The sequence below is a fragment of the Streptomyces sp. NPDC101191 genome, from assembly GCF_044767915.1.
In the GTDB taxonomy this organism is placed as follows: domain Bacteria; phylum Actinomycetota; class Actinomycetes; order Streptomycetales; family Streptomycetaceae; genus Streptomyces.
The window spans coordinates 483713-541159 of record NZ_JBIWOU010000006.1; the positions used below are offsets into that span (position 1 = coordinate 483713).

49 protein-coding genes and 2 pseudogenes (2 of these 51 only partly in view) are annotated in these 57447 nt (G+C 73.1%); 33 read left to right on the forward strand and 18 right to left on the reverse strand.

Annotation, left to right across the window (positions count from 1 at the left end; genetic code table 11):
* Positions 1 to 32, reverse strand: partial view of a hypothetical protein gene (locus ACIRQF_RS25230; RefSeq protein WP_382483021.1) — the start only. The gene continues 304 nt to the left of window position 1, outside the view; the window shows 32 of its 336 coding nt (coding positions 1-32); the start codon lies at positions 30 to 32; the stop codon falls past the left edge of the window.
* 207 nt (positions 33 to 239) lie between these two features.
* Here ACIRQF_RS25230 and ACIRQF_RS25235 point away from each other — a divergent pair, with 207 nt between their 5' ends.
* The 4 genes from ACIRQF_RS25235 to ACIRQF_RS25250 all read left to right on the forward strand — a co-directional run bounded on the left by ACIRQF_RS25235 (position 240) and on the right by ACIRQF_RS25250 (position 6061).
* Complete coding sequence (locus ACIRQF_RS25235) at positions 240 to 3128, forward strand: DEAD/DEAH box helicase (protein ID WP_404095225.1); 2889 nt, start codon at positions 240 to 242, stop codon at positions 3126 to 3128.
* Positions 3125 to 4444 carry an SWIM zinc finger family protein gene (locus ACIRQF_RS25240; RefSeq protein WP_404095228.1) on the forward strand — a complete coding sequence of 440 codons (1320 nt, stop codon included), beginning with the start codon at positions 3125 to 3127 and terminating at the stop codon, positions 4442 to 4444. The genes ACIRQF_RS25235 and ACIRQF_RS25240 overlap by 4 nt, the downstream gene beginning before the upstream one ends.
* A 42-nt stretch (positions 4445 to 4486) precedes the next feature.
* Positions 4487 to 4981 (forward strand): hypothetical protein, encoded by a 495-nt coding sequence (locus ACIRQF_RS25245; RefSeq protein ID WP_404095230.1) that lies wholly within the window; start codon positions 4487 to 4489, stop codon positions 4979 to 4981.
* A 342-nt stretch (positions 4982 to 5323) separates the two neighbouring features.
* Positions 5324 to 6061, forward strand: coding sequence for a chaplin (locus ACIRQF_RS25250; RefSeq protein WP_376629613.1), 738 nt, complete (start codon positions 5324 to 5326; stop codon positions 6059 to 6061).
* Positions 6062 to 6262: 201 nt separating this feature from the next.
* On the opposite strand, the gene ACIRQF_RS25255 is transcribed toward ACIRQF_RS25250, so the two are convergent.
* Positions 6263 to 6922 (reverse strand): DUF2293 domain-containing protein, encoded by a 660-nt coding sequence (locus ACIRQF_RS25255; protein WP_376629615.1) that lies wholly within the window; start codon positions 6920 to 6922, stop codon positions 6263 to 6265.
* A gap of 24 nt (positions 6923 to 6946) precedes the next feature.
* Positions 6947 to 7405: a hypothetical protein gene (locus ACIRQF_RS25260; protein ID WP_404095233.1), complete on the reverse strand. Its 459-nt coding sequence runs from the start codon at positions 7403 to 7405 to the stop codon at positions 6947 to 6949.
* Between the two features lie 79 nt (positions 7406 to 7484).
* On the opposite strand from ACIRQF_RS25260, the gene ACIRQF_RS25265 reads away from it, so the two are divergent.
* The gene (locus ACIRQF_RS25265; RefSeq protein ID WP_382483013.1) at positions 7485 to 8219 is read left to right on the forward strand and encodes a hypothetical protein; all 735 of its coding nucleotides are present in this window, start codon (positions 7485 to 7487) and stop codon (positions 8217 to 8219) included.
* Positions 8220 to 8650: 431 nt separating this feature from the next.
* Here the strand turns inward: ACIRQF_RS25265 and ACIRQF_RS25270 are convergent, their stop codons facing one another.
* Entirely contained in the window at positions 8651 to 9862 is a 1212-nt protein-coding gene (locus ACIRQF_RS25270) for a pyridoxal phosphate-dependent aminotransferase (RefSeq protein WP_376629621.1), read from the reverse strand.
* Between the two features lie 66 nt (positions 9863 to 9928).
* Between ACIRQF_RS25270 and ACIRQF_RS25275 the strand changes: the two genes are divergently transcribed.
* On the forward strand, positions 9929 to 10585 hold the full coding sequence (locus ACIRQF_RS25275) for a winged helix-turn-helix transcriptional regulator (RefSeq protein ID WP_376629623.1): 657 nt from the start codon (positions 9929 to 9931) through the stop codon (positions 10583 to 10585).
* A 195-nt stretch (positions 10586 to 10780) separates the two neighbouring features.
* Here the strand turns inward: ACIRQF_RS25275 and ACIRQF_RS25280 are convergent.
* A pseudogene (locus tag ACIRQF_RS25280) lies at positions 10781 to 11134 on the reverse strand (MerR family transcriptional regulator); the annotation flags it as partial.
* A gap of 27 nt (positions 11135 to 11161) precedes the next feature.
* On the reverse strand, positions 11162 to 11935 hold the full coding sequence (locus ACIRQF_RS25285) for an SDR family NAD(P)-dependent oxidoreductase (protein WP_404095238.1): 774 nt from the start codon (positions 11933 to 11935) through the stop codon (positions 11162 to 11164).
* Positions 11936 to 11996: 61 nt separating this feature from the next.
* Between ACIRQF_RS25285 and ACIRQF_RS25290 the strand changes: the two genes are divergently transcribed.
* A complete protein-coding gene (locus ACIRQF_RS25290; RefSeq protein ID WP_382483007.1) occupies positions 11997 to 12632 on the forward strand; it encodes a uridine kinase in 636 nt (211 codons plus the stop codon).
* A gap of 183 nt (positions 12633 to 12815) precedes the next feature.
* On the opposite strand, the gene ACIRQF_RS25295 is transcribed toward ACIRQF_RS25290, so the two are convergent.
* Genes ACIRQF_RS25295 through ACIRQF_RS25310 form a run of 4 tightly spaced genes read right to left on the reverse strand, consistent with a single transcriptional unit; the run spans position 12816 to position 16677 of the window.
* Positions 12816 to 13706, reverse strand: coding sequence for a carbohydrate kinase family protein (locus ACIRQF_RS25295; protein ID WP_382480760.1), 891 nt, complete (start codon positions 13704 to 13706; stop codon positions 12816 to 12818).
* Complete coding sequence (locus ACIRQF_RS25300) at positions 13703 to 14614, reverse strand: pseudouridine-5'-phosphate glycosidase (protein ID WP_404095241.1); 912 nt, start codon at positions 14612 to 14614, stop codon at positions 13703 to 13705. Before ACIRQF_RS25300 ends, ACIRQF_RS25295 begins: the two co-directional genes overlap by 4 nt.
* Before the next feature lie 49 nt (positions 14615 to 14663).
* Entirely contained in the window at positions 14664 to 15830 is a 1167-nt protein-coding gene (locus tag ACIRQF_RS25305; RefSeq protein WP_404095244.1) for a hypothetical protein, read from the reverse strand.
* Entirely contained in the window at positions 15814 to 16677 is an 864-nt protein-coding gene (locus tag ACIRQF_RS25310; protein WP_404095247.1) for a hypothetical protein, read from the reverse strand. Before ACIRQF_RS25310 ends, ACIRQF_RS25305 begins: the two co-directional genes overlap by 17 nt.
* Before the next feature lie 557 nt (positions 16678 to 17234).
* On the opposite strand from ACIRQF_RS25310, the gene ACIRQF_RS25315 reads away from it, so the two are divergent.
* The 4 genes and pseudogenes from ACIRQF_RS25315 (at position 17235) to ACIRQF_RS25330 (ending at position 21852) form a co-directional block, all read left to right on the forward strand.
* Positions 17235 to 17591, forward strand: coding sequence for a cupin domain-containing protein (locus tag ACIRQF_RS25315; RefSeq protein WP_404095250.1), 357 nt, complete (start codon positions 17235 to 17237; stop codon positions 17589 to 17591).
* Between the two features lie 327 nt (positions 17592 to 17918).
* Positions 17919 to 19286 (forward strand): discoidin domain-containing protein, encoded by a 1368-nt coding sequence (locus ACIRQF_RS25320; RefSeq protein ID WP_376629639.1) that lies wholly within the window; start codon positions 17919 to 17921, stop codon positions 19284 to 19286.
* A pseudogene (locus ACIRQF_RS25325) lies at positions 19286 to 20512 on the forward strand (MFS transporter); the annotation flags it as partial. The gene ACIRQF_RS25320 and the pseudogene ACIRQF_RS25325, both read left to right, overlap by 1 nt.
* A gap of 350 nt (positions 20513 to 20862) precedes the next feature.
* Positions 20863 to 21852 (forward strand): TolB family protein, encoded by a 990-nt coding sequence (locus tag ACIRQF_RS25330; RefSeq protein WP_404095253.1) that lies wholly within the window; start codon positions 20863 to 20865, stop codon positions 21850 to 21852.
* Positions 21853 to 21959: 107 nt separating this feature from the next.
* Here the strand turns inward: ACIRQF_RS25330 and ACIRQF_RS25335 are convergent, their stop codons facing one another.
* Both ACIRQF_RS25335 and ACIRQF_RS25340 read right to left on the reverse strand, forming a co-directional pair.
* Positions 21960 to 23252: an MFS transporter gene (locus ACIRQF_RS25335; RefSeq protein ID WP_404095255.1), complete on the reverse strand. Its 1293-nt coding sequence runs from the start codon at positions 23250 to 23252 to the stop codon at positions 21960 to 21962.
* A gap of 85 nt (positions 23253 to 23337) precedes the next feature.
* Entirely contained in the window at positions 23338 to 23919 is a 582-nt protein-coding gene (locus tag ACIRQF_RS25340; protein ID WP_404095257.1) for a methylated-DNA--[protein]-cysteine S-methyltransferase, read from the reverse strand.
* Between the two features lie 154 nt (positions 23920 to 24073).
* On the opposite strand from ACIRQF_RS25340, the gene ACIRQF_RS25345 reads away from it, so the two are divergent.
* The 5 genes from ACIRQF_RS25345 to ACIRQF_RS25365 all read left to right on the forward strand — a co-directional run bounded on the left by ACIRQF_RS25345 (position 24074) and on the right by ACIRQF_RS25365 (position 31130).
* Complete coding sequence (locus tag ACIRQF_RS25345; RefSeq protein ID WP_376629649.1) at positions 24074 to 24985, forward strand: MHYT domain-containing protein; 912 nt, start codon at positions 24074 to 24076, stop codon at positions 24983 to 24985.
* 70 nt (positions 24986 to 25055) lie between these two features.
* Positions 25056 to 27188: an excinuclease ABC subunit UvrB gene (uvrB, locus tag ACIRQF_RS25350; RefSeq protein WP_376629651.1), complete on the forward strand. Its 2133-nt coding sequence runs from the start codon at positions 25056 to 25058 to the stop codon at positions 27186 to 27188.
* A gap of 129 nt (positions 27189 to 27317) precedes the next feature.
* Positions 27318 to 27896, forward strand: coding sequence for a TerD family protein (locus tag ACIRQF_RS25355; RefSeq protein WP_376629653.1), 579 nt, complete (start codon positions 27318 to 27320; stop codon positions 27894 to 27896).
* Between the two features lie 68 nt (positions 27897 to 27964).
* A complete protein-coding gene (locus ACIRQF_RS25360) occupies positions 27965 to 29887 on the forward strand; it encodes a TerD family protein (RefSeq protein WP_404095262.1) in 1923 nt (640 codons plus the stop codon).
* Positions 29888 to 30107: 220 nt separating this feature from the next.
* Positions 30108 to 31130: a TerC family protein gene (locus ACIRQF_RS25365; RefSeq protein ID WP_404095265.1), complete on the forward strand. Its 1023-nt coding sequence runs from the start codon at positions 30108 to 30110 to the stop codon at positions 31128 to 31130.
* 56 nt (positions 31131 to 31186) lie between these two features.
* Here ACIRQF_RS25365 and ACIRQF_RS25370 read toward each other — a convergent pair whose 3' ends face one another.
* The 3 genes from ACIRQF_RS25370 to ACIRQF_RS25380 all read right to left on the reverse strand — a co-directional run bounded on the left by ACIRQF_RS25370 (position 31187) and on the right by ACIRQF_RS25380 (position 34083).
* Entirely contained in the window at positions 31187 to 32473 is a 1287-nt protein-coding gene (locus ACIRQF_RS25370; RefSeq protein ID WP_404095489.1) for an MFS transporter, read from the reverse strand.
* Between the two features lie 129 nt (positions 32474 to 32602).
* On the reverse strand, positions 32603 to 33259 hold the full coding sequence (locus tag ACIRQF_RS25375) for an MBL fold metallo-hydrolase (protein ID WP_376629661.1): 657 nt from the start codon (positions 33257 to 33259) through the stop codon (positions 32603 to 32605).
* A gap of 122 nt (positions 33260 to 33381) precedes the next feature.
* A complete protein-coding gene (locus ACIRQF_RS25380) occupies positions 33382 to 34083 on the reverse strand; it encodes a maleylpyruvate isomerase family mycothiol-dependent enzyme (RefSeq protein ID WP_382480735.1) in 702 nt (233 codons plus the stop codon).
* 214 nt (positions 34084 to 34297) lie between these two features.
* Between ACIRQF_RS25380 and uvrA the strand changes: the two genes are divergently transcribed.
* Positions 34298 to 37294: an excinuclease ABC subunit UvrA gene (uvrA, locus tag ACIRQF_RS25385; RefSeq protein WP_376629665.1), complete on the forward strand. Its 2997-nt coding sequence runs from the start codon at positions 34298 to 34300 to the stop codon at positions 37292 to 37294.
* Between the two features lie 54 nt (positions 37295 to 37348).
* Here uvrA and ACIRQF_RS25390 read toward each other — a convergent pair whose 3' ends face one another.
* Positions 37349 to 38242, reverse strand: a complete 894-nt coding sequence (locus ACIRQF_RS25390) for a carbohydrate kinase (RefSeq protein WP_404095268.1) — start codon at positions 38240 to 38242, stop codon at positions 37349 to 37351.
* Positions 38243 to 38370: 128 nt separating this feature from the next.
* Here ACIRQF_RS25390 and ACIRQF_RS25395 point away from each other — a divergent pair, with 128 nt between their 5' ends.
* Positions 38371 to 38796 carry a Rieske (2Fe-2S) protein gene (locus ACIRQF_RS25395; protein ID WP_382480731.1) on the forward strand — a complete coding sequence of 142 codons (426 nt, stop codon included), beginning with the start codon at positions 38371 to 38373 and terminating at the stop codon, positions 38794 to 38796.
* A 55-nt stretch (positions 38797 to 38851) separates the two neighbouring features.
* On the opposite strand, the gene ACIRQF_RS25400 is transcribed toward ACIRQF_RS25395, so the two are convergent.
* Positions 38852 to 39781, reverse strand: coding sequence for a hypothetical protein (locus tag ACIRQF_RS25400; RefSeq protein ID WP_404095270.1), 930 nt, complete (start codon positions 39779 to 39781; stop codon positions 38852 to 38854).
* A 234-nt stretch (positions 39782 to 40015) separates the two neighbouring features.
* On the opposite strand from ACIRQF_RS25400, the gene ACIRQF_RS25405 reads away from it, so the two are divergent.
* The gene (locus ACIRQF_RS25405) at positions 40016 to 40621 is read left to right on the forward strand and encodes a papain-like cysteine protease family protein (RefSeq protein WP_376629673.1); all 606 of its coding nucleotides are present in this window, start codon (positions 40016 to 40018) and stop codon (positions 40619 to 40621) included.
* A 5-nt stretch (positions 40622 to 40626) separates the two neighbouring features.
* Positions 40627 to 41439 carry a hypothetical protein gene (locus tag ACIRQF_RS25410; protein WP_404095491.1) on the forward strand — a complete coding sequence of 271 codons (813 nt, stop codon included), beginning with the start codon at positions 40627 to 40629 and terminating at the stop codon, positions 41437 to 41439.
* A gap of 402 nt (positions 41440 to 41841) precedes the next feature.
* Here the strand turns inward: ACIRQF_RS25410 and ACIRQF_RS25415 are convergent, their stop codons facing one another.
* Positions 41842 to 42597, reverse strand: coding sequence for an SDR family NAD(P)-dependent oxidoreductase (locus ACIRQF_RS25415; protein ID WP_404095274.1), 756 nt, complete (start codon positions 42595 to 42597; stop codon positions 41842 to 41844).
* Between the two features lie 58 nt (positions 42598 to 42655).
* On the opposite strand from ACIRQF_RS25415, the gene uvrC reads away from it, so the two are divergent.
* The 13 genes from uvrC to ACIRQF_RS25480 form a co-directional block, all read left to right on the forward strand.
* Positions 42656 to 44641 (forward strand): excinuclease ABC subunit UvrC, encoded by a 1986-nt coding sequence (gene uvrC, locus ACIRQF_RS25420; RefSeq protein ID WP_376629677.1) that lies wholly within the window; start codon positions 42656 to 42658, stop codon positions 44639 to 44641.
* Entirely contained in the window at positions 44638 to 45603 is a 966-nt protein-coding gene (gene rapZ / locus ACIRQF_RS25425; protein ID WP_376629679.1) for an RNase adapter RapZ, read from the forward strand. Before uvrC ends, rapZ begins: the two co-directional genes overlap by 4 nt.
* Complete coding sequence (yvcK, locus tag ACIRQF_RS25430; protein WP_376629681.1) at positions 45600 to 46637, forward strand: uridine diphosphate-N-acetylglucosamine-binding protein YvcK; 1038 nt, start codon at positions 45600 to 45602, stop codon at positions 46635 to 46637. Before rapZ ends, yvcK begins: the two co-directional genes overlap by 4 nt.
* Positions 46628 to 47617 (forward strand): DNA-binding protein WhiA, encoded by a 990-nt coding sequence (gene whiA, locus ACIRQF_RS25435; protein ID WP_030205188.1) that lies wholly within the window; start codon positions 46628 to 46630, stop codon positions 47615 to 47617. The genes yvcK and whiA overlap by 10 nt, the downstream gene beginning before the upstream one ends.
* A gap of 172 nt (positions 47618 to 47789) precedes the next feature.
* On the forward strand, positions 47790 to 50744 hold the full coding sequence (locus tag ACIRQF_RS25440; protein ID WP_404095278.1) for a M14 family zinc carboxypeptidase: 2955 nt from the start codon (positions 47790 to 47792) through the stop codon (positions 50742 to 50744).
* A 246-nt stretch (positions 50745 to 50990) separates the two neighbouring features.
* Positions 50991 to 51998, forward strand: coding sequence for a type I glyceraldehyde-3-phosphate dehydrogenase (gene gap / locus ACIRQF_RS25445; RefSeq protein WP_376629685.1), 1008 nt, complete (start codon positions 50991 to 50993; stop codon positions 51996 to 51998).
* Between the two features lie 108 nt (positions 51999 to 52106).
* Positions 52107 to 53318, forward strand: coding sequence for a phosphoglycerate kinase (locus ACIRQF_RS25450; RefSeq protein WP_376629687.1), 1212 nt, complete (start codon positions 52107 to 52109; stop codon positions 53316 to 53318).
* Between the two features lie 7 nt (positions 53319 to 53325).
* Positions 53326 to 54102 carry a triose-phosphate isomerase gene (tpiA, locus tag ACIRQF_RS25455; protein ID WP_376629689.1) on the forward strand — a complete coding sequence of 259 codons (777 nt, stop codon included), beginning with the start codon at positions 53326 to 53328 and terminating at the stop codon, positions 54100 to 54102.
* 107 nt (positions 54103 to 54209) lie between these two features.
* Positions 54210 to 54440 carry a preprotein translocase subunit SecG gene (gene secG / locus ACIRQF_RS25460; protein WP_265866124.1) on the forward strand — a complete coding sequence of 77 codons (231 nt, stop codon included), beginning with the start codon at positions 54210 to 54212 and terminating at the stop codon, positions 54438 to 54440.
* A gap of 77 nt (positions 54441 to 54517) precedes the next feature.
* Positions 54518 to 54853: an RNA polymerase-binding protein RbpA gene (locus ACIRQF_RS25465; protein ID WP_003957010.1), complete on the forward strand. Its 336-nt coding sequence runs from the start codon at positions 54518 to 54520 to the stop codon at positions 54851 to 54853.
* A gap of 119 nt (positions 54854 to 54972) precedes the next feature.
* Positions 54973 to 55341 (forward strand): hypothetical protein, encoded by a 369-nt coding sequence (locus tag ACIRQF_RS25470; RefSeq protein ID WP_404095283.1) that lies wholly within the window; start codon positions 54973 to 54975, stop codon positions 55339 to 55341.
* A gap of 92 nt (positions 55342 to 55433) precedes the next feature.
* A complete protein-coding gene (gene pgi, locus ACIRQF_RS25475; RefSeq protein WP_404095494.1) occupies positions 55434 to 57098 on the forward strand; it encodes a glucose-6-phosphate isomerase in 1665 nt (554 codons plus the stop codon).
* Positions 57099 to 57102: 4 nt separating this feature from the next.
* A protein-coding gene (locus ACIRQF_RS25480) for a PH domain-containing protein (RefSeq protein WP_376629691.1) crosses the window boundary here: on the forward strand, positions 57103 to 57447 show its 5' portion. It continues 156 nt past the right edge of the window; 345 of the gene's 501 nt are visible here — the first part of the coding sequence; it begins with the start codon at positions 57103 to 57105; its stop codon lies beyond the right edge, outside the window.

Here is a 57447-nt window from a genome sequence, read left to right on the forward strand (position 1 = left end):
GTGACGGTGGTGAGACGCCGGTGAAGGGACATGGCGGAAACCTCGTCTTTCGGGCGTGGGCGGCCGCGGCATGATCGCGGGCGAAGCCTGTTCCCCGCCACAGTGCCGCCTCCCGGTGCCCGTGTCATGTTCCGTTGGGCCGGTCGGGGGAAGCACCGGAGACGGCCGTTGTCAGACCCCACCCGTAAGGTCGGAACTCCCATCGGAAATGCGTCGCGGACCGGGAGGTGAGCAGCGACGTGACCTCTGCCCTGTTCGGCGGCGCCGCCGTCTTCCTGCCCGCCGCCCTCCCCAGGGAGGGCCGGGTCGCCTTCTGGTCGCCCGACGGCGGGCCCCTGCCCGGCACCCAGCCGGACGAGGACGGCGGTCCCGGCCTGTCCGGCAGCGCCGAGCGGAGGGAGCTGACCGTCGTGCGGCGGCACGGCACCGGGGCACGTACGCGGACCGTGCCCGCCGTCCTGCTGCCCGTCGCGGAGGCCCTGCCCCACCTGGTCGCCGCCCGGGAGCACCCGGCGGCGCATCCCGCGACCGCCTGCTGGGGCGCCGCCGCCCTGCACGCCCTGCACCTGATCGCCCGCGGCCGCCTGCTGCCGGGGCTCACCGCCGACGACCACGACGCCTGGCGGGCCGGGCCGCTCGACGCCGACGACATCGCCCACCTGCGGGCGATCGCGGCCGCCATGCCGTACGAGGCGCACGCCGTGCCCGTCCCCGTCAGCGGCCCGCTCCGGCTGCCCGAGCCGGAGGCACTCGTGCGCGCCTTCCTCGACGCCGTCGCCGACACCCTGCCCCGCACCCCCGCCGCGCCCCACGCGGTCGGCGCGCCGTTCGCCGCCCGCGAGCCCCGTCACCTGCCCCGCGCGCGGGCCTGGGCCGCCGAGGCCGCCGCCGGCATGGACGCCGGGGTCCGGGTCTCGCTCCGTCTCGACCTGTCCGGGTACGAGCTGTTCGACGCCTCGGCGGACGGCAGCGGTGCGGAGCGGCAGGCCGCCGCCGCGCTCCTCCAGGTGCACAGCCTCGCCGACCCCACCCTCGTCATCGACGCCGCGGCCATGTGGGCGGGGGACGGGGACGAGCACTTCGGGCCGCGCGCCCGTGTCGACGCCGTCCTCGCCCTGCGCCGGGCCGCCCGTGTCTGGCCGCCCCTCGGCCGCCTCATGGAGCGGGACGTGCCCGACGTCCTGTCCGTGTCCGAGGACGAGCTGTACGAGCTGCTCGGCCCCGCCGCCGCCCGGCTCGCGGACGCCGGGGTGGCCGTGCACTGGCCCCGGGACCTCGCCCGCTCCCTCACCGCCTCCGCCGTCGTCCGGCCGGCCCGCTCGGCGCCCGGGTCCGCCACCGACGGCACCGGCTTCTTCGACAGCGAGGAGCTGCTGCGCTTCAACTGGCAGCTCGCCCTCGACGGCGACCCCCTCACCGCGCGCGAGATGGACGTCCTCGCCGAGGCGCATCGGCCCGTCGTCCGGCTGCGCGACCAGTGGGTGGTGGTGGACCCGGACCTCGTCCGCAAGGCCCGCAAGCGCGAACTCGGCCTGCTTCAACCGGTCGACGCGCTCGCCGTCGCCCTCACCGGCACCGCGGAGGTCGACGGGGAGACCGTGCCCGCCGTCCCCGTCGGAGCCCTCGCGACCCTGCGGGACCGGCTGCTCGCCGGCCCCGAGGACATCCCGCCGCCGCCCGGCCTCGACGCCACCCTGCGCGACTACCAGCTGCGCGGCCTGGCCTGGCTCGACCTCATGACCTCCCTGGGCCTCGGCGGCTGCCTCGCCGACGACATGGGCCTCGGCAAGACCGTCACCCTCATCGCCCTCCACCTGCGCCGGGCCCGCCGCGCGCCCACCCTCGTCGTCTGCCCCGCCTCGCTCCTCGGCAACTGGCAGCGGGAGATCCGGCGCTTCGCGCCCGGCGTGCCCGTCCGTCGCTTCCACGGCGCCGACCGCACCCTCGAAGGGCTCGACGGCGGCTTCGTCCTCACCACCTACGGCACCCTGCGCACCAGCGCGCCCCAGCTCGCCGCGCAGGAGTGGGGCATGGTCGTCGCCGACGAGGCCCAGCACGTCAAGAACCCCTTCTCGGCGACCGCCAAGGCGCTGCGCACCGTCCCCACCCCGGCCCGGGTCGCCCTCACCGGCACCCCCGTGGAGAACAACCTCTCCGAGCTGTGGGCGCTACTGGACTGGACCACCCCGGGCCTCCTCGGCCCCCTGAAGGCCTTCCGCTCCCGGCACGCCCGCGCCGTGGAGAACAGCGAGGAGATCGAGAACGAGGAGGCGGTCGAGCGGCTCGCCCGGCTGGTCAGGCCGTTCCTGCTGCGTCGTCGCAAGTCCGACCCGGGCATCGCCCCCGAGCTGCCCCCCAAGACCGAGTCCGACCACCCCGTGGCCCTCACCCGTGAACAGGTCACGCTCTACGAGGCGGTCGTGCGCGAGACGATGGCGCAGATCGAGGGCGCCGAGGGCATGGCCCGGCGCGGACTGATCATGAAGTTGCTGACCTCGCTCAAGCAGATCTGCAACCACCCCGCCCAGTACCTCAAGGAGCAGCCGCCCGGCACCGGGACCCGTGCCCAGGCCGGGGCGCGGGCCCTGCGGCTCGCCGGCCGCTCCGGCAAGCTCGCCCTCCTCGACGAGGTCCTCGACACGATCGTCGCCGAGGACGGCTCCGTCCTCGTCTTCACCCAGTACGTGACGATGGCGCGGCTCCTCGCCGGCCATCTGGCCGCGCGGGGCATCGGAGCCCAGCTCCTGCACGGCGGCACTCCCGTCGCCGAGCGCGAGCGGATGGTCGACCGCTTCCAGGCCGGCGAGGTCCCCGTCTTCCTGCTCTCCCTGAAGGCGGCCGGCACCGGACTCAACCTCACCCGGGCGGGGCACGTCGTGCACTACGACCGCTGGTGGAATCCGGCGGTCGAGGAGCAGGCCACGGACCGCGCGTACCGCATCGGGCAGACGCAGCCCGTCCAGGTCCACCGGTTCATCGCCGAGGGCACCGTCGAGGACAGCATCGCCGAGATGCTGCGCGCCAAGCGGGCCCTCGCCGACGCCGTCCTCGGTTCGGGCGAGGCCGCCCTCACCGAACTGACCGACCGCGAACTGGCCGACCTGGTGTCCCTGAGGAGGCCCGCATGAGCGCCGACGGCCCCCGCCTCCCCGGCCGCCCCCGTACCGCCGGGCTCCGTGCGGGCGGGGCCCGCGCCGCGCTGCCCCGCCACGACGACCGCCGCAGGACCTTTCCCCAGCTGCCGCCGCGCGAGGCGCCCGACGGGCGCTTCGCCGCCACCTGGTGGGGCAACGCCTGGGTGGACGCCCTGGAGGACATCGCCCTCGACCCGGCCAGGCTCGCCCGCGGCAAGGCGTACGCCCGGCGCGGCCATGTCGACGCGATCACCGTCACCCCCGGCCGCGTCGTCGCCTACGTCCACGGCAGCCGCCCCCGGCCGTACCGCACGGAGATCCGGCTGCGGACCCTCCGAGACGCCGACTGGGAGCGGTTCCTCGACGAGGCCGCCGCCCGGCCCGACCACATCGCGGCCCTCCTCGACAAGGACGTGCCGCACGCCCTGGAGGCCGTCACGGGACTGCTGCCCGCCCCCGGCGATCTCGTCCCCGACTGCTCCTGCCCCGACGACGGCTACCCGTGCAAGCACGCCGCGGCCCTCTGCTACCAGTCCGCCCGGCTCCTCGACGAGGATCCCTTCGTCCTCTTCCTCATGCGCGGCCGCGGCGAGCAGGAGATCCTCGCCGACCTCACCCGGCGCAACGCCGCCCGCTCGGCCGCCGAGGGCGCCGGCGCCACCCCCGCCCTGCCGACGGTCCCGGCCCGCGCCGCGCTCGCGCCGCTCAGCGGCGGCCGCACCCTGCCGGACCTGCCGCCGCCGCTGCCCGCTCCCGCCCATCCCGGACGCCCCGCCGTCTTCCCGGCCGACCCCGAGGCACCCGACCCGCTGGCCCTCGACCTGCTCGCCTCCGAGGCCGCGGCCCGCGCCCACACCTTCCTCGTCACCGGGCACGACCCCGTCGCCGCCCTCACCCCGTGGCAGGACGCGGTACGGCTGGCCGCCGCGCATCCCGGCTCCGGCCTCACGGCCTCCACCCGCGCCCTCTACCGCGACCTGGCCTACGCCCTGGACCGCACCCCCACCGACCTGGCGCGCGCGGTCGCCGCCTGGCGCCAGGGCGGCTCCGCGGGGCTCGCGGTCCTGGAGGAGCCCTGGGACCCGCCCGCCGGCCCCTTCGACCGGGCCCGCCCGGCCCTCCTCGCCGCCGACCTGCCGGCCTTCCGTCCCTGGCGCAACCGCCTGTCCAGCAGCTCCCTCCAGCTCCGTTTCGGCCGCGACGGACTCTGGTACGGCTACGAGTCGGACACCGACCGCGAGGACTGGTGGCCGCGGGGCACGCCCGACGCCGATCCGGTCGGTGTGATCACCGATCTGCTCGGAAGGTGACCGTTAGGCTGGACTGACGGAAGGATCTTGGAAGGGGGCGCGGTGGAAGCCGAGTTGGTGGCACTGGCGACGGCGGGGGCGACCGCCCTCGTGCAGCAGATGGTCGGCGACGGCTGGGAGCGGGCGCGGACCAGGATCGCGCGGTTCTTCGCGGCTCGCTCCGGAGCCGACGAGGCAGAGGTCGGCGCCGAGCTGGAGGCCGCCCGCGACGACCTGCTGCGCGCCGAGCGGGACGGCGACGGCGAGGCCGTGGACGAGGCCCGGTCCGAGGCCCGCACCGAATGGCGCGCGCGGATGCGCCGGAGCCTGCGCGCCGATCCGGCCGCCGCCGAGGAACTGCGTGCGATCCTCGCCGAGTTGGCCGGCGAGGACCGGGAGGCGACGCCGCGGCCCACCACGGTCGTCAACAACAGCATCGACGGAGGGGTCCAGGGCTTCGCCCTCCAGGTCGGCACCGTCGGCCGGATGCGGATCCAGGGAACGGTCGGACCCGACGGCCCGGCCGACGGCGGATCCCCGGGCGGACCGCGCCGCTGATCCACACCCGCCGCTGCCGGCACCGCGTGAGAAGATGAGCAACTTCCCCTGTGCCGGTGTGAGTTCAGTGCCTCGGCCGACGGTGGTCTGGGGTCGGCGCCGTTCTCCCGGGCCGGCTCTCCCGCCTGCTCTTTCCGAGCCTCGGTGGGCCCGCCTTGTCGCGGACCTGCTTTCCGGCCGTGCCCCGGCGGGGCGCGAACTGTCAGCGCCGGGGCGGGATCCGCTCCCGCGCACTCCCTCGATGGAGTGAAACACACCGATGGTCGGATCCGGCCGAGACATGGATGGCGTTATTTCGGGTACGGGCGAGTGCCCGTGAAGACATCCGGAAGGCAGGAAGCCATGAGGCACATTCGCCGAAGTGGTCTGGCCACACTGTTGGTCACCGGTGGCGCGCTGGCGCTCTCGGCGGGCGCCGCCCACGCCGACTCCGCGGCACAGGGCGCCGCCGTCGGTTCGCCGGGGGTCGGCTCCGGCAACACGGTTCAGCTGCCGGTGCACGTGCCCGTGAACGTCTGCGGCAACACCGTCAACGTCGTCGGCCTCCTCAACCCGGCGGCCGGCAACAGCTGTGCCAACCGGTCCGCCCAGCCCGCGGGGCACGGCGCCGAGGACCGCGGCCCGACGCACAAGGACCTGCCGGGCACGCCGCGCGGCGGCGCCTCCTCCGACAGCGGCTCCCGAGGCGGCGCCACGGCCGAGAGCCACACCTCGGGTTCCCCGGGCGTGCTCTCCGGCAACGGCCTCCAGCTGCCGGTCGACCTCCCCGTGAACCTCAGCGGGAACTCGGTCAACGTCGTCGGCATCGGCAACCCGGCCATCGGCAACACCTCGGTCAACGAGTCCGAGGAGGAGTGCGAGCACCCCGAGACCCCCACCCCGCGCCCGCAGACCCCGGTCCGCCACCTGCCGCCCGCCCCCGCCGAGGAGGGACCGCGGCCCGCCCCGCAGTCCAGCTCGGTCTCGCTCGCCAGCACCGGCTCCGACGCCGTCGGCTACGCGGCCCCGGCCAGCGCCGCGCTCCTCCTCGGCGGCGCCCTGCTCTACCGCCGGGCCCGCCGCGCGGGTGGCGAGGCCTGAACCGCGCTCCCCGGCGCGCGGCCTGACGGCGCGTGCCGGACGCGTACGCCCCCGGCCGAGCGGTCTGACGCGCACGCCCCTCGCGGCACGCGGTCGCGACGCGCACGGAGGTGACCGCCGCGGACGGGGCAGTCGCGGGTACGACGCCCACGGACGGGACGACCGGCGTGCCGCCCGCCGACGGGACGGCGCCGGCGCGTCTCAGTCCGCACGCCAGGCCCGGAGCACCGCCTCGATGGTGGGGGCGACCCTCACCCGGGCCTGGTGACGCGGCACCCCGGTCATCAGCAGCGTGTCGTACTCGGTGTCCACGTGGCGTACGGCGGCGCGCACCGCGGCCGTGACCGCCCCGCGGTCCAGTGCCCGGCCGGCGGCCGTGCGCCCCACCCGTCCCGTGCCCTTGGCCGAGGCGTGCGCGGCGATCCGTACGGCCCGGTCGGCCGGGCAGCCGGGGAAGAGGCGCAGGATCTCCTCCTCCAGAGCGGCCGTGACCGCGGCGTCCCGCTCGGCACGGCGCGCCGCGTCCCGCGCCCGGCGCCGGGCCCGAGCCTCGGCGTCCGCGAGGCAGGCCGCCTCCGCCCGGGCCAGCGCCGGCTCCTCGACGAGCAGGCCCTGGCGCTCGTAACGGGTCCGGCGCCGGTTGTGCCGGACGACCACCGCCCACAACGCACTGCCCTCGCGGGCGCGGCGGGTGAGGGCGGTGTCGCCGCGGCGCAGGAAGACGAGATGGCCGAGATCGGCGCAGTCCAGACAGACGGGCGCGTTGAACTCGACGATCATCCGCTCCAGCGGCCCCTGACGGCATTCCGAGCAGCGGCGTCGTCTGAGCGGTTCGACCACGACCGGGGCGACGAGATCCACGGCCCTGTTCTACCCGCGCGCGCCTCAGCGCACGCCCGGCGCGGCGGCCGCGACGAACCGGGCCAGGGCCTCCTTGGCCTCGTCCGAACGCCGTGCCCGGTCGGCCTCGTCCGTGGCCTCGTGCAGGCAGTGGGTGGTCTCGAAGGCGGCCTCGGCGAGACCCCGCACGCGTGCGTCGTCGCAGACGAGCTGGACCCGGAACAGTGCCTGGCGGGCGGCGGTGCGCTGCCGGTACGAGGCGAACCGCGACTCCTCGGCCTCCTCGGACCCCGGTTCGATCCGGGCCTTGAACCAGCGGTCGTTCTGGCTGAGCCGGTAGTCGACGACCGCGCCCGCGAAGGCGCTGTAGGTGGCGATCCGTTCCTGGCGCAGCTGCTCGGTCCTCGCGAGCGCCGCCGTGCGCTCGGCGGCGCGGCCCTGGAACCAGTGCGTGGCCACCACGCCCAGCAGGGTTCCCACGACGGCTATCAGCGCCGTATCCATGACGGGTTCGCTCCTCGCACACTCAACCGGCAGGAAAAACAGTTCGATTCACGCGGCTCCGGACCCTAGGGTCGGTCGCGTGGCAACGAAACTCAATCAGATCATCGCCGTGGAGAAAGGCGTCAAGTCCCGGGCGCATCAGGACCTGACCACCGCCCACCACGGGCTGCAGAAGCCCGCCCTGCTGGCGGGCATCTCCCGGACGTACCAGCCGAAGGACGAGGAGGGCGAGCAGCTGCCGCCCGAGTCGACCCTGGTGCAGGTGAAGGCCGAGGACGTGCTGCGCGACACCGCGCGGACGCTGACCCGTCTCTTCGACGTCACCGCCACCAAGGACTGGGCGAACTGCGAGGCCCGCGCCGACATCACCGTCGACGGACGGGTCCTGGTGAGCGACGTGCCGGTCGCGTATCTGCTCTTCCTGGAGAAGCAGCTGACGGACATCCTCACCTTCGTCCGCAAGCTGCCGGTGCTCGATGCCGCCGAGTCGTGGACGCAGGACCCGTCGACGGACGCGTGGAAGACCGAGCCGGTCCGCACCGTGCGTACGAAGAAGGTGCCGCGCAACCACGTCAAGGCGGAGGCGACCGAGAAGCACCCGGCGCAGGTCGAGGTGTACTACGAGGACGTGCCGGTCGGGTACTGGACGACCGTGAAGTTCTCCGGGGCGCTGCCCGCCCGGCGGGTGAACGAGCTGACCGAGCGGGTCGAGAAGCTCCAGCAGGCGGTGAAGTTCGCCCGCGAGGAGGCGAACGGGAGCGAGGTCACCGACCAGCGGGTCGGCGACGCCGTCTTCGGCTACCTTTTCGGGTAGTCCCATGAACTCCCCGGCCGCGAGTGCGGTCGGGGTGCGCGAGGAGCGCAAAGCTGAAGCTGAGCCTTGTCGTGAATGCGCGGTCCGGTCACCAGAGCACTTCTGACACGGATCGCGTTCAAACTCAGACTATTGCTCCAGATTCAGCATGCGCCGCTCATCGCCGGATCGACCGGGCCCGGGCCCTGGTGCGTCGAAATGCCAGTTCGAATCTGGTCCGCCGAGCTCTCGGTCGGCGGTGGTCCAACGGCAGGACGCGACGCAATGACGACTGACCCGGGTCCTCAAGTGCGCCGGCGTGTGAAGAGGAGCGGCATCGAAAGGGTCCGGGGGCAGGCTACGCCCTCGGACCCGCTGCCGTTCCCGGGCGAGGAAGCCGCCGGCCGGCGCCCCGCACCGGCCGGCCCGCCCTGGCCGCCCCGCCCCCGCGGCTACTGCCGGTAGCTGCTCAGGAAGCGCCCGATGCGGCTGATCGCGGCGTCGAGGTCGTCCGCGTACGGCAGGGTCAGGATGCGGAAGTGGTCCGGGCGCGGCCAGTTGAAGCCGGTGCCCTGCACGACCTGGATCTTCTCCCGCAGCAGCAGGTCGAGGACGAACTTCTCGTCGTCGTGGATGCGGTGCACGGCGGGGTCGAGGCGCGGGAAGGCGTAGAGGGCGCCCTTGGGCTTGACGCAGGTGACGCCGGGGATCTCGTTGAGCTTCTCCCAGGCCCGGTCGCGCTGTTCGCGCAGGCGTCCGCCCGGGGCGGTGAGCTCGTGGATGGACTGCCGGCCGCCGAGCGCGGCCTGGATGGCGTACTGCGCGGGGGCGTTGGGGCACAGGCGCATGGAGGCCAGCATGGTCAGGCCCTCCAGGTAGCTCTTGGCGTGCTCCCGGGGGCCGGTGACGACCAGCCAGCCGGAGCGGAAGCCCGCCACCCGGTAGGTCTTGGACAGGCCGCCGAAGGTGAGGACGACCAGGTCGGGGGCGAGGGTGGCGACCGGGTGGTGGACGGCCTCGTCGTAGACGATCTGGTCGTAGATCTCGTCGGCGAGGACCATCAGACCGTGCCGGCGGGCGAGGTCGAGGATGCCCTCGAGGATCTCCTTGGGATAGACCGCGCCGGTGGGGTTGTTGGGGTTGATGATGACGACGGCCCGGGTGCGGTCGGTGATCTTCGCGGCCATGTCGTCGAGGTCCGGATACCAGTCGGCGGACTCGTCGCACAGGTAGTGCACGGGCCGGCCGCCGGCGAGGGTCGTGACGGCGGTCCACAGCGGGTAGTCGGGGGCGGGGACGAGGACTTCGTCCCCGTCCTCCAGGAGGGCCTGGGTGGCCATGGAGATGAGCTCGGAGACGCCGTTGCCGAGATAGACGTCGTCGACGTCCACGTCCGTCAGGCCCATCGACTGATAGCGCTGGGCGACGGCGCGGCGGGCGGAGAGGATGCCCCGGGAGTCGGTGTAGCCGTGCGCCCTGGGGAGCATCCGGATCATGTCCTGGACGATCTCCTCGGGCGCCTCGAAGCCGAAGAGCGCGGGGTTGCCGGTGTTGAGGCGCAGGACGCTGTGACCCGCCTCCTCCAGGGCGTTGGCGTGCTCGATGACCGGGCCGCGGATCTCGTAGCAGACCTCGCTCAGCTTGCTCGACTGCCGGAACTCCATGCGCCGACCTCCCCAGAAGTGTTGATGCTTGGTTTTACCAAGTTCGAGCTTGGAAAGTCCAACAACATGTCTAGACTGCGTCGCATGGCACCTCAGTCACGCCAGGCGCGTCAGTCTCGCCGCCGGAGTTACGACCAGTACTGCGCCGCGGCGCGCGCGCTCGATGCCGTCGGGGACCGCTGGACCCTGTTGATCGTCCGTGAACTCCTCGCGGGACCGCGGCGCTACACCGACCTGCACGCCGACCTCCCGGGCGTCAGCACCGACATGCTCGCCGGCCGGCTCAAGGACATGGAGGGCGCCGAGCTCGTCACCCGCCGCCGGATGCCGCCGCCCGTCTCCGCGTCCGTGTACGAGCTGACCGAGCGCGGACGGGCGCTGCTGCCCGTCCTGCGGGCTCTCGCCGCCTGGGGCGCGCCTGCCCTCGACGAGCCCCGGCCGACCGACGCCGTCCGTGCGCACTGGTTCGCGATCCCGCTCCTCTCCGCCCTGGAGGGACTCGGGGCACGGGTCGTCCAGGTGACCCTGGACGAGGGGGAGTTCCACGTCCGGTCCGGCGACGGCGGCCAGGTGACGTACGGGGAGGGGCCGGCCGCCGACGCCGAGGTGCGGCTGCGGACCGACGCGGCCACCTGCCGCGCGCTCGCCGGCGGCGAGCTGACCCTGACAGAGGCGGTCGACTCGGGCCGCGCCGTTCTGGAGGAGCCGGTCCGCGCGTCCTGAGCCCACGCCCCTCGGGGCTCGGCGGGCCGGTCAGGCCACCGCCGAACCGGCCCCCGGCGGCGGGGTGTCCGACGCCCGGGCCTCCGCGACGTCCGGAGTGCGACGCTCCCCGGCGCCGGGCGTCCGAACCTCCCCCGTGCCCGGAGTCCGAGGCTCCCCGGCGCCGGGCGTCCGAGCCTCCGCGGTGTCCGGAGTCCGGGCCCCGCCGGCGGCGGCCAGGGCCGCGGCGAGCCGGTCCCTGGCCGCCGTCTGCGCGGCGATCCGCGCCTCCAGCACCGCGAGCCGTTCCCGGGCGATCTCCAGGCCCCGGACGGAGGGCGCCGCCGCGGGCGCGTCCCCGTCCAGGCAGCCGGCGAACACGGCCACGTCGTCCAGGGTGAGGCCCGCGCACAGGAAGGAACGGATGTTGGCGACACGGACCACGGCACCCTCGTCGTACACCCGGTACCCGTTGGCCGCGCGCTCCGAGGAGATCAGCCCCGCCTGCTCGTAGTGGCGCAGCGCGCGCGCCGTCGTCCCCGTCCGCCGGGCCAGTTCACCGATGCGCAAGGACCCCCACCTCCTCGCGCAGTCGTATCACGACACCAGCGCACCGCCGTCGACCGGGAGCACGGTGCCCGTCAGATACCCGGCGTCCGGAGCGGCCAGCGCGGTGATCGCCCAGGCCACCTCCTCCGGGCGACCGATCCGCCCCAGCGGGATGTGCGCCAACTGCCAGTCCCGCAGCGCCTTCCGCCGTTCCGGGCCGAGTCCCATGTGGTCGGCGATCGGCGTCTCGATCGCACCCGGCGCGACCGCCACGACCCGTACGCCGCGCGGTGCGAGCTCCACCGCCCAGCAGCGGGTCAGCGTCTCCAGGGCGCTCTTGGTCGCCGGATAGACGGAGTTGCCGGGCCAGCCGCGCTGCCCGATCGTGGTCGTCACGTTGACGACCACACCCCCGGACGCCTCGAGAACCGGCACCGCCGCCTGGGTGAGCAGGACCGGGGCGACGAGGTTCGTCTCCAGGAGCGTACCGATCACGTCGCGGCCCAGGGTGCCGAGGGGGCCGCCGCCGGCGATGCCCGCGTTGTTCACGAGGACGTCGAGCCGGCCGTACGTGTCCACCGCCGTGCGCACGATCTCCTCGGGCGCGCCCGGCGCCGTGACGTCCGCGACCAGCGGCCGGATGCCCGGGAAGTCCGCCGCCGTCCCGTCGAGCGGTTCCGGCCTGCGCCCCACGGCGAGGACCTTCGCCCCCTGGCGTGCGAAGGCGCGGGCCGTGGCCCGGCCGATCCCGGTGCCCGCGCCGGTGACCACCACGACGCGACCGGTCCGACGGGTGCCCTGCTGCTGCGTGCTGTCGTCCATGCGCCGATCGTCGAACCCTGCCGTCAGCGGCAAGGTCAAGCCCGTGCGGCAGGATGGACGGATGCGATTCGAAGCGATCAGCTGGGAGCGCCTCGCCGAGGCCGTGGCCGACCGCGTCGACCGGGCCGGGCCGGGCGACGGGAGCGACTGGCTCAAGGTGGGCGTGGACGGCGCGCCCGTCGCGCCGGGCGCGGAGTTCGCCGACCGGATCGCCGACGCGCTGAGGCTGCGCGGGCGGTCCGTGCTCGTGGTCGCGACCGGCGGCTTCCTGCGGCCGGCCTCGCTGCGCTTCGAGCACGGCAAGCAGGACCCCGACGCCTTCTACACCGACTGGTACGACACCGGGGCGCTGTGGCGGGAGGTCTTCGGACCGCTGGAGCCGGGCGGCAGCGGGAAGGTGCTGCCCGACCTGTGGAACCCCGTCACCGACCGGGCCACCCGCAGCCCCGCCGTACCGCTGCCGCCCGGCGGGGTCCTCGTGGTGCACGGGCCGTTCCTGCTGGGCCACTGGTACCCCTTCGACCTCAAGCTGCACCTGCGCCTCTCGCCCGGCGCACTCGCCCGCGGCACCGACCAGCCCTGGACCCTGCCGGCCTTCAGGCGGTACGAGCAGGAGGTCGGCCCCACCGACACGGCCGACGCGGTCATCCGCGCGGACGACGCCAGGCGGCCGGCCTGGACGGGCTTCCGGGACTAGGCGGGGCGGCTCGGGCCGGGGACGACAGACCGGGCCTGGGACGACAGACCGGGCCGGGGACGACAGACCGGGCCTGGGACGACGGGCCGGGCCGGGGACGGCTCGGGTCGAGGCGGACGGGGGTGGGGGCTGCCCGGGCTGATCGGGCCCCCGAACCGCCCCACCCCGTAACCCGCCCCCGTCCTAGGGCCGCCCGCCCACCCGCGTGACCGCTCGCGCGCCCGCCCGGCAGCCCGACTCCGCCGCCCGGACCGGGTCCGCGCCCGTCACACGGGCCGCCAGGAAGGCGCCGGTGAAGGCGTCGCCCGCGCCCGTGGAGTCCACCGGGCGGGCCGGCGGGGCCGTCACCCGGGCCGTCACGCGCCCTTCGCGGGCGAGGACGGCGCCCTCCGCGCCGAGGGTGACCGCGACCAGCGGGAAGCGCCTGCTGAGGGCCGCCGCGGCCGCCGCGGGGTCGGGGAGGCCGGTCAGGAAGCGGGCCTCGTCCGCGTTCGGCAGAAGACACTCCGCGCCGTCCACGGCGGCCAGGAAGGGCGCCGCGCCCAGGTCCGCGAGGAAGCCGGCCGAGGCCGGGTCCACGCTCACCGGGACGCCCGCCCCGGCCGCGTCGCTCAGCACCCGCGCGGCCGTCTCGCGGCTGGGGGCGGCGAAGAAGAGGTAGCCGGACAGGTGCACGCGGGCGACCCCGTCGAGCAGTTCCGGGTTCCAGTCGCCGGGGGCGAGCCGCAGCGCCGCGCCGCTGTCCGTCAGGAAGGTGCGCTCCGCGTCCGCGCCCACCAGGGCGATCACCGACGCCGTCGGCGCGTCCGGATCGGGGACGAGCGTCGGCACGACGCCCGCGCGGCGCAGCGCCAGGTCGTGCCAGGACACCGAGTCGGTGCCCACCCGCGCCAGGATCCGCACGTCCGGGCAGCCCGAACGCGCCGCCCAGCAGGCCACGTTCGCCCCGGCGCCGCCCGGCAGCGTCCGGATCTCCGCCGCCGTGTCGGTCGCGGGAGCGAGCGGTGTGCGGTGCCGGGCCACGATGTCGGTGACGACGTCCCCGACGACCAGCAGCGCGCCGGGCCCGGTCACGCCCGGCCGCGGTCGGCCGCCGCGATGCGGGCCGCGAGCCGCACGTTGCCCCGCACGGCGGCCAGATTCGCCTCCAGGGACGCCCCGTCCGTGTGCACCGTCAGGTACTCCAGCAGGAACGGCGTCACGGCCTGCCCCGTGATCCCCTTCTCCCGCAGCTCCGCGAGGCCCGCCGCCAGGACGCGGTCGTGGAGCGCGGGATCGAGCTGCTGTCCGGCCGGTACGGGATTGCCGACGACCAGCGCCGAGCGCGGTCCGCCGAGCGCGTCCCGGGCGCGCATCACCCCGGCCACGCCCTCCGGGCTCCCCACGGTCCAGTCGACTGGCTCCCCGGAGGAGGAGAGGTAGAAGCCGGGGAAGCGGTCCGTCCCGTAGCCGACGACGGTCACGCCCAGGGTCTCCAGGCGCTGGAGCGTCGCGGGCACGTCGAGGATCGACTTCACTCCCGCGCACACCACGGTGACGCCGACCTGGGCGAGCAGCCGCAGGTCGGCGGACTCGTCCTGGGTCTCGGCCCACTCGCGGTGCACCCCGCCCAGGCCCCCGGTCGCGAAGACCCGTAGGCCGGCGGAGTCGGCGAGCCAGGCCGTCGCCGAGACGGTCGTGGCCCCGGTGGTCCCGGTCGCGATCGCCGGTGCCAGGTCACGGTGGCCGAGCTTGCGCACCGTCGGGTCCTCGGCGATCCGGGTCAGACCCGCCTCGTCCAGGCCGATCCGGGCGACGCCGTCGAGGACCGCGATGGTCGCGGGCACGGCGCCGCCGTCCCGCACCAGGGCCTCCAGCTCGCGGGCCACCGCGAGATTGCGCGGGCGGGGCAGGCCGTGGGCGATGATCGTCGATTCCAGCGCGACGACGGGGCGCCCCTCGTGGAGCGCCTCCCGTACCTCTTCGGACACCTGTGTGGACATGGGGGATCTCTGGCGCGCCCACCCGCCCCGCAAACCTCACCGGCGGACATCAGCCACAGCGCGGCAGCCCGGGCAGCCGGGCCGCGTCCACGACCTGGATCACCGGCCGCGCACCGGTCGTCTTGGCGTTCCCGAGGCTGAACGCGACGGCCAGCGCGTTCCCGGCCGCCGTGGCGTAGCCGTACGCCGGGGTGATCCGCGCGTACGCGCCCGAGTCGAGGTCCAGGGCGTACGAGGTCTCCGGGGTGCGCCAGGTGACGAGCCGCCCGGCGATCCGCAGCTGGTCCATGCCGTCCACCGCGGGGGAGCCGGTCACGGCGGCCGTGGGCCCGGCCTCGCCCGCACGCCACACCATGAGCCGTGGTGCCGCCTCGCCCGCCACCCACGCCCAGGTGGTGCCGTCGGAGACGAGGGCGCGGATGTCGCGCAGCGCGGCGATCGGCGGCGGCAGCGCGGCCGGGCGCCCGTCCCGCAGGGAGACCGCGGCCGGCCGGGTGTGGTCTCCGTCGGCCTCGCGCCACACCAGGAGGCCGCCCGCCGTGAACGGCGTGTCGAGGACTCCCGTGTGCCACGCGCGCGCGGGCCCGCCGCCGGCCGGGGCGGCGAACACCGTGGCCTTCCCGGCGTCGGTGCCCTGCGCCCACAGCACGGTCCCGTCGCGGACGACGGGGCGGGGGAGCGGACCGGGGCGGTCGGACCGGGCGAGCCGCCGGGTGGTCCCGCCGGTCAGGTCCGCCACGTACAGGCTCCACGGGCTGTCGAGGGTCCGGCCCTCCAGGACGGCGAACGCCGCCCAGCGGCGCCCGTCGAAGTCGGCGGCGAGCAGCTGGTGCTCGACGGGGTCGGCGAACCGCAGCAGGGTGTGCGGGGTCGCCTCGCCGCCGCGGACGAGGACGGCGCGCCGCCCGCCGGGGCCGGCGCGCCCTTCGGAGCCGGTCAGCTGGAGCGCCGTCCAGCCCGGGCCCGCCTCCGTGAGTACCGCCCGCTCCCCGGCCGGCGGACGGTACTCGCCCGTCGCGAACGCGGAGCGCCAGGCGGCCGGCAGCGCCACCTCGCAGGCCGCGGCGCGCACCGGCGTGCGGGTGGGCGGACGGGTGGGGGCGGGCGGCCCGTCGGTCCCGCCCGACGAGCACCCCGCCAGCAGCAGGGCGCCCGTCAGGAGCGGGACCGGGAGGAGCAGGGCCGTCCGGGGACGTCGGCTACCAGACGTACCCACGGCCGCCCATGATCGTCGTGATGGTGTCGGAGGAGATGTGCGCCGACTTCGGCACCGAACCGGCCCACGAGATGACGCCGGTGCTCACCCCGCCGACCGGGTCGAGGTAGTTGACCTGCGCCGCGGCCGTGTCGGTGTTGTAGCCGTCGATCGCGACCCAGTGGAAGATCTCGATGTTGGGGTGCCCCACGAGGTGGGGGCCGCCCGGCACCTCCCAGGCGTTGCCCGCGATGGCGTAGTCGTTGTCGGTGTTGTGCGTGATGTGCTGCCGGAAGGTGGCCTTGTCGGCGGCGGTCGGGGTGTAGGCGAGCGCCCTCGGCACGTAGCCGGCGCCGGGAAGGCGGTAGTTGAGCGCGTCCGCCATCGGGTATCCGGTCGGGCCGGGCACGTTGATGTCGACGCCGTACCAGGCGGTGCCGTTCGTGTTCGCCTTCAGGAGCGTCGCCGCGTCCTGCTGCGAGCGGCCGCCGACCCCGTCGTGGGCGGACTGGGCGATCACCAGGGTGGCCGGGCCGCACCAGTAGGACGTCTTCTGGGACTGGTGGATCGCGCCGGAGAGCTTGTATCCGGTGAGGGCGCCCGAGGCGCCTAGCGTGATGGCCCGCTCGTACGTTCTCTGCGCGTCGGACTCCTTGGCGGCGGTGATCCGCCACTGGGCCGGCGTCAGGCGCTGCGGACCGAGGGTGTCGTGGGCGGCCTTGTACGCGGCGCCGGGCGCGGGCTCGGTGGTCGCCGCGGTCGCCGGGGCGGCGGCTACGGGCGCGGCCGAGGCGGCGGGCACGGTCGTGGCGGCGGCCAGCAGGGCCGCGGCGCCGAGGACGACGGCGCGGAGATGGGTGGGGGGCATCGCACTCTCCTGTCCGGGTGGGGGTGGGGAGGGGAGGAGCGGGAAGGGGTCCTGCGATGGTGCGTGCGGGGAGTGTGACGCCCCCGCGGCCCGCCTGTCAGCGGACGCGACGCAATCCCCGGGACCGACATTGGGCCCACCAAAGGCGCTGCCCCGGAGCAGCGGCTTTGTGCCAGGGCGACACCCGGGCGGGGGACGGTTTTCGGCACATCGAGGGACGGGCTCGCGCCCGGATGGCCGAATCCGTCTCCCCGTCCGGACGGGCTCGCGTCCGTTCGGCAGGGATCCGCCTCGCCGTGCGGACGGGCTCGCGTCCGTTCGGCAGGGATCCGCCTCGCCGTGCGGACGGGCGGACGGGTGCGGAATCGGTGCCTCGCCGACGGGTTCCGCACCTCCGGGGTGCCGTGCGCGGCGCGGTCCGGCCGCAAAGCCCCGCTGCGGATTCCGTCGCGTCGAGCGGTCCGGAGAAGTGCCTGGTCGCAGCGGGAAACGGAGCTCCTGGTTCCATCGGGTCCCACCCCGTACGAGGCCCCCGCGGCCCGCTACAGTCACCGCCCATGACCACTCACGCGAAGCCCTCGTTCGCCGTCCACATCCCCGATGCCGAGCTCGAAGCCGAGCCGCTCGACCCCGCCCAGATCGTCTCGGGCGAGCCCGAGGTCACCGGCAAGGTGCTGTGGGAGTCCGAGGACGGCAAGCAGATCCGCGGCATCTGGCAGATCACCCCCGGCGTGGTCACGGACACCGAGGCCGACGAGCTCTTCGTCGTCGTCAGTGGCCGTGCCACCGTCGAGGTCGAGGGTGGCGAGACCCTGGAGATCGGTCCCGGCGACGCCTGCGTGCTGCGTGAGGGCGACCGCACCACCTGGACCGTGCACGAGACCCTGCGCAAGGCGTACCACATCAGCCTCTGAAGTCGGCCCGGGACAAGGCGAGTTCCGGGATCACCGGGAAACGTGCCGTCGTGCGCCGGAAGGTGCCGTCGAAGCCGCGGCAGGCGGCGCGGTCGGAGGCGCACGAGGTCTGGTAGGAAACTTTCCTGTCAGCTAGCATCCCGGGCGGCGGCTTGGCGCGGCGCCCGCTTCCCGGTCCTCCGGGGGGCGGGCGTGACGCGCTCAGTGAGAGCTCTGACCCGGCCGCCGTGCACGCGCACGGCCCGTGGCGCACGCCGCCAGGGGCCGGCCCGCGCTGCCCGCACCGGTGCCCAGCTCTCACCCTTCCCAGGCAAGGGAGTCACAGGTATGCAACTGCACGCCTCCGCCCCACCGCGCCGCACCACCACCCTGTCCCTGCTCCTCGCCGCCGTCCTGCTCGTCACCGGCGGCCTCGTCCTCGCCTCCACCGGCCGCGCCGCCGCCGCCGACCCGCTCCTCTCCCGCGGCAAGGCGGCCACCTCGTCCTCCGACGAGGACGCCACCCTCACCCCCGCCAAGGCCTTCGACGGCGACACGTCCACCCGGTGGGCCAGCGCCGAGGGCTCCGACCCCCAGTGGCTGCGCGTCGACCTCGGCGCGGCCGCCGTCGTCTCCCGCGTCCGGCTCAAGTGGGAGGCCGCCTACGGCAAGGCCTACCGCGTCGAGATCTCGGCCGACGGCACCACCTGGACCACGCTCGCCACCGAGACCGCCGGCAACGGCGGCACGGATGACTGGACCGGACTCAACGGCAAGGGACGCCACGTCCGCGTCTACGGCACCGCCCGCGGCACCTCGTACGGCTACTCCCTCTACGAGATGGAGGTCTACGGGACGCCCGACGGCACCACCCCGCCCACCACGCCGCCGCCCACGACCCCGCCGCCCACCACCGGCTCCTTCACCGTCGTCGCCGCCGGTGACATCGCCGCGCAGTGCACCGCCTCCAGCAGCTCCTGCGCCCACCCCAAGACGGCCGCGCAGGCCCAGCGGATCGACCCGAAGTTCTATCTGACGATGGGCGACAACCAGTACGACGACGCCCGGCTGTCCGACTACCGGAACTACTACGACAAGACCTGGGGCGCCTTCAAGGCCAAGACCCGGCCCGTCCCCGGCAACCACGAGACGTACGACCCGGCCGGCTCGCTCGCCGGCTACAAGGCGTACTTCGGCGCGATCGCCTACCCCCAGGGCAAGCCCTACTACAGCTACGACGAGGGCAACTGGCACTTCCTCGCCCTCGACTCCAACTCCTTCGACGACCCCGCCCAGATCCAGTGGCTCAAGGACGACCTCGCCCGCACCACCAAGGGCTGCGTCGCCGCCTACTTCCACCACCCGCTCTACTCCTCCGGCGGCCACGGCAACGACCCCGTCTCCAAGCCCGTCTGGCAGATCCTCTACGCCGCCAAGGCCGACCTGGTCCTCAACGGGCACGACCACCACTACGAGCGCTTCGCCCCGCAGGACCCCGACGGCCGGGCCACCGCAGACGGCATCGTCGAGATCGTCGGCGGCATGGGCGGCGCAGAGCCGTACCCCATCGAGACCGTCCAGCCCAACAGCCAGAAGCGGATCAGCGGCCCGTACGGGGTGCTGAAGCTCGACCTCACCGACACCACCTACACCTGGCAGTACGTCGGCACCGACGGCCAGGTCAAGGACACCGGCCCGACCTACACCTGCCACTGATGTACCTCGCGACCACCGGTCGCCGGGACGCGTCGCCCGCCCCCTCCGGGGCGCGGCGGCGCGTCTCCGCCACCGTCCTCGCCCTCGGCACGGTCAGCCTCGTCACCGACGTCTCCTCCGAGATGGTCACCGCCGTCCTGCCGCTCTACCTGGTCGTCGGCCTCGGCCTCACCCCGCTCCAGTTCGGCTTCCTGGACGGGCTCTTCACCGGCGCCACCGCCCTCGTCCGGCTCGCCGGCGGCCACGCCGCCGACCGCGGCGGCCACCACAAGGCGGTCGCCGGCATCGGCTACGCGCTCTCCGCCTGCTCCCGGCTCGGGCTGCTCCTCGCCGGCGGCGCGACCGGCGGGATCGCCGCCGCCCTCGCCGCCGACCGGCTCGGCAAGGGCATCCGCACCGCCCCGCGCGACGCCCTGATCACCCTCGACAGCCCGCCCGACGGCCTCGGCCGCGCCTTCGGCGTGCACCGCGCCATGGACACCACCGGCGCCCTTCTCGGCCCCCTGGCCGCGTTCGCGCTCCTGTGGGCCACCGCCGACGCGTACGACGCCGTCTTCGTCGTCAGCTTCTGCACCGGGCTGCTCGGGGTGCTGCTCCTCGTCGTCCTCGTCCCCGGCGGACGGCGCAAGCCGACGGGCGCCACCACCCACCGGGTGCGTGACCTCGCCGCACCGCTCCGGCTGCCCGCCGTGCGCCGGGTCGTGCTCGGCGCCGCGCTCCTCGGCGCGGCCACCGTCGGCGACGCCTTCCTCTACCTGCTGCTCCAGCAGCGGACCGAACTGGCCGCCACCTGGTTCCCGTTCCTGCCGCTCGGCGCCTCCGCGGCCTATCTGCTGCTCGCCGTGCCGGCCGGGCGGCTCGCCGACCGCGTGGGGCGCCGCCGCCCCTTCCTGTACGGGCACGGGGCTCTGCTCCTCGCCCTCGGACTGCTCCTGGCCCCCGTGCCCGGAGCGGTGCTCCTCGTCGGCGTCCCGCTCCTGCTCGGGGTCTTCTACGCCGCCACCGACGGCGTCCTGATGGCGCTCACCGGGCCGCTCCTGCCGCCCGGGCGCCGGGCGAGCGGACTCGCGCTCGTCCAGACCGCGCAGGCCCTCGCGAAGGTGGGCGCCGCGGCCGGCTTCGGCGCCGCCTGGACCCTGTGGGGGCCGAGGACCGCACTCCTCCTCGCCCTCACCGGACTGGCCGCGGCCCTGTCCGGCGCGAGCCGCCTGCTGCCGGCCGAGCCGGCGTCAGGACCGGGGCGAGAGCCTTCGGGGTTCGGTATCCCCATCGGGTCCGAGCCGTCCTCCGGGTCCGAGCCGGCCTCGGGACCCAAGCCGGCCTCCGAGGCCGAGCCGCCCTCGGGACCCAAGCCGGCCTCCGGGTCCGAGCCGCCCTCCGGACCCAAGCCGGCCTCCGAGGCCGAGCCGTCCTCCGGACCCAAGCCGTACTCCGGGTCCGAGCCGGCCTCCGGAGCCGCGTCGTACTCCGGGTCCGAGCCGGCCTCGGGGTCCGAGCCCGCCCCCGGATCCGCGTCGTACTCCGGATCCGCGTCGTCCTCCGGATCCGAGCCGTACTCCGGAAAGGAGCCCTCCTCATGACCGCACCGACCGCCCCTGGCCGGCGCCGCCTCTGGGCGCTGGTGCTCGGTGTCCTGCTGCTCGCCGGCGGGGCCACCGCGTACACGCTGCGCGCCGCCGGCGGTCGCTCCGACGCCGCCGGAGCGACCGCCGACGCCGGCTTCACCCTCGACGCAGGCTCCCCGGGCGCGCTCTGGTTCCGCGACACCGCCACCGGCCGGGTCGCCCGCCAGGAGCCGGGCGCGCCGGGGGCCCGGGTGGCGCTCGGGCCCCGCTGCGACCGCTTCCACGCCGCCGGGGACACCGCGCTGTGCCTGCAGCTGCGGCCCGGGGTGCCGACCCGGTCGTACGTCCTCGTTCTCGACCGGAAGCTGCGCGAAGTGCGCCGGATGAGCCTGCCGGGGATCCCCAACCGGGCCCGGGTCTCCGCCTCCGGCCGGGTGCTCGCCTGGACCACCTTCGCGAGCGGCGACTCCTACGCCACCTCCGCGTTCTCCACCCGGACCTCGATCCTCGACCTGCGCACCGGCTATCTGATCAAGAGCATCGAGCAGATCCCGCTCACCCTGGACGGGCGCCGCCACCACGCCCCGGACGTCAACTACTGGGGCGTCACCTTCGCCCGGGACGACAACCGCTTCTACGCCACGGTCGCCACCCAGGGGCACACGTACCTGGTCGAGGGCGATCTGAGGAAATGGGCGGCGCGGGCGCTGAAGGAGAACGTCGAATGTCCGTCGCTGTCGCCGGACGGGACCCGCGTCGCCTACAAGAAGAAGGTCTCCACCGACCCCCGGGCACCGTGGCGCCTTCACGTCCTCGACCTCGCCACCCTGCGCGAGCACCCGCTCGCCGAGACGCGCTCCGTCGACGACCAGGCGGCCTGGACCGGACCCGACACCGTGGCCTACGCCTACGAGGGCGCGGTGTGGACGGTGCCGGCCGACGGCACGGGAGCCCCGCGCCGGCTGGTGGCGGGGGCGACGTCCCCGGTGGTGCCGCGGTGAGGGGAGCCGGGCCGGCCCGGGCCGGGGACCCAGGCTCCCGGATCTCGGGCATCCGAGGTTCGAGGTCCGTCGCCCGGATCCCTGACGCCGGATCCCTGCCCCGGACCTCAGGTCCGCCGCACCGCGCCCCGCACCGCCAGCAGGGTCATCGGCAGCAGCAGGCAGGCCCCGACCACGTTCAGCCAGCCGTATCCCGCCTGGGAGACGATCAGCCCGGCCGCCAGGCCGCCGATGCCGGCCGAGGTGTTCATGATGAAGTCCGAGAGGCCCTGGACGGCGGCCCGGGCCGCCGTCGGGACGGAGTCGGTCAGGAGGGCCGAGCCCGAGACGAGTCCGGCCGACCAGCCCAGGCCCAGGACGAACAGGCCGAGGGCGACCTGCCCGTGGCTCGCTCCGGCCGTGCCGGCGAGCAGGGCCGCCACGGAGATCAGGGCCACCGCGAGCCCGATGACCGCGAGCCGTCCCAGGCGGTCGGACAGCCAGCCCATGACGGGCGAGAAGGCGTACATGCCGGCGATGTGCCCGCTGATCACCAGGCCGATCAGCCGGATCCCCGCGCCGTGGTGGCTGAGCGCGACCGGGGTCATCGACATGATCGAGACCATCGCGGTGTGCGAGCCGGCCACCGTCACCAGGGCGAGCCGGGCGCGGGAGGATTCCCGTACCGCCCGCATGCCGGCCTTCAGGGAGCGCCCGTCGGCAGCGGCGGCCTCCTCGGGGCCGGCCAGCTCCCGGGCGGTGAGCAGCGGGTCGGGCCGCAGCAGCAGGGACACCATGACCGCGGAGACCACGAACACGCCGGACGCCCAGACGAAGGGCCCGGTCGCGGCCGGTATGCCGAGACCGGCCACGCTCGCGCCGGCGGGGGCGGCCACGTTCGGCCCGAGGACGGCGCCGATGGTGGTGGCCCACACCACCGTGGAGATCGCCCGGGCCCGCCGGTCCGGCTCGGCGAGGTCCGCGGCGGCGAACCGGGCGGCGAGATTGGCCGAGGAACCGGCCCCGAAGCCGACGAGCCCGACCAGGAGCACCGGGAAGCTGTCGAGGACCGCGCCGAGGACGACGACCCCCGCGCCCAGGGCGCCGACGAGATAGGCGAGCACGAGCCCGGCGCGCCGGCCGCGGCGGGTCATCAGCGAGGCGAGCGGCATCGCGAGCAGCGCCGGTCCCGCGACGGCGGCCGTGGACGCGAGGCCCGACAGTGCCTCCGTACCGCTGACGTCCTTGGCGAGGACGGCGGCGAGGGCGATGCCGATGGCGATGCCGAGTCCGCCGAGGATCTGCGTGGCGATCAGCACCGCCTGGATACGGCGGCGCAGGGCCGGCAGCGCGCCGGGGGAGACGGGGCCGGATATCGCGGTCGAAAGGAGAGCGTCAGGAGCGTCGGGCGTGTGGGTCACTGACGCATAGTGCCAGCCATCCCACCAGGTGGGAACGTCCGGATCGCACGCCGTCCACCGCCCCGCCGACGCGGCCCGCGCCGGCTCAGAACAGCGGTTCCGGCAGGACCCCCTCCAGGGCCAGGAGTCTCCGCTTCGTCTCCAGACCGCCGCCGAAGCCGCCGATCCCACCGTCGCTCTCCACCACCCGGTGGCAGGGCACCACCAGGGGCAGCGGATTCGCCCCCATCGCCGCGCCCACCGCCTGCGCGGCCGCGGGCTGCCCGACGCGGCGGGCCAGGTCCCCGTACCCCACCACCGTCCCGTAGGGGACGCCGTCCGCCAGCTCGCGCAGCACCTGACGGTTGAATCCGGTCACCAGCGTCCAGTCCAGCTTGACGTCGAAGCTCCGCAGGCCCCCGTCGAAATACGCCGCGAGCTGCCTGATCGGCTCGGCGAGCCGGCCCGACGCGCTCTCCACGAGCTCCCCGCCGAACGCCGTGGCCAGCCGCTCCAGCGTCCGCTCCCGGACCCGCTCGTCGACGTGGAAGACCACGCTCACCAGACCCCGGTCGGTCGCGGCGAGCAGCAGGGGCCCGATGGCACTGGGCACCACCGCCCACTCCACCCGGCCCGCCGACTCCACCCGGCCTGCCGACCGCTCCGTCACCGGCTTCTCATGCTCCATGCCGTCACCGTACGACCCGGCACCGACAACCCGGCGGATCAATTCGCGGACCCCGTGGCCGGAGGGCCGCACCGGGCGCCATAATCCGGTAGCACTACTCAGCGGTACCGACTGTTTTCGGACGACGTTGTACCAGGGTGGAGGACGGACGCTCATGCAGGGCACGGTCGACGGATTCAGCTACGGACTCGTCACGCCGCTGGCGGCCTTTCTCATGGCCTGCCTGGGCGGAGCACTGGGCCTGCGCTGCACCACCAGATCACTGCGCCATGACGACACCTTCAAGGCGGGCTGGCTCGCCCTCGGCGCCACCTCGATCGGCACCGGCATCTGGACCATGCACTTCATCGCCATGATGGGCTTCTCCGTCCGGCAGGCCCCGATCACCTACGACCGGCCCATCACCTTCGCCAGCCTGGGCGTCGCCGTCGTCATGGTCGGCATCGGCATCTTCATCGTCGGATACCGCGGCGCGACCGCGCTCACCCTGGTCACGGGCGGCACCATCACCGGCCTCGGCGTCGCGACCATGCACTACCTGGGCATGGCCGGGATGCGCCTGCACGGGCAGATCCAGTACGACACCCTCACCGTCGCGCTGTCCGTCGTCATCGCCGTCGTGGCCGCCACCACCGCCCTGTGGGCCGCCGTCTCCGTCCACGGCTTCCTGGCCAGCCTGGGCGCCAGCATGGTGATGGGCCTCGCGGTCAGCGGCATGCACTACACGGCCATGGCGGCCGTCGACGTCGAGTTGCACGGCTCGGCCGCCCCGACGGGAACCGGCGACAGCGCCACCTCGCTGCTGCTGCCGATGCTGGTCGGACCGGCCGTCTTCCTGCTGCTCGCCGCCGTCGTGGTCATGTTCGACCCGCTGCTCGTCATGGGCGAGCCCGACTGGCAGAAGCCCAGCGCCCGCGGCGGCTACCGCCACGGCGCCCCCGGCGTGCCGGCCCCGCGCCGCGCCCCGGCCTACGGGGAGCCCGCGAACTGGTCCTCCGCCCGGCCCGCGGCCCGCACCGGCCGCAGGGCGGCCCACCGCGACGCGTACCGCTCGCAGGACTGGTGAGCCGCCCCGTACGAACCGGCGCCGGGCCGATCACCCTCCGGCTGTCAGTGCCGGGTCGTACGGTGGATCCATGCGGCCCGTTTCCCACATCGAACGTACGGTGGCGCCCTTCGAGGTCGTCAGCCCCTACCAGCCCAGCGGCGACCAGCCGGCGGCCATCGCCGAGCTCGACCGGCGCATCCGCGCCGGCGAGAAGGACGTCGTGCTGCTCGGCGCCACCGGCACCGGCAAGTCGGCGACCACGGCCTGGATGATCGAGCAGCTCCAGCGCCCCACCCTGGTCATGGCGCCGAACAAGACCCTCGCCGCCCAGCTGGCGAACGAGTTCCGCGAGCTCCTGCCGAACAACGCGGTCGAGTACTTCGTCTCGTACTACGACTACTACCAGCCCGAGGCGTACGTCCCGCAGTCGGACACCTACATCGAGAAGGACTCCTCCATCAACGAGGAGGTCGAGAGGCTGCGCCACTCGGCGACCAACTCGCTGCTGACGCGCCGCGACGTGATCGTGGTCGCCTCGGTCTCCTGCATCTACGGTCTCGGCACGCCCCAGGAGTACGTGGACCGCATGGTCGCCCTCAAGGTGGGCGACGAGATCGACCGCGACCAGCTGCTGCGCCGCTTCGTCGACATCCAGTACACGCGCAACGACGTGGCGTTCACCCGGGGCACCTTCCGGGTCCGCGGCGACACCATCGAGATCTTCCCGGTCTACGAGGAGCTCGCCGTCCGCATCGAGATGTTCGGCGACGAGATCGAGGCACTCTCCACCCTCCACCCGCTGACCGGCGAGGTCATCAGCGACGACCGGCAGCTGTACATCTTCCCCGCCAGCCACTACGTCGCCGGCCCCGAGCGCATGGAGCGGGCCGTCAACGACATCGAGCGCGAGCTGGAGCAGCGGCTGAAGGAGCTCGAGAAGCAGGGCAAGATGCTGGAGGCCCAGCGGCTGCGCATGCGGACGACGTACGACATCGAGATGATGCGCCAGATCGGCTCCTGCTCCGGCATCGAGAATTACTCGATGCACTTCGACGGACGCGAGCCCGGCTCCCCGCCGAACACCCTCCTCGACTACTTCCCCGAGGACTTCCTGCTCGTCATCGACGAGTCGCACGTCACCGTTCCGCAGATCGGCGCCATGTACGAGGGCGACGCCTCCCGCAAGCGCACCCTCGTCGACCACGGCTTCCGGCTTCCCTCCGCGCTCGACAACCGGCCCCTGAAGTGGGAGGAGTTCCAGAAGCGGATCGGCCAGACCGTCTATCTGTCCGCCACCCCCGGCACCTACGAGCTGTCCCGGTCGGACGGTTTCGTGGAGCAGATCATCCGCCCGACCGGCCTCGTCGACCCCGAGGTCGTGGTCAAGCCCACCGAGGGCCAGATCGACGACCTGGTGCACGAGATCCGGCTGCGCACCGAGCGGGACGAGCGGGTCCTGGTCACCACGCTCACCAAGAAGATGGCCGAGGACCTCACCGACTACTTCCTCGAACTGGGCATCCAGGTCCGCTATCTGCACAGCGACGTCGACACCCTGCGGCGCATCGAGCTGCTGCGCGAGCTGCGGGCCGGTGAGTACGACGTCCTGGTCGGCATCAACCTGCTCCGTGAGGGCCTCGACCTGCCCGAGGTCTCCCTGGTCGCCATCCTCGACGCCGACAAGCAGGGCTTCCTGCGCTCCGGCACCTCACTCATCCAGACCATCGGCCGCGCCGCGCGCAACGTGTCCGGCCAGGTCCACATGTACGCGGACACCGTCACCCCGGCGATGGCGCAGGCCATCGACGAGACCAACCGGCGCCGCGAGAAGCAGGTCGCCTACAACACGGCCCACGGGATCGACCCGCAGCCGCTGCGCAAGAAGATCAACGACATCGTCGCGACCATCGCGCGCGAGGAGATCGACACCGAGGAGCTGCTCGGGACCGGCTACCGCCAGGGCAAGGACGGCAAGGGCGCCAAGTCCCCGGTCCCCTCGCTCGCCGCCCACGCCCCGAAGGGCAAGGGCGCGAAGGCGGGGGCGACCGTGGAGCTCGGCGAGCGGCCGGCGACCGAACTGGCCGGGATCATCGAGGAGATGACCGACCGGATGAAGGCCGCCGCCGCCGAGCTGCAGTTCGAGGTCGCCGCCCGGCTCCGCGACGAGGTGTCCGAGCTGAAGAAGGAACTGCGCCAGATGAAGGAAGCCGGGCTCGCCTGACCCGCCCGCCCCACGCCCCGCACGGACCGGCCCGGTGTGTTGCAAGAACGACACAAAACCGGGCCTGTCCGGGCAGGTTGTCAGTGCCCCTGCGTAGGGTGCTGCTCACACCGATGAGAGGGGCAGCGCGTGACGGTCAACATGACCAAGGGGCAGGCCATCAGCCTGGAGAAGAAGGGCGGAGGGAGCCTTACCTCCGTGCGGATGGGCCTCGGCTGGCAGGCGGCGCCCCGCCGCGGCCTGTTCGGCTCGCGCACGCGTGAGATCGACCTGGACGCCTCCGCCGTCCTCTTCGCCGACAAGCAGCCGGTCGACGTGGTCTTCTTCCGTCACCTCGTCAGCGACGACGGCTCCGTCCGCCACACCGGCGACAACCTGGTCGGCGGCGCGGGCCAGGGTGGTGACGACGAGTCGATCCTGGTCGACCTCCAGCGGATCCCGGTCCACATCACCCAGATCGTCTTCACGGTGAACTCCTTCACCGGCCAGACCTTCCAGGAAGTGCAGAACGCCTTCTGCCGTCTCGTGGACGAGACCAACGGCCAGGAGCTCGCCCGCTACACCCTGGACGGCGGCGGCCAGTACACGGCCCAGATCATGGCCAAGGTGCACCGGGTCGGCGACGGCTGGCAGATGACGGCCCTGGGCAACCCGGCCAACGGGCGCACCTTCCAGGACCTGATGCCGTCGATCCTCCCGGCCCTCTAGCAGGACCCGGAACGGGGGCCCGGAGCGGGCCCGTTCAGCACAGGAACGCGCAGGGAGAGACCGAGCAGATGACCGCCGAGCTGGTCCGGGGGCAGAACCACCCCCTGCCCCACACCCGCCTGGAGATCCGGGTGTCGGCCGGTCATCCGGTCGTCGCCGCGGCCACCCTGGGCGACGAGCAGGGCCGGATCGCGGGGGCCGAGGCCCTCGCCCACCCCGGAGCCGCCGCGCTGCCCGGGGTGGAGGTGCCCCGGCAGGCCGCCACCGAGCACCGGCTCGCCGTCGACCTGGAGACGGTACGGGACACCGTCCACCGGGTCTCCGTCCTGCTGGCCCTGCCCGTCGGGGTGGACGGTCCCACCCGCTTCGGGAACTCCGTCGCGCCCGTCGTCACCGTCGCCGGACCCGACGGCACCGGCATAGCGGGCTACACGATCACCGGGCTGGACCGGGAGTCCGCGGTGGTCGCCCTGGAGCTCTACCGCCGCCAGGGCGCCTGGAAGGTCCGGGCCGTCGGCCAGGGGTACGAGGGCGGGCTCGCGGCGCTCCTCGCCGACCAGGGCCTGGAGCGGCCCGCCGAACTGGCCGGCTCCGTCCTGGACGCGGTCGCCCAGGGGCTGGCCCGCTCGGTCGCGGCGCCGCCGCCGCGGGTCCCCGAGACGGACCGCGTCCGCCGACCGGCCCCGGCGCAGCCCCCGGCCTCGGCGACGCCCCCGGCCTCGGCGACGCCCGGGCCGACCCCGCCCCCGGCTCCCGCCGGCGGCCCCATCGACTACACCCACCCGAGCCGCCGCCCGGCCCCCGCCGCCGCTCCGCCGCCGGCGCAGGACCCGGCCCCCACCGCGTACCCGGCCCCCGTCGCCGGGGACGCCACCGGCTGGTCGATGGACGAGCGGCTCTACAACCAGGTCTGGGGCATGTTCGAGGACCTGGCCCGCAGTGCCGCCGCCTACCGCAGCGCCTGCCAGTTCGCCGAGTCCCGGCTCGACCAGGAGCTCGACCGGGTCCTGTCGGACCCACGCAGCCGGATCGGCGGGGCCGGCGACGCCGCCCGGGCCGAGGCCAAGGCCAGGCACGACGAGCTCACCGCCCGGGCCCAGGAGGCCCTGGACCGCGACCTCGCCCAGCTCGCCGCCGAGTCCGAGGTGGTCGAGCCCGCGCTGCCTCCCGCCTACGCCCGCTGGGACAGCCCCGTCTGGCAGGCCTACCGGGTGCCCACGGAGGCGCCGATGGCGGTCCGGCTCGGCGACCTCCATCTGCCCGAGCGCACCGGGCTGCGCATCCCGTTCCTGGCCCGGCTGCCGCTGAGCAGGGGCCTGTGGGTGGACTCCGGGCGCGGCCACTCCGAGGCCGCCGGACTGCTCGACGACGCCGAGCTGCGCCGGCTGGCGCTGGACAGCGCCGTCGCGCACGCGGTGCGGCTGCTCGCCGCGCACCCGGCGGACGGCTTCCGGGTGCGGGTCGTCGACGCGGCCGGCGCGGGCGCCGCCGCGTTCGCGCCGCTCGTCGAGGCGGGCGTCCTCGCGGCGCCGCCGGCCGCCGGAGCGGCCGGCGTCTCGGCGGTCCTGGGCCAGCTCACCGAGCGGGTCGACCTGCTGCAGATGGCGCTGCGGGCCGGTGCGTCCGAGGATCTTCCGCCGGGTCTGGACACCGCCGAGGAACTGCTGATCGTGCACGACTTCCCGCACGGCTTCGACGACCGCGCGGTCAACCAGCTGCGCTACCTCGCCGACGAGGGGCCGGCGGTCGGCACCCATCTGCTGATGGTCGCGGACCGGGAGGACGCGGCGGCCTACGGACCGGTGCTCGACCCGCTGTGGCGTTCCCTCACGCGGCTCACCCCGGTGCCCGACGACCACCTTGCGGATCCGTGGGTCGGCCACGCCTGGACGTACGAGCCGGCGGTCTTCCCGGCGGGGAGCGGAGTGCTGCGACAGGTGCTCGCGCAGCTGGCCGAGGCCCGTGGGCAATGGCGGCCGTATCGCCGCTGACCTGCGGTTTTGGACCTCCTTTACCTATCTCTTTACCTTCCCTTGGTTCTTCAGGTAGTGTTCTTGGTGCGGAGGGGAGTACTCCCTACCACGCGGCGTACCCGTCAATACGGACAGGTCGGACACCTGATCCCGGGGCGCCGGCCCGGGCCGTCCCCGGGTGGAAGAGACCTCCGGCAACGACGAGGCTGATCTTCAGCCGTACGACGCCGGAGGCGCAGTGGACGTTTCTGTGACCCTGTGGGTGCTGACCATTCTCGGTCTGGGCGCCCTGATCGCGGTCGACTTCTTCATCGGGCGCAAGCCCCATGACGTGTCGGTCAAGGAAGCCGGCATCTGGACGGTGGTCTGGATCGTCCTTGCCGCACTGTTCGGCCTGGGCCTGATGGTCTTCGGCAACAGCCAGGCCTCGGGCGAGTTCTTCGCCGGATTCATCACCGAGAAGTCGCTCAGTGTCGACAATCTCTTCGTCTTCGTCCTGATCATGGCGAAGTTCTCGGTGCCCTCCCACCTGCAGCAGCGCGTGCTGCTCGTGGGTGTGCTGATCGCCCTGGTGCTCCGCGCGGTCTTCATCGCCGCCGGCGCCGCGATCATCGCGAGCTTCTCGTGGGTCTTCTTCATCTTCGGCGCGTTCCTGATCTACACCGCCTGGAAGCTCATCCAGGAGGCGCGCTCCGGCGAGGAAGAGGACGAGTTCGAGGAGAACCGTCTCCTCAAGTCCGTCGAGAAGAAGTTCGGCGTGGCCGACCGCTACCACGGCACCAAGCTCTTCATCCGTCACAACGGCAAGCGTGTGCTGACCCCCCTGATGGTCGTCATGCTCGCGATCGGCACCACCGACGTGCTGTTCGCCCTCGACTCCATCCCGGCGATCTTCGGCCTCACGCAGGACCCGTACATCGTCTTCACGGCCAACGCCTTCGCGCTGATGGGTCTGCGGCAGCTGTACTTCCTCATCGGCGGCCTGCTGAAGAAGTTGGTCCACCTGAGCTACGGCCTGTCGGTGATCCTCGGCTTCATCGGGGTGAAGCTGGTGCTGCACGCCCTGCACGAGTCCGGGGTGCACGTCCCCGAGATCTCCATCCCGTTCTCGCTGGCCGTCATCTGCGGTGTGCTGGTCATCACCACGATCACCAGCCTCATCGCGTCGAAGAAGCAGGCCCAGCGCGAGGCGGCCGAGGCCGCCGGGGCCGTGGAGAGCGGCGAGGCCGGCGAGCCCGAGAAGGACAGCGTCCGGGCCTGACCCCCGGCCACGAGGGCCGGTGCGGGCGGCACACAGTCGCTCGCACCGGCCCTCGGCTATGCCGGCTCCGGCTCCGGTGCCGGCCCCGCGACCCGCTCCGGCAGCGTCTCCGGGAGCAGCGCGAAGCAGCCCAGGCTCACCAGGGCGACCGCGGTGAGATAGGCCGCGACGCCCCACGGCGGCCCCGAGCCGCCGTCCGAGACGGCCGTCGCCACGATCGGGGTGAGCGCCCCGCCGAGCACCCCGGCGAGGTTGTAGCCGACGGCCGCGCCGGTGCAGCGCACCCGTGGCTCGTACAGCTCCGGCAGGTACGCGGCGACCACCGCGAAGATCGTGATGAAGGCCAGCAGCGAGCCCAGGAAGCCGAGGAACATCAGCGGGGGGCGCGCGGTGTGCAGCAGCGCCACCATCGGGAACGTCCACAGTGCCGAGGCCGCGCAGCCGGCCAGGCACAGTGTGCGGCGGCCGAAGCGATCGCCGAGCAGCGCGAAGAACGGTGTCAGGGCGCCCTCGATCGCCACCGCCGCCATCACGCAGGTCAGCATCACCGTGCTCGGCACCCCGAGTCGCTCGGTGCCGTACGCGAGGGCCCAGGTGGAGACCGTGTAGAAGACGGCGTAGCCGACGGCCAGCGCGCCCGCCGTGAGCAGCACGAGCCGCCAGTGCCCGCGGACGACCTCCCGCAGCGGCGCGCTCGCCCGCCGCCCCTCCGCGGCCAGCTCCTCGAACTGCGGGGTCTCCGCGAGCGAGGAACGCAGGCCGAGCCCGGCCGCGGCCAGCAGCCCGGCCGCCCAGAACGGCACCCGCCAGCCCCAGGAGCGGAACTCCGCGTCGCCCAGCCCGGCCGTCAGGGCCAGCATCACCCCGTTGGCCAGCAGGAAGCCGACCGAGGGGCCGATCTGCGGGAAGCTCGCCCACAGCGCCCGCCGCCCCTCGGGGGCGTGCTCGGCGGTCAGCAGCACCGCGCCGCCCCACTCCCCGCCGAGGCCGAGCCCCTGGAGGAAGCGCAGGGCGAGCAGCAGCACGGGCGCGGCGACACCGATCGACTCGTACGTGGGGACGCAGCCGACCGCGACCGTCGCGCCGCCGGTCAGCAGGAGCGAGGCGAACAGGACCGGGCGCCGTCCGCGGCGGTCGCCGACGTGGCCGAAGAGGACCGAGCCGAGGGGCCGGGACACGAAGCCGACCGCGAAGGTGCCGAAGGCGGCGAGGGTCCCGGCGACGGGGGAGAAGGTCGGGAAGAAGAGCGGGCCGAGCACGAGCGCGGCGGCGGTGCCGTAGACGAAGAAGTCGAAGAACTCGATGGCCGTGCCGACGAGCGAGGCCGCGGCGAGCCGTCCCATCGAGGGCGACGGGCGGGCCGCGGGTGGCGACGGAGCGTGACTGTGGCGCATGCCGCGCCAACTACCCGTCCGCCGCCCCGGTTACGGGGGCGCGCGGAGGCGACCGGGGTCACCGCCCGCGCGCGGGGGTCACCAGCCGCGCTCGTGCCACGCCGCGAGGTGCGGGCGCTCGTCACCGAGCGTGGTGTCCTTGCCGTGGCCCGGGTAGATCCAGGTCTCGTCCGGCAGCACCGCGAAGAGCTTGGTCTCCACGTCGTGGATCAGGCTGGCGAAGGCCTCCGGGTCCTTCCACGTGTTGCCGACGCCGCCGGGGAAGAGGCAGTCGCCGGTGAAGACGTGGGGGTGCCCGTGCGGGTCGTCGTAGATCAGCGCGATCGAGCCCGGCGTGTGTCCGACGAGCCGGCGGGCGGTGAGCTCGACCCGGCCGACCGTGATCGTGTCGCCGTCCTCGAGGAGGACGTCGGTCCGCACGGGGATGCCCTCGGCGTCGTGGCGTCCCGCGTACGTCGTGGCGCCCGTGGCCTCGGCGACCTCGGCGAGGGCCTGCCAGTGGTCGCCGTGCCGATGGGTGGTGACGACGGACGCGATGCCGTCGTCACCGATCAGCGTGAGGAGGGTGCCGGCCTCGTTCGCCGCGTCGATCAGGAGCTGCTCACCGGTGGCCCGGCAGCGCAGCAGATACGCGTTGTTGTCCATCGGGCCGACCGCGACCTTGGAGATCATCAGGTCGGTCAGCTCGTGCACGTCGGCGGGCCCGCCGACCTTCACCACTCCGCTGTACGTCATGGCCTCAGCCTAGTGCCGGGCGCCGACGGCCGGTGGGCGAGCCGGGGGCGGCCGGGCCCAGGTCCTGTCGTCGGACTCCCGTCGTTGCCCGCCCGGGCAGGCGGGAGTTCGCCGGCAGGGCCCTAGAGCGGCGGGAGGTCGGGGAGGGCGTCGCCGGACAGGATGGCGAGGTGGGCGCCCATGTCCCCGCGGCCGGACAGCCAGCCGAGGAGTTCGGCGGCCGTGCCGCCCAGGACGACCGGCGTACCCTCGGTGCCGCCGGTCCGCCAGGTGGGGTCGCCCTCGTCGAAGCCGAGGCGCAGGGTCACCGGGGGCACCTCGGGACGGCCGGACCAGCGGTCGGCGAGGAACTCGATCTCCCGCAGGAGGAACTCCTCCGGGAGGTCGTCCAGGTCGTAGCCGGCGTCCAGGTCGACGTGGTGCAGGTCCACCTCCACCCAGCGGCGGAACGGTACCCGGGCGGCCCGGTCGGTGACGCCGTTGCGCAGCTCCACCGTGCGCTCCCAGTCGGCGGGCTCGCGGCACACCTCGTCGAAGCGGTCGGCGGTGGCGCGCAGATCGGCGAGCTGGACGTCGAGGGGCCGGCCGGCGTCCCGCTCGATGTCGGCGTCGCGGGTCTCGGCGTCCTTGTACATCGGCAGGCCGTGGAGAACGTTCACGAGGGCGTCGGCGTTGCGGGACAGGTGGGCCAGGACATGACCGCGGGTCCAGCCCGGAAGCCGTGACGGCTCGGCCAGCGCCGCGTTGTCCAGGGAGGCGGCCGCGGAGAGCAGACGGTCGGTCGCCGCGCGCAGGGCGGCGATGTCAGAGGCATGGTCGATCATGGCCCTGACCCTAGGTGCTGCGGGGGCGGTCCGGCCAGAGCCCGCGGAGCCCCGACGAGGGCGGCAGCGCCGGGGTGGCCACTCGTTCGGGTGAAGCAGGCGGCGAGCGGCCAGAAATCGAATGCACGTGCTATAAGCTCGATGGAAGCATCCGGCATCCTTGGTTGTTGGGTGTTCAGGCACATCCGCTCTCTCAAGAAAGGTGCGGACCGGCGTGGCCGACCGTCTCATCGTTCGTGGCGCTCGCGAGCACAACCTCAAGAACGTCTCGCTCGACCTGCCCCGTGACTCGCTCATCGTCTTCACCGGGCTCTCCGGGTCGGGCAAGTCGTCCCTCGCGTTCGACACGATCTTCGCCGAGGGGCAGCGCCGGTACGTCGAGTCGCTCTCCTCCTACGCCCGGCAGTTCCTCGGCCAGATGGACAAGCCGGACGTCGACTTCATCGAAGGTCTGTCGCCCGCGGTCTCCATCGACCAGAAGTCGACCTCGCGCAATCCGCGCTCGACGGTCGGCACGATCACCGAGGTCTACGACTACCTCCGCCTGCTCTTCGCGCGCATCGGCAAGCCGCACTGTCCCGAGTGCCGCCGGCCGATCTCCCGCCAGTCGCCGCAGGCCATCGTCGACAAGGTCCTGGAGCTGCCCGAGGGCAGCCGCTTCCAGGTCCTCTCCCCGCTGGTGCGCGAGCGCAAGGGCGAGTTCGTCGACCTCTTCGCCGACCTCCAGACCAAGGGCTACAGCCGCGCCCGGGTCGACGGGACGACGATCCAGCTCAGCGAGCCGCCGACGCTGAAGAAGCAGGAGAAGCACACGATCGAGGTGGTCATCGACCGCCTCACCGTGAAGGACAGTGCCAAGCGACGCCTGACCGACTCGGTCGAGACCGCGCTCGGCCTCTCCGGCGGCATGGTCGTGCTCGACTTCGTCGACCTCGCCGAGGACGACCCCGAGCGTGAGCGGATGTACTCGGAGCACCTCTACTGCCCGTACGACGACCTCTCCTTCGAGGAGCTGGAGCCGCGCTCCTTCTCCTTCAACTCGCCGTTCGGAGCCTGCCCGGACTGCACCGGCATCGGCACCCGCATGGAGGTCGACCCCGAGCTGGTCGTCCCCGACGAGGAGAAGTCCCTCGACGAGGGCGCCATCCACCCCTGGTCGCACGGGCACACGAAGGAGTACTTCGGCCGGCTCATCGGCGGCCTCTCCCAGGCCCTGGGATTCCGCACCGACATCCCGTTCGCCGGACTGCCGCAGCGGGCCAGGAAGGCCCTGCTGTACGGCCACAAGACGCAGGTCGAGGTCCGCTACCGCAACCGGTACGGACGCGAGCGCGCCTACACGACCCCCGCCTTCGAGGGTGCCGTCTCCTTCGTGAAGCGGCGGCACAGCGAGGCCGAGAGCGACTCCAGCCGCGAGCGCTTCGAGGGCTACATGCGCGAGGTCCCCTGCCCCACCTGTGAGGGCACGCGCCTGAAGCCGATCGTCCTCGCGGTCACCGTGATGGAGAAGTCCATCGCCGAGGTCTCCGCCATGTCGATCAGCGACTGCGCCGACTTCCTCGGCCGGCTCACCCTCAACGCCCGCGACAAGAAGATCGCCGAGCGCGTCCTCAAGGAGGTCAACGAGCGGCTGCGCTTCCTGGTCGACGTCGGCCTCGACTACCTCTCGCTCAACCGCGCGGCCGGCACCCTCTCCGGCGGCGAGGCCCAGCGCATCCGGCTCGCCACCCAGATCGGCTCCGGCCTGGTCGGCGTGCTCTACGTGCTCGACGAGCCGTCCATCGGCCTCCACCAGCGCGACAACCACCGGCTCATCGAGACCCTGGTGCGGCTGCGCGACATGGGCAACACCCTCATCGTGGTCGAACACGACGAGGACACCATCAAGGTCGCCGACTGGGTCGTCGACATCGGCCCCGGCGCCGGCGAGCACGGCGGCAAGGTGGTCCACTCCGGCCCCTTGAAGGAACTCCTCGCCAACAAGGAGTCGATGACCGGGCAGTACCTGTCGGGCCGCAGGGCCATCGACACCCCGGAGATCCGCCGTCCGGTGGACCCGGGGCGCCGCCTCACCGTGCACGGCGCCCGCGAGAACAACCTGCAGGACATCGACGTCTCCTTCCCGCTGGGCGTCCTCACCGCCGTCACCGGCGTCTCCGGCTCCGGCAAGTCGACCCTGGTCAACGACATCCTCTACACCCACCTGGCGCGCGAGCTGAACGGCGCCAAGTCGGTCCCCGGGCGCCACACGCGCGTGGACGGCGACGACCTCGTCGACAAGGTCGTGCACGTCGACCAGTCGCCCATCGGCCGCACCCCGCGGTCGAACCCGGCGACGTACACCGGCGTCTTCGACCACGTCCGCAAGCTCTTCGCGGAGACCATGGAGGCGAAGGTCCGCGGCTACCTGCCCGGCCGCTTCTCCTTCAACGTCAAGGGCGGCCGCTGCGAGAACTGCTCCGGCGACGGCACGATCAAGATCGAGATGAACTTCCTCCCGGACGTCTACGTCCCGTGCGAGGTCTGCCACGGCGACCGGTACAACCGGGAGACCCTGGAGGTCCACTACAAGGGCAAGTCCATCGCCGAGGTCCTGAACATGCCGATCGAGGAGGCCCTCGACTTCTTCGAGGCCGTCCCGACCATCGCCCGCCACCTGCGCACGCTCAACGAGGTCGGCCTCGGCTACGTCCGGCTCGGCCAGTCCGCGCCGACCCTCTCCGGCGGCGAGGCCCAGCGCGTCAAGCTCGCCTCCGAGCTCCAGAAGCGCTCCACGGGCCGCACGGTCTACGTCCTGGACGAGCCGACCACGGGCCTCCACTTCGAGGACATCTCGAAGCTGATCAAGGTCCTGTCCGGCCTCGTCGACAAGGGCAACTCGGTGATCGTCATCGAGCACAACCTGGACGTCATCAAGACCGCGGACTGGATCATCGACATGGGTCCCGAGGGCGGCAGCGGCGGCGGCCTGGTCGTCGCCGAGGGCACGCCCGAGGAGGTCGCGTCGGTCCCGACCAGCCACACCGGCAAGTTCCTCCGCGAGATCCTGGGCGCCGACCGCATCAGCGACGCCCCGGTCCCGGCCGCGCGCGGCGCCAGGAAGGCCCCGGCGAAGAAGGCGGCGGCCACCAGGGCGAGCGCCGCCAAGAAGGCCGCGCCCGCGAAGAAGACCGCCGCCAAGAAGACGACCGGCCGGGCCCGCAAGGCCTGACGGACGCCGACACCGGCCCCCCGAGGGGGCGCCCTGCCGCTGCGGGGCGCCCCCTCAGGCGTCGACCAGCTCGTGCCCGTACGGCGGCTCCGCGCCCGCCCGCGTGCAGGTGACCGCCGCCGCCCGCGCCGCGAAGGACAGCAGTTCCCGCCAGTCCTCCCGGGACAGCGCGGCCGGCGCCCGGCCCGCGAGAGCGTGCAGCAGCGCGGCGTTCACCGTGTCGCCCGCGCCGATCGTGTCCACCACCTTCACCCGCACGCCCGGCACCGTCACCTCGTACCCGGGTGTGAAGACGGTCAGGCCCTCGGCACCCCGGGTCAGCACCACCGCGGCCGGACCCGCGGCCAGCCACTCCTCCGGGCCGCCGCCCAGCCAGGCCGCGTCCTCCTCGGACAGCTTCAGGAGCGAGACGTACGGCAGCCATCCCGCGAACCGCTCCCGGTACGCGACCGGGTCCGGGATCAGCCCCGGCCGGATGTTCGGGTCCAGCAGGGTGAAGGCGCCGTCCCGCGAGGAACGCCGCAGCAGCGCCTCGTAGGCGCTCGCGCCCGGCTCCAGGGCGAGCGAACAGGTCCCGAAGGCCACCGCCCGCACCCCCTCCGGCAGCCGCTCCGGGACGGCGAAGAGCCGGTCCGCCGTGCCCTCCACGTAGAAGCCGTAGCGCGCGGAGCCGTCCCGACCCACCGAGGCCACCGCCAGCGTCGTCGGCTCCGGTCCGCGCTGGACGAGACCGGTCCCGACCCCCGCCGCCCGCAAGCCCGCCACCAGCGCCTCACCGAAGGCGTCCGTCGAGACCCGGGAGCAGAAGGACACGTCCGCCCCGATCCGCCCGAGAGCGACCGCCGTGTTGTACGGGCCGCCGCCCCGGCGCGGCAGGAGCGGGGCGAGGGGGCCCGGCGCCCCACCGGGGACCAGGTCGATCAGGGACTCACCGGCGACGACGATCACGTACCGGAACGTAACCCATGCCCCGCCCGTCAGGACAGCCCGGCCGCCGGCGCCCGCGAGCCCGCCGGTATCGTCGGTTCGGTCCCCACTCACGACGTCTTGTCCCCGACCCGACCGATGGAGCGCCCATGTCCGGCCAGACCCCCCGCCGCACCGTACTGAAAGGCGCCGCCCTCGCCGGAGCCGCCGGGCTGGGTGTCGCCGCCTGCTCCACCGACTCCAAGCTGGGCCACGCCGAGAACCCCACGCCCACCGCCCCGGTGACCCTCGGTGCGCCCGACGACGTCCCCGTCGGCGGCGCCAAGCTCTACCGCGAGCAGCGGCTCCTCGTGCACTGCCCCGCCAAGGGCCAGTACAAGGCCTTCAGCGCCCAGTGCACCCACGCCGGCTGCGTCCTCGACAAGATCGAGAAGAACGAGGGCAACTGCCCCTGCCACGGCAGCCGCTTCGACGTGACCACCGGCCAGGCCGTCCAGGGCCCGGCGACCGTGCCGCTGCCCGAGGTCCCGGTGCGGGTCGAGAACGGCCGGCTGGTCGCGGGACCGCAGGCGTAGCACCCGCCGGGTGGGGCGACCGGCGGCCCGGTCAGGTCCACGACCGGCGGCCCCGTCAGGTCCAGTCCCAGTCGATGCCCAGGATTCCCGGGCGCACCCCCTGCTCCACCAGGTGCACCGCGCGGTGCCGGCCGCTCAGGGTCAGTTCGGCCCGCCCGCCGCGCGGTGCCCCCGTGGACGCCTGCGCGAAGCGCCGGCACCGCACCGGCAGGGCGGCCTCGTCGAACCGGACCTGCAGCACGTACTGCCCGCCCGCGAAGCTGAAGCCGCGTACGTACTCCCGGCTCGGCCCGCCCGTACCGTCCTCGAAGCCGTACGAGAAGACGTACGTCTCCCCGGCCCGCAGCCGCGCGTCGAAGAGCAGCTCGGCGACCAGCACCCCGGTCCCCGCGTGCCGGCGCACCCGCCCCACCCGGCAGTTCTCCGCCGCCCGCACCTCCACCCGGTCCGGATCACAGCCCGGATCGCCCCGGTGGATCGCCAGATAGCGGTCGACGCCGTCCCGGTGCGCCCGCACCACCTGCTGCGAGTCCCGCCCGAGCAGCTCCCGCGCGGCCCCGATCCGCACCCGCTCCTGGTGCCCCACCGTGTGCAGCCCGCCGTCCGTCGGGGACTCCAGTTGGGCCAGCAGCTCCTCCACCACCCCCGAGGCCTCGACCAGCGAGCGGTACGAGCGGGCCGCCGGGCGCTCCACCTCCGCACGGGCGGCGGCGTCCTCGGCGAGCAGCCGGATCAGCGAGTTCCCGGGCAGCTGGAGCACCTCCTCCAAAGCCCGCACCGCCTTCATCGACTCCGGCCGCTGCGGTCGGCGGGCTCCCTGCTGCCAGTAGCTGAGGGACGTCACACCGACCTTCACGCCGCGGTGCGCCAGATGGTGCTGGACCCGCTGCAGCGGCAGCCCGCGCACGGCGAGCGCGGTGCGCAGCGCCAGATGGAACGGGCCGGTGTGCAGCAGCTGCACCAGATCGGCCTCGGTGTGGCCCACGAGGTCTCCTCAGTGAACGTTCACGGTGGGGGGAGGCGGCGCGTCCGGGCGTCCGGGGGTCGGGCAGGTGGACCGGCGCCGGCCGTTCACACCCGGGTCACACCGTTCACAGCGCGCCGTCACCCCGCATTGAAGCGTGTTGACCCGATCCGGACAACGCCCGATGCTCCAGACCAGCGTCCGGACGCGCTCCTCTCCTCCGACTCCCCACATCCCCACCCCGGGAGGAACGCGATGCGCAGCAGAAAGACCCTCGCGGCACTTGTCGCCGCAGCCGCCCTCTTCGTCGTCCCCGCCCCGTCGGCGTCCGCCGCGCCGACGGCAGCGCGGGACGGCGCGGCGGACGGCGTCTCCGCCCTCGCCTACAAGCGCCTGAACATCACCATGCAGGCCCAGCAGAAGACCAACTGGTGCTGGGCCGCGAGCGGCAACACCATCGCCACCTGGTACGGCCGGAACTACAGTCAGAACCAGTTCTGCAACGCCGCCTTCGGCCGCCAGCAGGGCTACGACTGCCCCAACTGGCAGGCCGACCTGGGCAACGTCCAGAACGGGCTCAGCTGGGCGGGCATCAGTCCCGGTTCGTACGTGACCGGCTGGCTGCGGTACTCGACCGTCCAGACCGAGATCAACGCCGGGCGGCCCGTCGAGACCCGGATCCAGTGGGCCGGCGGCGGCGGGCACATGCACGTCGTCTACGGCTACGACGACGCCGACAGCTGGGTCTACTGGGGCGATCCCTGGCCCTCCAGCGACCGCTACAACTGGGCCTCCCACGCCTGGTACGTGAACAACAGCTCCTTCTCCTGGACCCACTCGCTCTACCGGATCGGGGCGTGACGACGATGGACGTACGCATACGTGCCCTGGGGGCCGGTCTGCTGGGCGCCGTGGCACTCGTCGCCCTGGGGGCGGTGCCGGCCGACGCGGCCGGCCCGGCCGGCGGGCCCGGTGCCGGCGGGACCCTTCCGGTCGCGCCGACGCCCGAGCAGGCGGCCGCCGCGCCGCGCACGCTCGACACCGTCGCCCGCTTCTTCGCCCGGGACGACGCCGCGTCCGCCCGTGCGGCGGCTCCGCCCCGGATCGAGGGGGCGTCGGTGCCCGTACGGCTCCTGTCGCCCGACTTCGTGGCCGGGAAGCCGGGAGCGCCGGTGGCGCGCGTCGAGTTCCACGCCAGCAAGGCGGTCGCCGCGGACGGGCGGACGGCCTCGCTGTGGTCCGTGCGCGGGCCGGGCGGCGGCTGGCAGGTGGTCAACATCGCCACCGGTGACGACGAGGTCCGCTACACCGCGCAGGGGCTGCGGCTGCTGCCGGGCGGGACCGTCTTCCGGGAGCCGCAGATCGACGCCTGGTACGTGCAGAAGGGGGCGAAGGTGCTGCCGCTGGACGAGGACGCGGTGCGGGCGGTGGGGCGGAACGGGACGTCGCTGGACGCCTATCGGGTACGCGTGACGAAGGCCTACGGGGACAAGCTGCCGGGCTCCGCGTACGCGCGCCGGGGCGCGGCCGGGGGGTACGACACCGGTGCCGGTGCCGTTGCTTCCGAGCCCGCGGCTGCCGAGCCGGCCGTGGCGGTCGCCTCGGTGGTGGGCGGGGCGGGGGCGCTGCTGGCCCTGACGTTCGCCGCGGGCGTGGCCTTCCGCCGCCGCCCCCACTGACCCCCGCCGGGGCTCACCCCCCATCCCCGGCGGTGTCCCCCACGGGCCGGGGCCCGCGCGCCGACTACGGCGTATTCGCGCGGGCCCCGGCTAGCCCCTCACGGGAGTGGGCCCCGGCCCGCCCCGTGGGGGACGTCCGCCCCACACCACCGTGTGGGGCACTCGTCCCTCCACGGGACTCCGTCCGGGGGCACCCAGCCGGGAGGGACGGGCACACGGGACTGCGCCGGGCGGCGCGCACCGCTCACCGTGCCTGTCCGGCCACCACGACGGCGCCGTGCTCCCGTGGCCGGCGTCAGCGCGGTAGCGGCCAGGCGCGTGGTCCGTCGTGCCCACCCGTTCCGCCGTGGCGGAACGGGTGGGCCCAACGGGGTGTGCCCGCCCGAGCCGCCCGGGGGCAGGTCACTGGGCCAGGTAGCCGCCGTCGACCGGGAGGATCGCGCCCGTGACGAAGGACGCCTCGGGCGAGGCGAGGAAGAGGATGGCCGCCGCGACCTCCTCGGGGCGGCCGAAGCGGGCCATCGGGTGCGCCTTCGCGACCGTGTCCAGGTATTCCGGGCCGCCCGGCTCGTCGCGGACGGCGGCCACCCGTTCCGTCTCGATCGTGCCCGGGGCGACCGCGTTGACGCGGATGCCGTGCGCCGCCCACTCCACCGCCAGGTGCTTGGTCAGGCCCGTCGCCACGAACTTCGCCGGGCCGTAGACCGCCTGCCGGGCCTGGCCCGCGACGCCCGACACGGACGAGGTGCACACGATCGCGCCGCCGCCCGTCCCCCGCATCGCCTCGATCGCGTACTTGCAGGTCAGGAACATGCCCCGGCCGTCGATCGCCATCACCTCGTCGAAGTCGGCGGCGCTCGCCTCCGTGACGTCGAGCAGCGGGATCACGCCGGCGTTCGCCACCAGCACGTCGAGGCGTCCGAAGCGTTCCACCGCGGTGGTGATCATGCGGCGGGCGTCGGCGTCGTCCGAGACGTCGCCCACGACCGTCACCACGCCGTCGCCGAGCGTGCGCAGTCCCTCCCCGTTCACGTCCGCCGCCACCACCCGGGCGCCCTCCGCCGCGAAACGCAGCGCCGTCGCCCGGCCGATCCCGCTCGCCGCTCCCGTCACCACGCACACCTGACCGGCGAGCCGTCCTGAACCCTGGTTCGTCATGTCCGGCCAACGAGCGCACGCGGCCGGAGTGTCGGTCCCCGCCAGTAGGGTGGGAGCCATGGCCGACCCCTCCAGCTACCGCCCCAGGCCGGGACAGGTCCCCGACTCGCCGGGGGTCTACAAGTTCCGCGACGAGCACCGCCGGGTGATCTACGTCGGGAAGGCGAAGTCCCTGCGCCAGCGCCTGGCGAACTACTTCCAGCCGCTCGCGAGCCTGCACCCGCGTACGGCGACGATGGTGACCACCGCCGCCTCCGTGGAGTGGACCGTCGTGGCGACCGAGGTCGAGGCGCTGCAGCTGGAGTACTCCTGGATCAAGGAGTTCGACCCCCGGTTCAACGTGAAGTACCGGGACGACAAGAGCTACCCGTATCTCGCCGTCACGCTCGACGAGGAGTTCCCACGCGTCCAGGTGATGCGGGGGCACAAGAAGAAGGGCGTGCGCTACTTCGGGCCGTACGCGCACGCGTGGGCCATCCGCGAGACCGTCGACCTGATGCTGCGCGTGTTCCCGGTGCGTACGTGCTCCGCGGGGGTCTTCCGCAACGCCGCGTCGGCCGGGCGGCCCTGCCTGCTCGGTTACATCGGGAAGTGCTCGGCGCCCTGCGTCGGGCGGGTCGACCCCGAGGAGCACCGCGAACTGGCCGAGGACTTCTGCGACTTCATGGCCGGCCGCACCGGCACGTATCTGCGCCGCCTGGAGAAGCAGATGATGATCGCGGCCGAGGACCTGGAGTACGAGAAGGCCGGCCGGCTGCGCGACGACATAGAGGCCCTCCGCAAGGCCATGGAGAAGAGCGCGGTGGTGCTCGCCGACGCCACCGACGCCGACCTGATCGCGCTCGCCGAGGACGAGCTGGAGGCCGCCGTCCAGATCTTCCACGTGCGCGGCGGCCGGGTCCGCGGCCAGCGCGGCTGGGTCACCGACAAGGTCGAGGCCGTCGACACCGCCGGGCTCGTCGAGCACGCCCTCCAGCAGCTGTACGGCGAGGAGAGCGGCGACGCCGTCCCCAAGGAGGTGCTCGTCCCCGCCCTGCCGGAGGACACCGAGGCGGTCACCGCCTGGCTATCCGGGCGCCGCGGGTCGAACGTGTCGCTGCGCGTCCCGCAGCGCGGCGACAAGAAGGCCCTCATGGAGACGGTCGCCCGGAACGCCCAGCAGTCCCTGGTGCTGCACAAGACCAAGCGGGCCAGCGACCTCACCACCCGCTCCCGGGCCCTGGAGGAGATCGCCGAGGCCCTGGACCTGGACTCGGCGCCGCTGCGCATCGAGTGCTTCGACATCTCGCACCTGCAGGGCGAGGACGTCGTGGCCTCCATGATCGTCTTCGAGGACGGACTGCCCCGCAAGAGCGAGTACCGCCGCTTCCAGATCAAGGGTTTCGAGGGCCAGGACGACGTCAGGTCCATGCACGAGGTGATCAGCCGCCGCTTCAAGCGCTACCTCGCCGAGAAGGAGAAGACCGGCGAGTGGGTGGACGGGGAGGTGCCCGCCGAGGCCGAGGGGCGCGAGGACGACGGGCGGCCCAAGCGCTTCGCCTACCCGCCTCAGCTCGTCGTCGTCGACGGCGGGCAGCCCCAGGTCGCCGCCGCCCGGCGCGCCCTGGACGAGCTCGGCATCGACGACATCGCCGTCTGCGGCCTCGCCAAGCGCCTGGAAGAGGTCTGGCTGCCCGGCGACGACGACCCGGTGGTGCTCCCGCGCTCCAGCGAGGGCCTGTACCTCCTTCAGCGGGTACGTGACACGGCTCACGACTTCGCCATCCGCTACCAGCGGTCCAAGCGCACGAAGCGCATCCGCAGCAGCCCGTTGGACGCCGTCCCCGGCCTGGGGGACACGCGCAAACAGGCGCTCATCAAGCATTTCGGCTCGGTCAAACGCCTCCGGCAGGCGACAATCGAGCAGATCTGCGAGGTCCCCGGCATGGGCCGCAAGACGGCCGAGGCCGTGGCGGTGGCCCTCGCGCAGGCGGCCCCGGCCGCGCCCGCCGTGAACACGGCAACTGGAGAGATCATGGAAGACGACGGGGGCAGCACAGCATGACCACCCACGACGAGCACGAGCAAGAGACCGAGTACGAAGGCGGAGCACCAGACATGAGTACGGGCGCGACGGAGGCCGACGGCGAGAACAACGCCGACGCGGCCATCCCCGAGCTGGTGATCATCTCCGGCATGTCCGGGGCCGGGCGGTCCACCGCGGCGAAGTGTCTGGAGGACCTCGGCTGGTTCGTCGTCGACAACCTCCCGCCCGCACTGATCCCCACCATGGTCGAGCTGGGAGCCCGCTCCCAGGGCAACGTGGCCCGGATCGCGGTCGTCGTCGACGTCCGCGGCCGGCAGTTCTTCGACAATCTGCGCGAGTCCCTGGCCGATCTCGACGCCAAGCAGGTCACCCGCCGGATCGTGTTCCTGGAGTCCTCCGACGAGGCCCTGGTCCGGCGCTTCGAGTCGGTCCGCCGGCCGCACCCGCTCCAGGGCGACGGCCGCATCGTCGACGGCATCGCCGCCGAGCGCGACCTGCTGCGCGAGCTGCGCGGCGACGCCGACCTGGTGATCGACACCTCCAGCCTCAACGTGCACGAGCTGCGCGCCAAGATGGACGCCCAGTTCGCGGGCGACGAGGAGCCCGAGCTGCGGGCCACCGTGATGTCCTTCGGCTTCAAGTACGGGCTGCCGGTCGACGCCGACCTCGTCGTCGACATGCGCTTCCTGCCGAACCCGCACTGGGTTCCCGAGCTGCGCCCCTTCACCGGCCTGAACGAAGAGGTCGCCAACTACGTCTACAACCAGCCCGGGGCCAAGGAGTTCCTGGACCGCTACACCGAGCTGCTCCAGCTGATCGCCGCCGGCTATCGCCGCGAGGGCAAGCGCTACGTGACGATCGCGGTCGGCTGCACCGGCGGCAAGCACCGCTCCGTCGCCACCGCCGAGAAGCTGGCCGCCCGCCTGGCCTCGGAGGGCGTCGAGACCGTCGTCGTGCACCGGGACATGGGGCGCGAGTGAAACCGTACCGCCGGCGTACGTCCACCCTCTCGGTGCGGCGGACGCTCCGCAGGCGCGGCGCCCAGCCCAAGGTCGTCGCGCTCGGCGGCGGCATGGGCCTGTCGGCCTCCCTCGCCGCCTTGCGCCGCATCACCGGCGACCTGACCGCCGTGGTCACCGTCGCCGACGACGGGGGCTCCAGCGGCCGGCTGCGCGAGGAGCTGGGCGTGCTGCCCCCGGGAGACCTCCGCAAGGCGCTCGCCGCGCTGTGCGGAGACGACGACTGGGGCCAGACCTGGGCCCGGGTCATCCAGCACCGCTTCCAGTCCAAGGGCGAGATGCACGGCCACGCCGTGGGCAATCTGCTGATCGTCGCCCTCTGGGAGCAACTGGGCGGTGACCCGGTCCAGGCCCTCGACCTGGTCGGCAAGCTGCTCGGCGCACAGGGCCGGGTGCTGCCCATGTCCGCCGTACCGTTGGAGCTCCAGGCCCTGGTCAAGGGCCACGACCCGGCGCGCCCGCAGGACGTGGACACGGTGCGCGGCCAGGCCACGGTGGCCCTGACCCCGGGCGAGGTGCAGTCCGTGCACCTGGTGCCGAACGACCCGCCGGCCGTGCCCGAGGCCGTGGCCGCGGTCCTGGACGCGGACTGGGTCGTGCTCGGCCCCGGGTCCTGGTTCTCCTCGGTGATCCCGCACCTCCTGGTGCCCGAGCTGCTCGACGCCCTCGTGGAGACGAAGGCCCGTCGGGTGCTCTCGCTGAACCTCGCGCCGCAGCCCGGAGAAACAGAGGGCTTCTCCCCGCAGCGTCATTTGGAGGTTTTGGCACGACACGCCCCTAAACTCGCCCTGGACGTGGTGCTGGCCGACGAGGCCGCCGTGCGCGACGTGTCTGCCAGGGAGCCTCTCGCCGATGCCGCCAAGCGGCTCGGCGCCGAGGTCGAGCTGGCGCCGGTCGCCAGACCCGACGGTGCTCCGAAGCACGATCCGGAGCTGTTGGCCGCCGCGTACGACCGTATTTTTCGGATGCATGGAAGGATCGGCCCATGGCGATGACGGCAGCGGTGAAGGACGAGATCTCCCGGCTCCCCGTCACCCGGACCTGCTGCAGGAAGGCAGAGGTCTCGTCGATCCTGCGGTTCGCCGGCGGGCTGCACCTGGTGAGCGGCCGGATCGTGATCGAGGCGGAGCTGGACACCGCGATGGCGGCCCGCAGACTCAAGCGGGACATCCTGGAGATCTTCGGGCACAGCTCGGAGCTGATCGTGATGGCCCCCGGAGGCCTGCGCCGCGGCTCGCGCTTCGTGGTGCGCGTGGTCGCGGGCGGCGACCAGCTGGCCCGCCAGACGGGCCTGGTGGACGGCCGGGGCCGCCCCATCCGGGGTCTGCCCCCGCAGGTGGTCTCCGGGGCCACCTGTGACGCCGAGGCGGCCTGGCGCGGGGCCTTCCTGGCGCACGGTTCGCTGACCGAGCCGGGTCGCTCCTCCTCCCTGGAGGTCACCTGCCCCGGCCCCGAGGCCGCGCTCGCGCTCGTCGGCGCCGCGCGCCGGCTGTCGATCGCCGCCAAGGCCCGTGAGGTCCGCGGGGTGGACCGGGTCGTGGTCCGGGACGGCGACGCCATCGGCGCCCTGCTCACCCGGCTGGGCGCGCACGAGTCGGTGCTGGCCTGGGAGGAGCGGCGGATGCGGCGCGAGGTCCGCGCCACCGCCAACCGCCTGGCCAACTTCGACGACGCCAATCTGCGCCGCTCGGCCCGGGCCGCGGTAGCCGCGGGCGCCCGGGTGCAGCGGGCCCTGGAGATCCTCGGCGAGGAGGTGCCCGAGCACCTCGCGGCCGCGGGCCGGCTGCGCATGGAGCACAAGCAGGCCTCCCTGGAGGAGCTGGGCGCGCTCGCCGACCCGCCGCTCACCAAGGACGCCGTGGCCGGCCGGATCCGCCGCCTGCTCGCGATGGCGGACAAGCGGGCCCAGGACCTGGGCATCCCCGGGACCGAGTCCAACCTGACGGAGGAGCTGGACGACAGCCTCGTCGGCTGAGCCCCAACCCTCCTTTTCGGCCAACTCCCCACTGCCGGTGCCTTTCTGAGGTACCGGCAGTTCCGTTTGGCGGGCTTCGGCCGACGCGCCGCAGGCACCCTTGACAGGGGTATGAGCCCCCACGAATCTGGCGTCCGTTCACATTCGTGGCAGACGACAGCAAGGGGGGCTGATGAGGCGCACCGCGAGATCGATCCTCGCCGTGGCATCACTGCTGATCGCGGGTCTGGCGACGGCACCCGGCGCCGGGGCGCGGACCGGGGGCACCGGCGGGGACGCCGGGCAGCTCTCCGTCTGGCGGGCGACGGTCACCAAGGAGCAGGTGCCGCTCCTGCTGGACGCGGGCACCGACGCGCACGAGCTGACCGAGCAGGTGCCCGCGAAGGGCGCCGCGACCGTCGAGCTCTACCTCACCGGGAAGCAGGCCGGGCAGCTGCGCCGGCAGGGCGTCGCGCTCACCGAGCACACCCTGACCGCACAGGCCGAGAAGCGGGTCGCGAGCGCCGGCGACGGCGTCTTCCGCCCGTACGGCGGCAAGGGCGGCCTCAAGCAGGAGATCCTGGACACCGCCCGGGCCCACCCCGGTCTCACCAAGGTCGTCTCCATCGGCAGGACGGTCAAGGGACAGGACATCCTCGCCCTGAAGGTCAGCAAGGGCGCCCGGACCTCCAAGGACGGCGGCAAACCGGCCACGCTGTACCTGTCCAACCAGCACGCCCGCGAGTGGATCACCCCCGAGATGACGAGGCGGCTGCTCCACCACTACCTGGACGGCTACGGCAGGGACCCGCGGATCACGCGGATCGTCGACACCACCGAGCTGTGGTTCGTGCTCTCCGCCAACCCCGACGGCTACGACTTCACCCACGCCGACCCCGCCAACCGCCAGTGGCGCAAGAACCTGCGCGACAACGACGGCGACGGGCGGATCGAGCCCGGCGACGGCGTCGACCTCAACCGCAACTTCGCCTACAAGTGGGGCTACGACGACGAGGGCTCGTCGCCGGACCCGGCCGACGAGACCTTCCGCGGCAGCGGCCCCATGTCCGAGCCCGAGACCCGGGCCCTGGACGCCTTCCAGAAGCGCATCGGCTTCCGCTACGCGATCAACTACCACTCCGCCGCCCAGCTGCTGCTGTACGGCGTCGGCTGGCAGGTCGCCACCGACACCCCCGACGACGTGGCCCTCAGGGCGCTCGCCGGCACCCCGGAGAAGCCCGCGGTGCCCGGCTACCGGTCGCAGGTCTCCTCGGAGCTCTACATCACCAACGGCGAGGCCGACGGACACGCCGCGAACGTCAACAGGACGCAGATGTTCACCCCGGAGATGTCGACCTGCGCCACCGCCTCCCGGAAGGACCCGAACGACGCCTGGGACCCGGCCGACTGCGCCTCCGTCTTCACGTTCCCCGACGACGAGAAGCTGATCCAGGCCGAGTTCGCGAAGAACATCCCGTTCGCGCTCGCCGTCGCCGAGACGGCCGCGCACCCCGACCGCCCGGTCTCCCCGGTCGGCATCGAGGCGCCGGACTTCACCCCGGACGCCTTCGCCACCTCCTACGCGCGGGGCGCCGACCAGGAGGTGTCCGTCACCGCCCGCAAGTCGCTGCGCGGCAAGACCCTGAACTACCGGATCAACGGCGGCCGCACCCAGCGCGCGGGCCTGGAGCCCTGGAAGGGCGGCGAGACGTACGGCGGCGGGGACAACCTCTACTTCGACGAGTACCGCGCGAAGGTCGAGGGTGCGAGGACCGGCGACAAGGTCGAGGTCTGGTACACCGCCCGCACCCGCGAGGGCCGGGCGACCGCGTCCGCCCCGTTCACGTACACCGTGGCCGAGCGCCCCCGCGCCGACGTCCTCGTCCTCGCCGACGAGGGCGGCACCACCGCCGCCCGGCACGCCGGCACCTATGTGAAGGCACTCGCCGCGAACGGCCGCCGGGCCACCGTCTGGGACGTCGCCACTCAGGGCGCCCCGCACGCCCTGGGCGTGCTGGGCCACTTCCGCACCGTCCTCTGGTACTCCGGTGCCGAGCAGCCCTCGGGAGCCGCCCTCCAGGCCGTTCGCGCCTATCTCAACGAAGGCGGCAAGCTGATCGACATGGGCGAGAAGTCCGGCGGCTTCGCGCAGGTCGGCCGCGCCCAGTCCAACGACTTCGCCCAGTACTACCTCGGTGCCTACCACCGGGCGGGCCTCAACGGCCCGTCGTCCTTCGCCGGCGCCGGCCGTCTCGGTGCCACCGGCACGCCCCTCGCGGCCGCGGCGGACAACCCGCTCGACAACGCCGGCGCGTACACCGTCACCTCCGACACCCTGAAGCCCGACCGCTTCCCGCAGTTCGCGAGCAGCGCGTCCGCGGGCGACTACCCGGGCGTCCGCACCCCCTTCGAGCCGTACGCGGGCAGCCGCTTCGCCGCGCTGCGGCACGCGGACGGCACCTGGGGCCGGCTGAGCCGGACCGTCGACCTGACCGGCGTCGCCGCCGCCTCGAAGCCGAACCTGACCTTCCAGGTCAGCTACGACACCGAGCCGGGCTACGACAACCTCGTCGTCGAGGCCCACACGGTGGGCCAGGACGACTGGACCACCCTGCCCGACGCCAACGGCGGCACCTCCGCGGAGCCGCCCGCCGACTGCGGGGAGGGCTACTACGTCCAGGAGCACCCCTTCCTCGCCCACTACCTGACCGTCGGCGCGGACGGCTGCACCGCCACCGGCACCACCGGCGCCTGGCACGCCTTCACCGGCCCCTCCAACGGCTGGCGCCAGGCGAGCATCGACCTGAGCGCCTACGCGGGCCGGAAGGTCGAGCTGGCGGTCTCCTACGTCTCCGATCCGGGAACCGGGGAGATGGGCGCCTTCCTCGACGAGCTCCGTCTCACGGCCGGGTCCGTGAGCGACACCGAGGGCTTCGAGAGCGGAATGGGCGATTGGTCCGTACCCGGAGCTCCGGCCGGAAGTCCCGGCAACACAAATGACTGGAAGAGTTCCGCGGCCCTCTTCCACTCGCAGGCAGCGGTCACGACCCGTGACACCGTCCTCCTCGGCTTCGGGCTCGAGCACGTCCCGAATGCGGCGGATCGGGCGAATCTACTCGGAAGGGCTCTTACTTCGCTCCGACGCTGAATCGGGCGCTCAGGCGAGCACGGAAAATTGTCACTCTCCGTAGTGGGGACCGAGGTCCCCGGAGGGCCTCTACCCGTTGGTAGACAAGGGCTGTAGGCCTTTTTCCAGCACTTTCCGGGCGTGTACGACCGCACCAGATGTCACGCGTAGCCATCTGGAGAGGTAGGGTCGTAAGCGGTCGGGGACATCCCAAAAAGAAGCTCGCCGGGCGTCGAAACCCGGCGTACCTAACGAGGAGATCGGTTCGTGACGATCCGCGTAGGCATCAACGGCTTTGGCCGTATCGGTCGCAACTACTTCCGCGCGCTCCTTGAGCAGGGTGCCGACATCGAGGTCGTGGCCGTAAACGACCTGGGTGACACCGCGACCACGGCCCACCTGCTGAAGTACGACACCATCCTGGGCCGCCTCAAGGCCGAGGTGACCCACACCGCCGACACGATCACCGTCGACGGCCACACCATCAAGGTGCTGTCCGAGCGCAACCCGGCCGACATCCCGTGGGGTGACCTGGGCGTCGACATCGTCATCGAGTCCACCGGCATCTTCACCAAGCGCGAAGACGCCGCCAAGCACCTCGCCGGTGGCGCGAAGAAGGTCCTCATCTCGGCTCCGGCCAAGGACGAGGACATCACGATCGTGATGGGTGTCAACCAGGACAAGTACGACGCGGCCAGTCACCACGTCATCTCCAACGCGTCGTGCACCACCAACTGTGTCGCCCCGATGGCCAAGGTCCTCGACGAGAACTTCGGCATCGTCCGCGGCCTCATGACCACGGTCCACGCGTACACCAACGACCAGCGCATCCTGGACTTCCCGCACAAGGACCTGCGCCGCGCCCGCGCCGCCGCGGAGAACATCATCCCGACCACCACGGGTGCCGCCAAGGCCACCGCGCTGGTCCTCCCGCAGCTCAAGGGCAAGCTCGACGGCATGGCCATGCGCGTCCCGGTCCCGACCGGCTCGGTCACCGACCTGGTCGTGGAGCTCTCCCGCGAGGTCACCAAGGACGAGGTCAACGCCGCGTTCAAGAAGGCCGCGGACGGCGAGCTCAAGGGCATCCTGTTCTACACCGAGGACGAGATCGTCTCCTCGGACATCGTGAGCGACCCGGCCTCCTGCACCTTCGACTCGTCGCTGACGATGGTCCAGGAGGGCAACTCGGTCAAGGTCCTCGGCTGGTACGACAACGAGTGGGGTTACTCCAACCGTCTCGTCGACCTCACCGTCTTCGTCGGCGGTCAGCTCTAAGCTCTAGGGCGGGCTTTCGATATGAAGCAGGGCTCGGGCAGCGCGAAGACGCGCTGTACGGGCCCTGTGTCGTGTGCTCCATCGCGTGTACCAAGGAGTCAGGAACAGATGAAGACGATCGACGAGCTGCTCGCCGAGGGAGTCTCCGGCAAGCGGGTGTTCGTCCGCGCCGACCTCAACGTGCCCCTCGACGGCACGACCATCACCGACGACGGACGCATCCGCGCCGTCGTCCCCACCGTCAAGGCGCTCGCCGACGCCGGCGCCCGCGTGGTGGTCGCCTCGCACCTGGGCCGCCCCAAGGGCGCCCCGGACCCGGCGTTCTCGCTCGCCCCGGCCGCCGCGCGGCTCGGCGAACTGCTGGGCGCCGACGTGGCCTTCGCGACCGACACCGTCGGCGAGTCGGCCACGTCGACCGTCGCGGGCCTCGGCGACGGCCAGGTGGCCGTCATCGAGAACCTCCGCTTCAACCCGGGCGAGACGTCCAAGGACGACGCCGAGCGCGGCGCCTTCGCGGACCAGCTCGCCCGGCTCGCCGACCTCTACGTCGGCGACGGCTTCGGTGCCGTGCACCGCAAGCACGCCTCGGTCTTCGACCTCCCGGGCAAGCTGCCGCACGCCGCCGGCTACCTCATCGCCACCGAGGTCGGCGTCCTGAAGAAGCTCACCGAGGACGTCAAGCGCCCCTACGTCGTCGTCCTCGGCGGCGCCAAGGTGTCCGACAAGCTCGGCGTGATCGACCACCTGCTGGAGAAGGCCGACCGCATCCTGGTCGGCGGCGGCATGGCCTACACCTTCCTCAAGGCCAAGGGCCACGAGGTCGGCATCTCGCTGCTCCAGGAGGACCAGATCCCGGCCTGCCTGGACTACCTGGCCCGCGCCGAGAAGCGCGGCGTGGAGTTCGTGCTCCCCGTCGACGTCCTGGTCTCGCCCGAGTTCCCCGACCTGAAGACCAAGGCCCCGACCAACCCCACCACGGTCGCCGCGGACGCCATCCCGGCCACGGAGGAGGGCCTGGACATCGGCCCGGAGACCCGTGAGCTCTACGCGGCCAAGCTGGCCGACGCGGGCACCGTCTTCTGGAACGGTCCCATGGGCGTCTTCGAGCACCCCGACTACGCGAACGGCACCAAGGCCGTCGCCCAGGGCCTGCTCGACTCGTCGGCCTTCACCGTGGTCGGCGGCGGCGACTCGGCCGCCGCCGTCCGCCTGCTGGGCTTCGACGAGAATGCTTTCGGCCACATCTCGACCGGCGGCGGCGCCTCCCTCGAATACCTCGAGGGCAAGCAGCTCCCCGGCCTCGTCGCACTGGAGGACTGACCCCTTTATGAGCACCCGTACCCCGCTGATGGCGGGCAACTGGAAGATGAACCTCAACCACCTCGAGGCCATCGCCCACGTCCAGAAGCTCGCCTTCGCGCTGACCGACAAGGACCACGACGCCGTGGAGGTCGCGGTCCTCGTGCCCTTCACCGACCTGCGCTCCGTGCAGACCCTGGTCGACGGCGACAAGCTGAAGATCAAGTACGGCGCCCAGGACCTCTCGGCCCACGATTCCGGGGCGTACACCGGCGAGATCTCCGGCTCGATGCTGGCCAAGCTGAAGTGCGCCTTCGTGGCCGTCGGCCACTCGGAGCGCCGCCAGTACCACGCCGAGACCGACGAGCTCTGCAACGCCAAGGTGCAGGCGGCCTTCCGGCACGGCCTGACCCCGATCCTCTGCGTCGGCGAGGAGCTGGACGTGCGCGAGGCCGGCAACGCCGTCCCGCACACCCTGGCCCAGGTCGAGGGTGGCCTGAAGGACGTCCCGGCCGAGCAGGCCGAGTCCGTCGTGATCGCCTACGAGCCCGTGTGGGCCATCGGCACCGGCAAGGTCTGCGGCGCCGAGGACGCCCAGGAGGTCTGCGCGGCGATCCGCGGCAAGCTCGCCGAGCTCTACTCGCAGGAGCTGGCCGACAAGGTCCGCATCCAGTACGGCGGCTCCGTCAAGAGCGGCAACGTGGCCGAGATCATGGCCCAGGCCGACATCGACGGCGCGCTGGTCGGCGGTGCCTCGCTGGACGCGGACGAGTTCGTGAAGATCGTGCGCTTCCGCGACCAGTGATGATGTAGAGCGGCGGACGCGATCCGTCGTACCCTTGCGGGGGTCGGGCAGGTACCCTGTCCGGCCCCCGTCCGTATAAGTCCGAGGAAGTTGGTCCAGCCGTGGTTATGGGGTTCTCGATCGCCCTGATCGTCTTCAGTGCGCTGCTGATGCTGCTCGTGCTGATGCACAAGGGGAAGGGCGGCGGCCTCTCCGACATGTTCGGTGGCGGCATGCAGTCGTCCGTCGGTGGCTCCTCGGTCGCCGAGCGCAACCTGGACCGCATCACCGTGGTGGTCGGTCTGCTGTGGTTCGCGTGCATTGTCGTACTTGGGCTTCTGATGAAGATGGACGGGTAACTCCAATCACTGGACGCGCGTTGGGCCTTACGTAGACTGGGGCATCTTCGAGCACCATCACGCAGGGAGTTACGACCGTGGCAAGTGGCAACGCGATCCGGGGAAGCCGGGTCGGAGCGGGGCCGATGGGGGAGGCCGAGCGGGGCGAGTCGGCACCGCGCCTCCGCATCTCCTTCTGGTGCTCGAACGGGCACGAGACGCAGCCGAGCTTCGCCAGTGACGCACAGGTTCCTGACACCTGGGACTGCCCGCGCTGTGGCTTCCCGGCCGGCCAGGACCGGGACAACCCGCCGGACCCGCCGCGCACCGAGCCCTACAAGACGCACCTCGCGTACGTACGGGAGCGGCGCAGCGACGCGGACGGCGAGGCGATCCTCGCCGAGGCGCTCGCCAAGCTCCGCGGTGAGATCTGAGCACGGCGTGACCACGTGAGAGCGTGACGAACGGGCGCCGCCCGCGAACCGGATTCGCGGGCGGCGCCCGTTCGCCGTTCCGTCCGGGCTACCGGCGGTGCGCGTCGGCGATGTGCGCGGTGAGCGCGCGGGCGGCCGTCGCCCGTGAGGAGGTCCACGCCGGCGGGAAGCGGCTCGCCGGCCTCGCCGACGCCGGCCTCGCTGACGCCGGCCTCGCTGACGCCGGCCTCGCCGACGCCGTCCTCGACGACGGCGCGCCCGCCGGCGACGCCGTACTGCCGCTGCCCGACGGGGGAGCGCTGTGCGGCATCTCCACGCTCACCTCCTCCCTGCTCGTGCAGACGGTCGTCGCCGAGGCCGTCGCGCTGCTCCTCGCCGAGGGACACGACGCGCCCGTGTACGTGTCCGCCGATCTGCCCGGCGGGCACGAGCGCAACGCGCTGCTCGAAGCGCGCTTCTCAGGACGGCTCCACGGCGGCGGCCACTGAACGTGTTCCGCCCACCGGATCAATTAGGTTGGAGGGGCAGCGGGGCACCTACGCAGGACACGGAGCAACACGAAGAAATGGGCGAAGTCGAGATGACGAACGCGGGACGTACCAGGCTCAACCAGCTGCCCGAGTGGGCGGCCCTCGGCAAGCACCGCGAGCAGCTGGGCGACACCCACCTGCGCGAGCTGTTCGCCGCCGACGCGCAGCGCGGCACCGGATACACGCTGCGCGTCGGTGACCTGTATCTGGACTACTCCAAGCACCTGGTGACGGACGAGACCCTGGCGCTGCTGCGCGAACTCGCGGCCGCCACCGGCGTCGCCGAGCTGCGCGACGCCATGTTCCGCGGCGAGAAGATCAACAACACCGAGCACCGCGCGGTGCTGCACACCGCGCTGCGCGCCCCGAGCGGCACGGTCGTCGAGGTGGACGGGGTCGACGTCGTCCCCGAGGTGCACGCCGTCCTCGACAAGATGGCCGGCTTCGCCGACAAGGTCCGGGCCGGCGAGTGGACCGGGCACACCGGCAAGCCCATCAAGAACATCGTCAACATCGGTATCGGCGGCTCGGATCTCGGCCCCGCGATGGCCTACGAGGCCCTGCGCTCCTTCACCCGGCGCGACCTGACGGTCCGTTTCGTCTCCAACGTCGACGGCGCCGACCTGCACGAGGCCGTCCGTGACCTCGACGCCGCCGAGACCCTCTTCATCGTCGCCTCGAAGACCTTCACCACCATCGAGACGATCACCAACGCCACCTCCGCCCGCAACTGGCTCCTCACCGAGCTGCGGGCCGGTCAGGAGGCCGTCGCCAAGCACTTCGTGGCCCTCTCGACCAACGCCGAGAAGGTCGAGGACTTCGGCATCGACACGGCGAACATGTTCGAGTTCTGGGACTGGGTCGGCGGCCGCTACTCCGTCGACTCCGCCATCGGACTGTCCCTGATGATCGCCGTCGGGCCGGCCGCCTTCCGCGAGATGCTCGACGGCTTCCACCTCGTCGACGAGCACTTCCGCACGGCAGCCCCCGAGGAGAACGCGCCGCTGCTGCTCGGCCTCCTCGGCATCTGGTACGGCGCCTTCTTCGACGCCCAGTCCCACGCGGTCCTGCCGTACTCGCACTACCTGTCGAAGTTCACCGCGTACCTCCAGCAGCTCGACATGGAGTCCAACGGCAAGTCCGTCACCCGCGACGGACAGCCGGTCGACTGGCAGACCGGACCGGTCGTCTGGGGCACCCCCGGCACCAACGGCCAGCACGCCTACTACCAGTTGATCCACCAGGGCACCAAGGTCATCCCGGCCGACTTCATCGGCTTCGCCAAGCCCGTCGCCGACCTGCAGCCCGGTCTGGTCGCCCAGCACGACCTGCTCATGGCCAACTTCTTCGCCCAGACCCAGGCCCTCGCCTTCGGCAAGACGCCCGACGAGGTCCGCGCCGAGGGGGTCCCGGAGGAGCTCGTCCCGCACAAGACCTTCCAGGGCAACCACCCCACCACCACGATCCTGGCCGACGCGCTCACGCCCTCCGTCCTCGGCCAGCTCATCGCGCTCTACGAGCACAAGGTCTTCGTCCAGGGCGCGGTCTGGAACATCGACTCCTTCGACCAGTGGGGCGTCGAGCTCGGCAAGGTCCTCGCCAAGAAGATCGAGCCGGTGCTGACCGAGGGCCGGGGGGCCGAGCAGCTCGACTCCTCGACCGCGGGGCTCGTCGACGTCTACCGCTCGCTGCGCGGCCGGAACCGAAGGGCCTGAGGGGGTGACGGGGGAGAACGCGGTCCGGCTGCGCCCGCCCAGGAACGCCCTCGACCGGCGGGCCGTCGGCTGGTGGCGGGTGCAGCTGCTCGTCGCCACCGCCGTCCCGGCGGGCGTCCTGGCGGTGCTCGGCGCCTTCATCGGGCCGGCCAGGGCCTGGCTCCTGGGCGCCGCCGCCGCGGTGGCGCTGCTCGGGCTCGCCGCGACCGCGTTCCTCCCCGTCTGGTGGTTCCGGGTGCACCGCTGGGAGGTCACGGACGACGCCGTGTACGTCCGCACCGGCGCGCTGCGGCAGGAGTGGCGGATCGCCCCCATGTCCCGGATCCAGACCGTCGACACCGTGCGCGGT

Coding starts and splice junctions, on each gene's coding strand:
- ACIRQF_RS25380 (WP_382480735.1), bottom strand. CDS start 34,083: ATGATCGACCATGCCTCTGACATCGCCGCCCTGCGCGCGGCGACCGAC.
- ACIRQF_RS25415 (WP_404095274.1), bottom strand. CDS start 42,597: ATGACGAACCAGGGTTCAGGACGGCTCGCCGGTCAGGTGTGCGTGGTG.
- secG (WP_265866124.1), top strand. CDS start 54,210: ATGGGGTTCTCGATCGCCCTGATCGTCTTCAGTGCGCTGCTGATGCTG.
- ACIRQF_RS25375 (WP_376629661.1), bottom strand. CDS start 33,259: ATGACGTACAGCGGAGTGGTGAAGGTCGGCGGGCCCGCCGACGTGCAC.
- uvrC (WP_376629677.1), top strand. CDS start 42,656: ATGGCCGACCCCTCCAGCTACCGCCCCAGGCCGGGACAGGTCCCCGAC.
- ACIRQF_RS25405 (WP_376629673.1), top strand. CDS start 40,016: ATGCGCAGCAGAAAGACCCTCGCGGCACTTGTCGCCGCAGCCGCCCTC.
- ACIRQF_RS25240 (WP_404095228.1), top strand. CDS start 3,125: ATGAGCGCCGACGGCCCCCGCCTCCCCGGCCGCCCCCGTACCGCCGGG.
- ACIRQF_RS25320 (WP_376629639.1), top strand. CDS start 17,919: ATGCAACTGCACGCCTCCGCCCCACCGCGCCGCACCACCACCCTGTCC.
- uvrB (WP_376629651.1), top strand. CDS start 25,056: ATGCGGCCCGTTTCCCACATCGAACGTACGGTGGCGCCCTTCGAGGTC.
- rapZ (WP_376629679.1), top strand. CDS start 44,638: ATGACCACCCACGACGAGCACGAGCAAGAGACCGAGTACGAAGGCGGA.
- ACIRQF_RS25450 (WP_376629687.1), top strand. CDS start 52,107: ATGAAGACGATCGACGAGCTGCTCGCCGAGGGAGTCTCCGGCAAGCGG.
- ACIRQF_RS25250 (WP_376629613.1), top strand. CDS start 5,324: ATGAGGCACATTCGCCGAAGTGGTCTGGCCACACTGTTGGTCACCGGT.
- ACIRQF_RS25275 (WP_376629623.1), top strand. CDS start 9,929: ATGTCTAGACTGCGTCGCATGGCACCTCAGTCACGCCAGGCGCGTCAG.
- ACIRQF_RS25270 (WP_376629621.1), bottom strand. CDS start 9,862: ATGGAGTTCCGGCAGTCGAGCAAGCTGAGCGAGGTCTGCTACGAGATC.
- ACIRQF_RS25395 (WP_382480731.1), top strand. CDS start 38,371: ATGTCCGGCCAGACCCCCCGCCGCACCGTACTGAAAGGCGCCGCCCTC.
- ACIRQF_RS25285 (WP_404095238.1), bottom strand. CDS start 11,935: ATGGACGACAGCACGCAGCAGCAGGGCACCCGTCGGACCGGTCGCGTC.
- whiA (WP_030205188.1), top strand. CDS start 46,628: ATGGCGATGACGGCAGCGGTGAAGGACGAGATCTCCCGGCTCCCCGTC.
- ACIRQF_RS25340 (WP_404095257.1), bottom strand. CDS start 23,919: ATGGAGCATGAGAAGCCGGTGACGGAGCGGTCGGCAGGCCGGGTGGAG.
- pgi (WP_404095494.1), top strand. CDS start 55,434: ATGACGAACGCGGGACGTACCAGGCTCAACCAGCTGCCCGAGTGGGCG.
- ACIRQF_RS25290 (WP_382483007.1), top strand. CDS start 11,997: ATGCGATTCGAAGCGATCAGCTGGGAGCGCCTCGCCGAGGCCGTGGCC.
- ACIRQF_RS25260 (WP_404095233.1), bottom strand. CDS start 7,405: ATGGATACGGCGCTGATAGCCGTCGTGGGAACCCTGCTGGGCGTGGTG.
- ACIRQF_RS25345 (WP_376629649.1), top strand. CDS start 24,074: ATGCAGGGCACGGTCGACGGATTCAGCTACGGACTCGTCACGCCGCTG.
- ACIRQF_RS25360 (WP_404095262.1), top strand. CDS start 27,965: ATGACCGCCGAGCTGGTCCGGGGGCAGAACCACCCCCTGCCCCACACC.
- ACIRQF_RS25440 (WP_404095278.1), top strand. CDS start 47,790: ATGAGGCGCACCGCGAGATCGATCCTCGCCGTGGCATCACTGCTGATC.
- ACIRQF_RS25410 (WP_404095491.1), top strand. CDS start 40,627: ATGGACGTACGCATACGTGCCCTGGGGGCCGGTCTGCTGGGCGCCGTG.
- ACIRQF_RS25300 (WP_404095241.1), bottom strand. CDS start 14,614: ATGTCCACACAGGTGTCCGAAGAGGTACGGGAGGCGCTCCACGAGGGG.
- ACIRQF_RS25310 (WP_404095247.1), bottom strand. CDS start 16,677: ATGCCCCCCACCCATCTCCGCGCCGTCGTCCTCGGCGCCGCGGCCCTG.
- ACIRQF_RS25330 (WP_404095253.1), top strand. CDS start 20,863: ATGACCGCACCGACCGCCCCTGGCCGGCGCCGCCTCTGGGCGCTGGTG.
- ACIRQF_RS25370 (WP_404095489.1), bottom strand. CDS start 32,473: ATGGGACGGCTCGCCGCGGCCTCGCTCGTCGGCACGGCCATCGAGTTC.
- tpiA (WP_376629689.1), top strand. CDS start 53,326: ATGAGCACCCGTACCCCGCTGATGGCGGGCAACTGGAAGATGAACCTC.
- ACIRQF_RS25315 (WP_404095250.1), top strand. CDS start 17,235: ATGACCACTCACGCGAAGCCCTCGTTCGCCGTCCACATCCCCGATGCC.